We start from the raw sequence: 55,715 nt of genomic DNA on the forward strand, positions 1-55,715 counted from the left end.
CCCGGCCCGCGCGACCGGGCCTCGGGCCCGGCCCGGACACGATCCAGAGCGAGCGGAAGAAAGAGGAGAGCCGTATGACGAGCGAGCCCGACCCGACCGGATCCGACCCGACCGGGTCCCGCCTGACCGCCGAGTCCGACCGGCCCACGTCCGTACGTGTCGAGCCCGTACGGGGCGGCGACCGGCTGCCGCTGCCGACGCCGCAGTCCGGCGGCACCGACATCGAACTGCGCGGCGCCGGGCTGCCGGGGGAGCGGGGCCGTACGTCGATCGCCACCGTCGTGGTGGAGAAGATCGCCGGCACCGCCGCCCGCGAGGTCCCCGGCGTGCACGACTTCGGCGGCAGCCTGGCCCGCAGCCTCGGCGCCGTACGGGAGCGGGTCCCGGGCAGCCGGCCCAGCGTCACCCGCGGGCTGAAGGTCGAGGTCGGCGAGAAGCAGACCGCGGTCGACGTGGAGCTGGTGGTCGAGTACGGCGTCGAGATCAGGGACGTGGCCGCCGACGTACGGCAGAACGTGATCGCGGCGGTGGAGCGGATGACCGGCCTTGAGGTGGTGGAGGTCAACGTCTCGGTGGTGGACGTCAAACTGCCCGATGACGAGGATGAGGACGGCCGGCCGTCGGGGGACCGGGTGCGGTGAGGCGCGGCGGCGGCAGCCGGGGGCCGGGGCGTGCGGACGGCCGGGGGCGGGGCGGTGCCGGCGGCCGGGCGCCGGCGCGGCGCGGGCGTGACGCACGTGTGGCACCGGCCGGCCGGGGCGCGCGGACGGCCGGGGCCCCGGCGGCGCCTTGCGGTGGGAGGCGGCACCGGCGTCATACGGTGAACCCGACACCTCGGCCGGGCCCGCGGGCGATCGCGGCCAGGCCGGCGCCCCGCGCGGGCACGGGACCGCCGCCCCGTACCCGGCGGGAGGCCGCGACGTGGGAAGGAGCCGTTTCGTGCCGCGCATCCCCGATCACCGCGAGATCGCCGCGACCGCGGCCCGCGCGGCCACTTCGGTGCCCGGCGTCGCCGCGCTGACCTCCCGCCCGGCCGACCGGCTCCGGCCGCCCGCCGCGCCCGGGGTGCGGATCCAGTCGCGGGACGCCGCCACCCGCACCGACCTGGAGATCTCGCTCGCCGTCCGGATGGGCCATCCCGCGACGGCGGTCGCCCGGCAGGTCCGCGTCGCGGTGATCGAGTCGCTGCACGCCGACCACCCGAGGGTGTGGGCCACCGACGTCACCGTCTCCGTCACGGTGACGGCCATCGTCTGACCGTCCAGCCCTCGAACGGGGCCGCGTTCGCAGGTACGTTCTGGGCATGACGATGGGGGAACTGCTCGGCAGCGGCCGCACGGCGGACGTGTTCGCGCTCGACGGGGAGACCGGCGGGGAGTGGGTGCTGCGGCGCTACCGGGACGGCTGGGACGCCGCCGGGGAGGCCGTCGTGATGGGGTACGTGGCCGGCCACGGCTACCCGGTGCCGGAGGTGCGGATCGCGAAGACGGCGCCGTCGGACCTGGTGCTGCGGCGGCTGCACGGGCCCTCGATGCTGGGCGCGCTGCTCGACGGGGGAGTCACGGCCGCTGAGGGCGGCGCCGCGCTCGCCGGGCTGCTGCACGCGCTGCACGCGATTCCGGCACGGGTCTCGGGCGACCCGGAGCACCGGGTGCTGCACCTCGACCTGCACCCGGACAACGTGATGCTCACGGCGGACGGACCGATGGTGATCGACTGGCGGAACGCGGAGGAGGGGCCGCCCGGGCTCGACTGGGCGATGTCGGCGGTGATCCTGGGGCAGGTGGCGGTGGGCGGGGACGAGTTGGCGGCCCCGGCCACGGAATGCCTCGCGGCGCTCCTCGCGCACCGGGACCCCGGAGTCGACCTGGGCTCCGCCCAGACCGGGCCGCTTGCCGAGGCGGCGGCTCGGCGGGCGGTGAACCCGACGATGAGCCCGGCGGAGGTGGCCGCGTTGTCGGGCGCGGTCGCCCTGATCCTCGAACTCCTCGCTTCGAGCGCCGAACCCTGACCCGGCCCCTCGCCGTGGGAGCTTCCCCCGTCCCCCGGCTGCTGCGCCGTCGTCGCTTGTCGCGCAGTTCCCCGCGCCCCTAAGGGCGCCCGGGGGCCCGCAGGGCCCTCTAGGGGCGCGGGGAACTGCGCCACCAGCCAGTGCGGGCCCGCACACGCCAACGGTGGTTGCCCTTACGGCGGGTGGCGCCGGGGGAGCGGGGTTGTCTCGGGTGCGGGCCGCAGGCCGCTACGCTCGGCGGCATGAGCGATCAGCACCACGGGCGCCACAGCGGCCCGCACCAGCACTTCGAGACCCGGGCGATCCACGCCGGGCAGGCCGCGGACGCGCAGACCGGCGCCGTTGTCACGCCGATCTACCAGGTGTCCACGTACAAGCAGGACGGCGTCGGCGGCCTCCGCGGCGGCTACGAGTACAGCCGGTCCGCCAACCCGACCCGCACCGCGCTGGAGGAGAACCTCGCCGCGCTCGAAGGCGGCAGCAGGGGCCTGGCGTTCGCGTCCGGACTCGCCGCCGAGGACTGCCTGCTGCGTACGGCGCTGGCGCCCGGCGACCACGTGGTGATCCCCGACGACGCCTACGGCGGCACCTTCCGGCTGTTCGCGAAGGTCGTCGAGCGCTGGGGCGTCCGCTGGTCGGTCGCCGACACCTCCGACGTGCAGGCGGTACGGGACGCGATCCGGCCGGAGACCAAGCTGATCTGGGTGGAGACCCCGTCCAATCCGCTGCTCGGCATCACCGACATCGCCGCGCTCTCCGGGGTCGCCCGGCAGGCCGGGGTGCGGCTCGTGGTGGACAACACGTTCGCCAGCCCCTACCTCCAGCAGCCGCTGGCGCTCGGCGCGGACGTCGTCGTGCACTCCACGACCAAGTACATGGGCGGCCACTCCGACGTCGTCGGCGGCGCGCTGATCACCTCGGACGCGGCGCTCGGCGAGGAACTGGCGTACCACCAGAACGCGATGGGCGCGGTCGCCGGGCCGTTCGACGCGTGGCTGGTGATGCGCGGCATCAAGACGCTCGCGGTGCGGATGGACCGGCACAGCGCGAACGCCGCGCGGGTCGCCGAACTCCTGGTCGCGCACCCGAAGGTGACCCGGGTGTACTACCCGGGGCTGCCCGAGCACCCGGGCCACGAGGTGGCCGCCAAGCAGATGCGGGCGTTCGGCGGGATGGTGTCCTTCCAGGTCGCCGGCGGCGAGGACGCGGCGGTCGCGGTGTGCGACGCGGCCCGGCTGTTCACGCTCGGGGAGTCGCTCGGCGGCGTCGAGTCGCTGATCGAGCACCCGGGGCGGATGACGCACGCTTCGGTGGCCGGTTCCGCGCTGGAGGTCCCGGCGGACCTGGTGCGGTTGTCGGTCGGGATCGAGGCGGTCGACGACCTGCTGGAGGATCTGACGCAGGCGCTCGGCTGACGCGGCGGATCGGTGCGGGGCGGGCGGCGACGCCCGGCCGCCGCCCGGCCGGCCGCCCGCCCGCCCGGCCGCCCGCCCGCCCGGCTGTCCGCTCAGAGCGTCCAGCTGAACGGCCGTGCCGCCGGCACCGGGCCCAGGCTCACCGGCGACCACCAGCCGCCGTAACCGTCGTCGGACGGGGTCTGCGGTGTGTCGTGGTGCGGCCACATCATGACGGCGACGACGATCCCGGCGAGGACGGCCGCGGCGAGCAGCGCGAGCAGGACGTGGTGCGCGGCGCGCCGCCGCCGGACGATCCGCCGCCCCCGGACCACCGCCCGCAGCGGCAGGTCCGCCGGGACCATCGGATGCGGCGTGTCGAGAAGCCGCCGCACCTCGTCATCCCGCCGATTGGGCACGACGCTCATGGCTGCGCCTTCTTCACGGTGAGGCCGGACCCCGGCTGTGAGCCGGCGGGGCGCTTCACGGGAGCGTTCCCGCCGTCGGGGACGAGATCTCGACCGGGGGCGTTGTCAGGGCTTCTCTTTCGCGGGCCGCGAGGTCGCGGGATTCGCGGTCGCGGCGGCGGGCGTCGGCCAGGGTGCGGTCGCGTTCGCGGGCCCGGGCCTCGGCCACTGAGCGGGGCTGGGGCGGGGCGGGTGTGCCGTCCGCGGCGGGGGCGGGGGTGTCGTAGGGGCGGCTGCGGAGCGCGGCGGTCGCGCGGGCGCAGATCGCGCGGACCCGGTCGGCCGGGAGGCCGAGCTGCGCGGCGGTCTGCTCCTCGGCCACGCCCTCGAAGAACCGCATGGTGACGATCAGCCGCTCCCGGCTGCTGAGCCGGTCCAGCGGGCCGCCGCGCGGGTGTCGCCACCAGGGGCGGTAGGCGAACCGCCGGACGAGTTCGCAGCGCGCCTGGTCGTAGGGGTCCTCGGAGCGCAGCCGGAACCAGTCGGCGTAGGTGCGGGCGAGGGCCGCGGTCAGCAGCCGCTCGGCCTCCGCCGGGTTGCCGGTGAGCAGCGTCGCGGAGTGCAGCAGGCGTCCGGCAGCTCCCGCGGTGAACGCCGCGAATTCGGCGTCCCGTCGGGTATCCGCTGCCGCACGGCGCTTCCCCACGCGGCCATGGGACGGCAGCGGGGTGTTCCCGGTCAAGACCTGTGCCTGTTCCGGTCAGGCCCCTTGCGCGTCGCCCGCCGCGTCGTCGGCCGGGTCGCCGCCCTGCTCGGTCCGGTCCTCGGCCCGGCCGGGGCCGGTGTGCCAGGTGGAGAGCGCGGAGTTGAACCGTCCGAGCAGCTCGGTGAACAGCTCCCGCTCCTGCCCGGTCCAGTCCTCGGTGATCTGCGCCATCAGCTCGCGCCGCGAGTCCCGCACCTCGTCCAGCCGGCCGCGTCCGCGCGGGGAAAGGGCCAGGACGACGGCCCGGCCGTCCTCGGGGTGCGAGGTGCGTTTGACCAGGCCGGTGTCCACCAGCGGGGCGACCTGCCGGGTCACCGTCGACGAGTCGATGCCCATCGCCTCGGCGAGCGCCTTGACGCCCATCGGGCCTTCCCGGTCGAGCCGGTTGAGCAGCAGATAGGCGGCGCGGTCCATGGAGTTGCGCGCTCTGCCGACGCCGCCGAGCCGGGTCTGCTCCGCCCGGCGGGCGAAGAGGGCTACCTGGTGCTGGAGGCGCTCAAGGAGTTCGGCCGAGGTCTCCGTGGGGTTGGACATGACCTTGAAGCTCGCGTTCTGTCGGTCCTGCGAGAAGCGGGGGACGGGAAGGGTCTGTGCGGCGGTGAACGGAATGTGTTCGGTGGGGTACGGCGGGAAGTTGGGAGAAGAGTACGCGGACCCACGGGCCCCCGGACCCATCCAGAGCAAACCGCAACCCGCTTCTGACCGGGTCCTGACCATGAGGCGTCAGTGTTGTGCCCGCCCGGGCGGCCCGTGGCCGCGAAGCCGGGGGACTGCTGGGAGACTGAAGGCATGGACAGTCAGGCGCCCGTGCCCGCTCATCCGATCACCCTCGACGATGTCCGAGGCGCGCACAAGATGCTCTCCGGGGTGGCCCGGATGACCGCGATGGAGGGCTCCCGCCATCTGTCGTCGCTGGTCGGGGCACCTGTGCACCTCAAATGCGAGAACCTGCAACGCACGGGTTCCTTCAAGATCCGCGGCGCCTACGTCAGGATCGCCGGGCTGCGCCCCGAGGAGTGCGCGGCCGGCGTGGTGGCCGCCAGCGCCGGCAACCACGCGCAGGGCGTCGCGCTCGCCGCCTCGCTGCTCGGGGTGCGTTCGACGGTCTTCATGCCGGTGGGCGCGCCGCTGCCGAAGGTCGCCGCCACCATGGAGTACGGCGCCGAGGTGCGGATGCACGGCGCGGTGGTGGACGAGACGCTGCGGGCGGCTATCGAGTACGCGCAGAGCACCGGCGCGGTGATGATCCACCCGTTCGACCACGCCGACATCATCGCGGGCCAGGGCACGGTGGGCCTGGAGATCCTGGAGCAGTGCCCCGAGGTGCGCACGATCGTGTTCGGCGTCGGCGGCGGCGGTCTGGCCGCCGGGATCGCGGTCGCGGTCAAGGCGCTGCGGCCGGAGGTGCGGCTGGTCGGGGTGCAGGCGGCGGGCTCCGCCTCGTACCCGCCCTCGCTCGCGGCCGGCCGCCCGATGGCGCTCGACGACGTGGCCACCATGGCCGACGGCATCAAGGTGGGCAGGCCGGGCGACATACCGTTCGGGATCGTCCGCGACCTGGTGGACGACATCGTGACGGTCACCGAGGACCAGCTGTCGGCGGCCCTGCTGCTGTGCCTGGAGCGGGCCAAGCTGGTGGTGGAGCCGGCCGGCGCGGCCTCGGTGGCGGCGCTGATGGCGGCGCCCGAGTCGTTCGAGGGGCCGGTGGTGGCGCTGCTGTCCGGCGGGAACGTGGACCCGCTGCTGATGCAGCGCACCCTGCGGCACGGCATGTCGGCGGCCGGCCGGTACATGTCGCTGCGGCTGCGGATCACCGACCGGCCGGGCGCGCTGGCGACGCTTCTGGGGGTGTTGTCAGTGGTGGACGCTAACGTGCTCGACGTCAGCCATGTGCGGACCGATCCCCGGCTCGGGCTCACCGAGGCGGAGGTCGAACTGCACCTGGAAACCAAGGGACCCGAGCACCGGGCCGCGGTCGCCGCGGCACTGGAGGACGCCGGGTACCTGGTGATCGCCTGACCGGAGGTCGGGCGGACGGGGAATCCTGACGCGGCCTGGCAGCCACGGCAGTTGACGCGATATATCGTGTCTGGCATTCTCGCGGTGTATCGCGAGAAGCCGGTATTCCGTTCGCTCAGCACGGCCGTTCCCGCGATCATCGGCGACAGCGAAGGCACAGTACGACGCGCCGGCCGGAGACGGCCGGCAACGGACGGGAGCGAAGACATGCCGGGCGCCATCTACGCCGAGGGTCTGGTCAAGACCTTCGGCGATGTCAGGGCGTTGGGGGGAGTGGACCTCGACGTGCCGGAGGGCAGCGTCCTCGGGCTGCTCGGGCCCAACGGGGCGGGGAAGACCACCGCCGTACGGGTCCTGACCACCCTGCTCAAACCGGACAGCGGCAAGGCCGTCGTCGCGGGCATCGACGTACTCAAGCACCCCAACGAGGTCCGCAGGCACATCGGCCTGTCCGGCCAGTTCGCGGCGGTCGACGAATACCTGACCGGCCGGGAGAACCTCCAGATGGTCGGCCAGCTCTACCAGCTGAAGGGCAAGGCGGCCAAGGCCAGGGCGGAGGAGCTGCTGGAGCGGTTCAACCTCGCCGACGCCGCCGACCGCACCGCCAAGACCTACTCCGGCGGCATGCGCAGGCGCCTGGACCTGGCCGCCGCGCTGGTGGTCAGCCCGCCGGTGATGTTCATGGACGAGCCGACCACGGGCCTCGACCCGCGCAACCGGCAGCAGCTGTGGGACGTCATCAGGGAACTGGTCGCGGGCGGCACCACGCTGCTGCTCACCACCCAGTACCTGGAGGAGGCCGACAACCTGGCGCACGACATCTGCGTCATCGACCACGGCCTGGTCATCGCCCGCGGCACCTCCGACCAGCTCAAGGCGCAGACCGGCGGCGAGCGCGTCGAGGTGGTGGTGCACGAGCGGGACGAGATCGACACCGCCGCCCGGGTGCTGACCGCGCTCGGCAAGGGCGAGGCCACCGTCGAGCAGCACACCCGCAAGATCACCGTCCCGGTCACCGGCGGCGCCAAGCTGCTGGCCGAGGTGATCCGCGACCTGGACGCCCAGGGCGTCGAGATCGACGACATCGGCCTGCGCCGCCCCACCCTGGACGACGTGTTCATCTCGCTCACCGGCCACGCGGCCGAGCAGGAGCGAAGCACCGAAGAGGCCGGCCAGCCCGGCGACCCCGAGGCCGCAGAGGGCGGCGCCACGGTAGCGGGCAAGGAGGACGCCAAGTGACCGCCGACACCGGCATCGTGAGCCACACCACCGCGCCCAGCGGGTCCGGCGGCCTGGTCCAGTCCGCGCACGACTCGCTGGTGGTGGCCAAGCGCAACCTGCTGCGGATGATGCGCATCCCCGAAGTGATCATCTTCGGCCTGTTCCAGCCGATCATGTTCGTGGTGCTGTTCAGCTACGTCTTCGGCGGCTCGGTCAACATCGGCGGCTCCACCAGCGCGTCGGACTACCGCAACTTCCTGATGGCGGGCATCTTCGCGCAGACCGTCACCTTCGCCACCGCGGGCGCTGGCGCCGGCATCGCCGACGACATGCACAAGGGCCTGATCGACCGGTTCCGCTCGCTGCCGATGACCCGCGGCGCGGTGCTCACCGGCCGCACCCTTGCCGACCTGGTGCAGACCGTGCTGACCGTGGTCGTGCTGGCCTGCGTCGGCCTGCTGGTCGGCTGGCGGGTGCACCACGGCATCCCCAAGATGCTCGGCGGCTTCGCGCTGCTGCTCCTGCTGGGCTACGCGTTCTCCTGGATCGGCGCGCTGATCGGCCTGTCCGTGCGCAGCCCGGAGGCGGCCACCTCCGGCGGCCTGGTCTGGCTGTTCCCGGTCACGTTCGTGTCCAACGCGTTCGTCGGCACCAGCGGGATGACGCCGTGGCTGCGGCACATCGCGGAGTGGAACCCGTTCAGCGCCACCGTGCAGGCCTGCCGGGTGCTGTTCGGCAACCCGGGCGTGGTCGACTCCAGCGCCTGGCCGATGCAGCACCCGGTGTGGGCCTCGCTGATCTGGTCGGTGCTGATCATCGCGGTGTTCCGCACCTGGTCGGTCAGCAAGTACCGCTCGGTGACGGTGTAGGACGGGCACCGCGGCGCGGCACGCGCGGGTACGTGAGGGGCCCCGGCCGTCGCTGGACGACGACCGGGGCCCGTTCACATGTCAGCGGGTGCCACCTGCCGGCGGGCGTCCCCTGCCGGCGGGCGGCTCAGCCCTGGTACGGCTTGACGTCCAGGATCCGCACCGAGGCGTTCTTGCCGTTCGGCAGCTCGTAGGTCGCGTCGTCACCGGTCTTCTTGCCGGCCACCCCGCGGCCCAGCGGCGACTGCGGCGAGTACGTCTCCAGGTCGTCCGCGACGCCCTCGCGCGAGCCGAGCAGGAAGGTCGTCGTGTCGTCGGGGTCACCGTCGAACGCGATCGTGACGACCATGCCGGGCGCCACCACTCCGTCGTCCGCCGGGGCCTGGCCGACCTTGGCGGTCTCGAGGATCTGGTTGAGCTGGCGGATGCGCAGCTCCAGCTTGCCCTGGTCCTCACGCGCGGCGTGATATCCGGCGTTCTCCTTGAGATCGCCTTCCTGGCGGGCTTCCTCGATCTTGGCGACGATCTCGGCGCGCGCCGGACCAGACAGATCCTCCAGCTCTCCCTTGAGCTGGTCGTACGCCGCCTGGGTGAGCCAGGTGACGTTGTCGCTGGTCTGGGTCACAGGTGCTCCTCGTCGGTACTGTCTTGCCGTGTGCCCGTCCGGCGGAATACCCGCGGACGGTGCGCCCCCGCGGCCGGTACGGCCGCATACCCGTTGAGACATTGCATTGCCACCGGCTGCCGGGACGAAACCACGAGCCTAACAATTACCGGGCGGTGTGCGGTGCCTTCTGACAGCCGACCAGCTCACCGGTCTCGCCGCGGGCGGTGGTCCGCAGCGCCACCACGGTGTCCACCTGCCGCCCGTGCTCGCTCAGCCTGACGTCCTTGCGGCCGACCTCGTTGTGGTCGGAGTCCACCGAGCGGACCGTGCACACCGCCACGTCACCGGGCTTCTTGTGCACCTCCAGGTGGATCTGCACCTGCTGGTCGGAGACCACGTCGAAGGCCACCACCTGGGCGCTGACCTTGCTGGTGGTCAGCGAGGAGTAGCCGAACCAGCCGATGACGGCCAGCGCCACGGCGCCGACCGCGATGCCGGCGATCCGCAGCCGGCGGTCGGCGCGGGCGTCCGGGCCCGGGCCGTAGCGGCCCTCCGGCAGCTCCGGCGGCGACTGCGGCGCTCCGGCCTGTACTGCCGTCATGAGTCCTGCCTCCCGTACATCCACCGGCCGCCCGCGCGGTTCTGGTTCAGGGACCGAGGAATTATTCGCGCTCTCGCTCAGTCACTATAGGAGGCGCCCTCTCCGGTGGAAGACGAGGGGGCTCGGACTCCCCGCAGACCTTGAGGACCTTGAGGACCAGCCTTGACTGACCAGTTGCGACTGATGGCCGTACACGCCCACCCCGACGACGAGTCGAGCAAAGGCGCAGCCACCATGGCCAAGTACGTGGCCGACGGGGTGGACGTGCTGGTGGCGACCTGCACCGGGGGCGAGCGCGGCTCCGTGCTCAACCCCAAGCTCCAGGGCGATGCCTATATCGAGGAGCACATTCACGAGGTACGGGCCAAGGAGATGGACGAGGCCCGGCAGATCCTGGGCGTCAAGCAGTCCTGGCTCGGCTTCGTGGACTCCGGGCTGCCCGAGGGCGACCCGCTGCCGCCGCTGCCCGAGGGCTGCTTCGGACTCCAGGACGTCGACGCGGCGGCCGGCGCGCTGGTGAAGCTGATCCGGGAGTTCAAGCCGCAGGTGATCACCACCTACGACGAGAACGGCGGCTACCCGCACCCCGACCACATCATGACCCACAAGATCAGCGTGGTGGCGTTCGACGCCGCCGGCGACCCCGAGCGCTACCCGGAGGCCGGCGAGCCCTGGACGCCCAGCAAGCTCTACTACAACCAGGGCTTCAACCGGGCCCGCACCCTCGCGCTGCACGAGGCGCTGCTCTCCCGCGGCCTGGAGTCGCCGTACGGGGAGTGGCTCAAGCGCTGGGAGGAGATGGACCGCCCCGAGCGCAACCTGACCACCCACGTGCCGTGCGGCGAGTTCTTCGAGATCCGGGACAAGGCGCTGCTCGCGCACGCCACCCAGATCGACCCCGACGGCGGCTGGTTCCACATCCCGCTGGACCTCCAGCGGGAGATCTGGCCGACCGAGGACTACGAGCTCGCCAAGTCCCGGATCGACGTCTCGCTGCCGGAGGACGACCTCTTTGCGGGACTGCGGGGGGCTTAGGGGACAATGAGGGAGTGAAAACCTCCCAAGCCCTTGACCAGGTGGTTCCGCTCGCCGAGCTGAACAACGACAAGGTGACTCCGGGGCTGCTCGGATTCGTGATCTTCGCTGCCCTCGCCCTCGGACTGTGGCTGCTCATGAAGAACATGGGCAAGCAGATGAAGAAGATCGACTTCGAGGAGGCCCCGGGGGCACCGGCGAAGCCCAAGAGGGGTCTCGCCGCCCACCGGGCCGCGGCGGCCGAGCGTGCCGCAGCGGAGGCCGCGTCGGTGCCGGCCCCGAAGGCGTCGGCGGAATCCGGCACCCCGCCGACCGCCTGACGCGTGACCGTGCGCGCCGGCCTGAGGCGTGACCGTGCGCGCCCGCCTGACGCGTGACCTTGCGCGCCTGACCGCGCGTTCTCGACGCGGCGCCAGGCTCTCCCGCGCGCGGGCTCAGGCGCCCTGCGTGCGGTTCTGCAGCGCCGGGACCGCCATCACCATCCGCGACGAGCGGGACGGCGTCATGCCGAGCCGCCAGGCGTCCCAGCTGCCGCCGGGGCGTACGGTGCCGCGCTCCAGCAGCAGCGCGTAGGCCGCCGCGTACTCCTCCAGGTCCGGGTCCCGGCCCTCGTACCCGCCCTCGGCGCCGTACAGCGTGCGCAGGCCCTCCTTCGCCCGGTTCAGCGCGCCGCCGCCGGTCCCCTCGACGGGCAGCAGCGGCAGCACCGTGGCCCGCAGGAAGACCGCCCAGTCCTGGCCGCGCCGGTCGCCGAGCCCGGCGAAGAGGCCGTACGCCTCGTCCAGCGCCGTCACCGCCTCCGGCAGCCGGCTGTTGCCCGCGTCGATCACCGCGAGCTCCACGCACGACCACGCCTCGCCGTGCTCCACGCCGATCCGCCGGAAGTCCTGCCGGGCGTCCTGGAGCAGCTGCCGGGCGAAGCCGCTGTTGCGCAGGTTGCCGGTACGGGCCGCCCGCTGGTCGCGGGTGACCCGCGCGGAGTGGTGCCGGGCGCAGGCCAGCCCGTAGACGTCCCGCATCCGGGAGAACATGCTGCGGGACCGCTCCAGATTGCGCAGCGCCGCGTCCAGGTCGCCGGACTCCTCCTGCGCCTGCCCCAGGTAGTACAGGGTCCACGCCTCGCCGCGGGCGTCCTCGCAGGACCGGTGCCGCTGCACGGCCTCGTCCAGGTCCCGTACCGCCTCGCGCGCCTCGCCGCGCAGCAGCCGGGTCCTGGCCAGCTGGGTCGCCGTCCACGCGGTGCCGCGGGTGTCGCGGGCCAGCGCGTAGGACGTGTCAGCCGCCCGCAGCTCGGCCTCGCCGAGATCGGCCCGGCCCAGCCGCAGGTAGACCTGGCCGAGTTGCAGATGGGCCCACGCCTCGCCCTGCACGCTCTCGTTGACGCGGTGCAGTGCGAGCGACTCGTGCAGCAGCTCAAGGGCCCGGTCCAGCTGGCCCATGTCGCGCAGCACCGCCGCCAGCGCGTGCATCGTCCAGGCCCGGTCCTCGTCCAGCTCGGGCGCGGCCTGGATCTCCAGCGCCTCGCGCAGCTTGCTCTCGGCCTCCCGCAGGTTGCCCTGGTGGTGCAGGGTGATGCCGAGGCTGTCGAGCGCGCGGGCGGCGCCCGCCGGGTGCTGCGCCTCGAAGTACAGGTCCACCACCGAGGACAGCGTGGAGCGCGCCTTGTCCAGCTCGCCCAACTGCCGGGCCGCGATGCCGGTCCGCCACTGCACCGAGCGCACCAGCACAGAACGGTCCTCGTCGGGCCCGGACTTCTGCTGCCTGGCCTGCTGGGTCTGCGCCATCTCGCTGATCTCGCCCAGCCGGTAGAGGTCGCCGCGCAGCAGGCAGTAGTCGCACAGCGCGCCCAGCAGCGCCTGCACCGCGGCCCGGTCCACGCCCTCGGCGTTGCGCAGCGCGGCGGTGATGAAACTCGACTCCTCGTCCAGCCAGCGCAGCGCGAACTCCAGCGAGGAGAAGCCGTGCTGGCCGAACCGCCCGGCCCGGGTGGACGTCTTGCCCTCCACCAGCCTGACCACGGTGTTGGCCAGGTCGGCGTAGGAACGGATCAGCCGCTCGTGCGCGGCGGCCCGCTCCACCGGGTCCTCCTCGTCGAGCAGCCGCTCCCCGGCGAAGCCGCGGACCAGGTCGTGCGGCCGGTAGCGGGCACCGCGCACATGCTCGATCAGCCCTGCCCCGGCCAGCTCGCCGAGCCTGCGGGCCGCCTCCTGCTCGTCGGTGGCCAGCAGCGCCGCAGCGGCGGCGGCCCCGAAACTGGCGCGGCCGGCCAGCGCGAGCCGGCGCAGCAACCGGCGGTTGGGCTCCGGCTGGTCGTGGTAGCGCAGCGCCAGCACCCGGTCCACCGGGTCACGCGGGCCGAACACCTCGATGTCGGCGGCCAGTTGGCCCGCGTCATAGTGGTCGGGCAGCGCGCTGCCGACGATCCGCAGCGCGATCGGCAGCCCGGCGCACAGCTCGCGCAGCCGGTCCGCGTCGGCCGGGCGGGGCAGCGCGGCGCCGGTGGCTCCCGCGAGTTGGGCGAGCAGTTCGAAGGCGGCGGCGGGGTCGAGCGCCGGCACCTGGAGGCTGTGCACGGCCGCGCCCGGCAGATCGAGGTCGAACGGTTCGCGGCTGGTGACCAGCACCAGGCTCTCGGACCGCTCGGGCACCAGCGCCCTGATCTGGTCGGCGCCGGTGGCGTCGTTCAGCACGATCACCACCGGCAGGTCGGTCAGGTGCTGCTGGTACTGCTCGCTGAGCCGGCGCAGGTGCTGCTCCTGGTTCTGCCGCTCCCTGAACAGCAGTTGGTCGCGCGGCGCGCCGAGCCGGTTGAGCAGGTGCAGCAGCGCCTCCCGGGTGGCCAGCGGCGCCTGCGCGTCGCCCGCGCCGCGCAGGTCCACCACGCACGCGCCGCGGAACTGGTCCTTCAACTGCTGCGCCGCGTGCAGCGCCAGGGTGCTGCGGCCACTGCCGGCCTGGCCGTGCAGGATCACCACCGTGGGGCGTACCCCGGTGGACGCGCGGGCCTGGTGCACCCACTGCGCGATCCGGCCGACCTCGGCCCTGCGGCCGACGAACGGCTCCTCGGCGTCCGGCAGATGGCCGAACGACTGGTCGAGCAGGACGCGGGTGCGGGCCGCCGCGCTGCGGTCGCCGGTCCGTGGCTTCTGCTGCTGGCCGGGAATCCGCGGCACGCTCATCTTCCGCGGCTGCGGCTCCTGTTGGGGCTGCGGCTGTGCGGCCGGCCGCAGCGGCGACTGGCCCTCGACGAACGGCCGGACTCCTCTACGTTCCAGCGCCGCCAGCCACAGCAGCCGCAACTGCTCGGGCCCGCCGGGCAGTCCCTTCTCCCCGGTGCCCCTGCGGCCCCAGGCCGTCGCCACCGCCACCGCCGCCACCCCGGCGGCGCCGGCCGCGGCCCCCGTCAGCAGCGCCTCGCCCGCGGCGAGGCCGAAGCCCAGGTCGGCGCCGAAGGCCACCACCGCGGCCACCGCCGCGGCGAGTCCCGGCGACCGGGCGGCGGCCCCGCCGCGCTGCCCGCCGGCCTCCGCGGAGCGGGCCGCCGGGGCGCGCGCGGCCAGGGCCCGCCGGTAGGCGGCGTACTCCTCGGCCGCCGCTCCGGCGATCTCCTCGATCCGGTCCCGGCCCCGTTCGAGCAGCACATCGGAACCCGCCGCGCCGCCCTGCTCGGCCACCACCCGTTCCAGCACCCGTTCGGCGGCGGTCCGGTCAGTGGCCCGCAGCGCGATTCGTGATTCCGGCACATGCCCTCCCGGTGAACGCCGGACAACTCATGGGATGGAGTTCGTGCCCGCCCACGGCCCGCGTCAAGCGTCACGGACTGCTCTGATCGCGTCCCAACTCTGTCACCGGAAGGCGGATCAGGCGTCCGCGTCCCGCTGTTGGCGCGGCTGCCGCGCCCGGCCGCGCAGCCGGCCGAGCACCACGCCGCTGACCCGCCGGGCCTCCAGATAGCCCCAGTCACGGGAGTCGCTGCTCGTGGCCGGGTCGTCGCCGAGCAGCACGAGGCTTCCCTCCGGCACCAGGTCGCCCGGCCGGGCCGCCACGGCGGGCAGCACCCCGTCCGGTACCGGGTCGCCGCCGCGGGCCACGAGCCGTTTCACCACCAACGGCTGCCGGGGCGCGGGCACTTCGCCGCCCTCCCGGGGCGGCAGCCGGAACACCACCACCGCGCCGGTGCGCGGCCGGGCGGCCGGCGTGCGCAGGACGACCAGGCGCTGCCCCGGCGCGAAAGTGGGCGTCATGCTGGTGCCCTTGACCGTCACGACCAGCAGCAGCCGGCGGGCCGCGACCGCCGTGACGGCCGCCGCGGCGAGCACGCCGAGGCCGGCGGCGAACGGGCCGTTCACGACGTCTCCGGGGGATGGCGGGTTGCTCCCGGGTCCGGTTGGGCTGGGCCTGGTTGGGCTGCGTCCGGTTCGCCTTCGGGCGGTTGGGCTGGGCCTGGTTGGGCTGCGGCCGGTTCGGCTACGTCCGGTTCGGTCGTGCCGGCCAGGGCGCCCCCGGTGACGTGGCCGTCGAGCACCGGCACCGTGTACGTGCAGCGAGCCGCGATCGCCGGGTCGTGGGTGGCGATCAGCATCGTCGTACCGAAGTCGGCGTTCAGTTTGAGCAGCAGTTCGATGATGCCGGTTCCGGTGTCGGAGTCGAGATTGCCGGTGGGCTCGTCCGCGAGCAGCAGCCCCGGCTCGCCGATCAACGCCCGTGCGATGGCGACGCGTTGCTGCTGGCCGCCGGACAGCTGGGACGGCAGCGCGTCCTCGCGGCCCGCCAGGCCCACCGCGGCCAGCAGTTCGGTGGCCCTGGCCAGTCCGTCGGCGCGTTTGCGGTACGGCAGCAGCGGCGCGATGACGTTGTCCCGGGCGGTGAGCGCGGGCAGCAGGTGGAAGCGCTGGAAGACGAAGCCGATGGTGCGCCGGTAGCGGGACAGCGCGCCGCGGCCCGCCGAGGTGATCTCGGTGCCGGCGACGGTGATCGTGCCGGAGTCGGGGACGTCGATCGCGCCGATCAGGTGCAGCAGCGTCGACTTGCCGGAGCCGGACGGGCCGGTCAGCGCCACCGTGCCGCCCGCCGGGATGGTCAGATCCGCCTGGTGGACGGCGGTGATCCGGCCGCTGTCACCGCTGGGGAAGGTCTTGGTGAGGGCGGCGACGACGACGGTCGCGCCGCGCGCGCCCGCGGTGGTGCCGGGGCCGCCGCTCCCGGTGGTGCCGGTGCCGTGGGCGCTCCCGCTGTCAGCGCTCCCGGTGTCATCGGTGTTGCCCGTGCCGCCGGTGCCGCTGTCGGGCGGCGCATCATCGGTCGCCGCACGCGCGGGCCGCGTTCTGTGGAACACCGGGCTCTCCTTCACGGGGTCGTGGTCGCCGCCTTGGCGGACGTCGGCGGTCATCGGCCGGTTCATCAGTCGGTTCATCGGCCGGTCATTCGCCGGCCAGCAGCCGCGCGGTGGGCGCACGCCGCAGCGCGAGGGCCGGCAGCGCGGCGGAGATCAGCGTCACGGCCAGGGCCGCCGCGGCGACGCCGAGCGCGAGCAGCACCAGGCCGCCGGCCAGGCCGCCGGTGAACACCCGGATGCCCAGCAGCGCCACCCCGGCCCCGGCCAGCGCCCCGACCGTCGCCATCGCGGCCGCCTCGGTCAGCACCAGCCGCCCGATGGCCCGGTCGGGCCACCCGGTGGCGTGCAACAGGGCGTATTCGTCGGCCCGTTCGCGGATGCCGAGATAGAGGACGTCGGCGATGGTGGCCGCGCCCAGCAGCGCGGCGATCACCGCGGCGGCGTAGTCGCTGCCGCGCACCTGGAGCGAGACCGCGTCGCCGAGCAGCGTGCCGGTGACCGCGCCGTGGAAGGCGGCGGAGATGCCGGCCAGCGCGACCAGCGCGGTGACGCCGAGCGCGAGGGCGGCCACGCCGAGCAGCGCCCGGCCCGGCACCCGGCGCAGGTTGGCGAGGCCGAGGCCGGTGATCCCGGTGATCCGCGCGGGCCGGCGCGGCGCGCTGACCGCGGCGGCCACCGCCGTGCCCGGGTGCGAGCGCGCCGCCTGCCAGGCGGGCCGCAGCGCGGCGAGCGTCGCCAGCGCCAGCGCGGCCGGGATCGCCGACGCGGCTCTGCCGAGGCCGACATGGACGTTCATCAGCGCGCCGAGCGGGAGCGCGAGCGCCGCGCCCGCGACCCCGGCGGCGGCGCCGAGCGCCAGCACCTCGACCACGATGAGCGCGAAGAGCTTGCGGGCCGGCCAGCCGACGCAGGCCAGCACGGCGAGTTCGGTGCGCCGGGACCGAACGGCCGCGCCGGTGGCGCCGGCCACGAACAGCGCGCAGACCGCGAGCACCAGGACGAACAGGATCAGCGACTTGCGGTCGACCGCGGCCACCACCACGGCCGCGACCCCTTTCCTCGACCACATCTCGTCGAGCTGGAGGGCCGGACGGCCGTACTTCCCGGCCGGGTCGCCGACGGCGACCGGCTGCGGCGAGGAGCCCATGGTGATGTCGACGTCGAGGCCGGTGGCGTCGTGGACGCGCTGCGCGGCGAGCCGCGCCTTCTCCCGGGAGAGCGCGTCGTAGCCGAGCTTCCCGTCCAGCCGGACCCGGACGACGCTGATCGGCGCGGCCCGGTTGACGCCCTGCGCGGGGGTGGTGCCGCTGAACCGGTCGGGGTCGCTGAAGTACGGCAGCGCGTCCAGGGTGGTGATCATCGACGGCGGGACCGACAGCAGGTTGCCGATGTTGCCGTTGGGCAGCAGCGGTCTGCCGCCGAGTGCCTTGACCGAGGCGGGGTTCGCGCCGGTGGCCTGCGGCGAGAAGTACGTCTCCATCGGTACGGCGCCGAGGCCGGTGCCGGTCTCGCTGAGCTTGTCGGGGTCGAACTCGCCGACGAGGTTCATCCGCACGTCGGTGTCGGTCTTGAACCGCGGCGCGGGGTGGTTGACCAGGGTCCGCACCCCGGAGTCGAGCAGGTCTCCGGGGTCGGAAGTGGGGTCGGTGAGCCCGCGGTTGACGGGCACGGGTTCGGCGTCGAGGGCGGCGCCGTCGCCGCCGGCCCGGTAGCCGACCGGCAGCGAGGACAGGAACGAGTCGAAGACCGCGGGGGAGAAGGTCATGCTGTGCCGGTCACCGCGCAGGGTGCTCTTGATCGAGTCGAGCAGCGTCGCGTAGGCCCGCTGGGCGTCGATGGTGACGCTGCCGGCCGGGGTGCCGTGCTGCCCGGGCAGCGTCTTGTCGAGCGTGCCGAGGTCGGTGCCCTGGGCCACCTGCTCCGCTGAGGCGGCCGGCAGCCGGGTCATCTCGATCCTCAACTGCTCGCTCATCGGCGACTTGTCGGCCATCAGCACCGGGATGTCCTCCCAGCCGAGGGTGCTGCTCGGGTCGCCCGGCTGGCTGGTGGTGCCGAACTCCTCGTCCATGGTCCCGGACTTGGCCTGCGGGTGCTTTCCGGTGAGGTAACTGCCGTCGGTCACCGCCTTGTCGAGCCCGGCGAGCCGGGCCTCGGAGGCCGGGTCCACCGCCTCGATCAGGTAGGGGAACGACCAGCCGAAGGTCTGGGTGCCGGCGGCCTGGAACGGGCCGGTGGCCTTGGGGTTGACGGTGTCCGGTGCGTTGAAGGTGTTGTCCGGGTTGGTCGAGGCGCAGGACACGTAGGCCATCGGCGGTACGAGTGCGCCGGTCTGCGGGTCCTGGCTCTGGGTGACCGGGGTGCACACCTCGCGGCTCGTGCCGTCCGCGCCGACCTCGTCGGAGAGCTGCGCGCCCTTCTCGGCGTGCAGCGGCCGGTCGGACACGTACAGGTACTGCTCGTTGGCCGGTATCCGGGTGAGGCCGTTCTCCGAGACGTGGACGGGTGTCAGCCGCAGCAACTGCTGTGCTGCGCCCGGCTGGAGGCCCTTGGAGACGTCGACGGGCAGTTGCAGCATGGGCAGCGAGTAGCCGACGACGGCGACCGGCGCGGCCACGTCCACCCCGGGCAGCGACTGGATCTTCTTCCACTGCGCCTGGGTGATCCCGCCGGTCAGCCCGCTCAGCGCGGTGGACGCGACCAGTCCGCCGCTGGTTTCCAGCCGGCTGCGGGCGCCGGCCGGGCGCACCAACAGGTCGTACGCGCCACGGCTGTTGGCCTTGACGGTGCCGGTCAGATCGACGCGCTGGGTGTCGGCGGTCCCGGTCAGCACGGAGAACGACGTCACCGCGACCAGCAGCGCGCACACCAGCGCCACCGCCCGCCCGCCGCGGAACCGCAGCTGCGCCAGCACCATCCGGAACACGACCAGACCACCCCCGTCATCGCCGAGTTGCGTCTCGCTGGCGGATTTTTCCCGTCTGTTGAGATGAAGTTGCAGCGCGGCGCCTCCGTGACCCTGCCAGCCCGGCTGTGCGACGTCAACGCTCGGGAGCGGAAGGCTCTCTCTCAGTTAGAAATAATCCAGCAACGCGCTTGAATTTTGCGCACTGGAAGTGAAGTCTTGCGCTCAACGTCGGGCAAGCCGACATCGCCTGACGTGAATTCCGAAACTGGTCATCGGCAAGAAGGAGGATCTCTGGTGATCGCTCTGCTTGAGCGCTTCGGAGAGCGCGTACTGAACTCCGTGGTTCCCCAGGAGGAGGCCGTCGCCTGCGGCATCACCTACACGCCGGCACCGGCGAAGTACGGGCCGTACTACTACAACGCGTACGACCCCTGCCACAACCCGCCGCGGGGCTGCGCCTGGGACTGCCGGTGCAGTGCAGGCATCCAGACCGTCTGGGGCTCGTACTGCAAGTGAGCATCTGACCTGGTCCGATGTGAACTGACAGGTGCGTGGGGGCGATTGGAGCTCGCCCCCACGCGCCACCAGTATCGCATCGGAACAGCCACGGCCGGGTCGGTGCCGATCCGGCGGGTTCGCTGTGCCCTGAATTCCTCACCGACGCCCGAACGAAGAATTCGTGCTGCCCTCCTGCCGGATTGTCCCGGCCTTTCCGCTGCCCCTCGTCGCGGCGGTTCGGGTTATCCGGCCGGTGCCGGTGGTTTCCGGTTGTTCCGGCCGTTCGGGCTGTTCCGCGTTCCCGGCAGAGAGCGGTATTCCCATGATTGTGCTGTCAGTCGCGGTGGTGGTTCTCGCCGCCATCGTCGTGTTGAACCTCGCGGTGACGGTCGCCGTGATCCGCCGTCTGCGCGAGCAGCGGAACCTGTCCCCGGACGCGGCCGGCGATGACGCGGCGATGGCGGGCGGCCCCGACATCGGCGCGCCCGTACCGGACTTCACCGCGACGACCGACCAGGGCACGCCGATGAGCCGGGCCGACCTGCCCGACCGCACGCTGATCGGCTTCTTCTCCACCTCGTGCTCGGCCTGCACGGAGGACGCACCGCGGTTCGCCGCGGCCGCCCAGGCCCTGGCGGAGAACGGGGTCGCGGCGCTGAGCGTCGTCCAGCGGAAGCGCGGCGATGACACCGAGGAGCTGGTGTCGGCGCTGGCGCCGGGCGGACCCGTGGTGGTCGAGCCGGCGCCCGGGCCGGTGCTGCGGGGGTGGCGGGTCTCCACCACGCCCGCGTACTTCCTGGTCGGGCCGGCGGGCGTGGTCGAGGGCAAGAGCGTGGTGCTGGCGGACGTCACCGGGCCGGTCGCGGAAACCAGCGCGCCGCCCGCAGCGGTCGGCGCCCATGCGGGCCACGACGGTCGTGACTGACCGACCGCCCGGCGCCCGCGGCCCGGTCCCTGGCGGCGCCGACGCCGGCTCCGGCGCCCGCGGCCCGGGCCCGGTCCCTGACGAACCCGGCCCGGTCCCGGACGCCGCCGCGGACGGCCCCGGCACCGTCCGGGAGCCCCGGTGGCGCCCGGGGTCGGGGACCCGCACCCTCGGCCAGGCCGTCGCCATCTACTTCCGCGCCGCCCCCGCGCACGCGGCCCTGCGCCTCGTGCTCGCGGTGGCCACCGGCGCGGCGCCGGTCGCCGTCGCCTGGCTGACCAAGCTGCTCATCGACGACCTCACCGCGCACCACACCGGCCGGGTCGGGCCGCTGGCCCTCGCGGTGGCCGCGACGGGCGCGGTCGCCGCCGCCATACAGCACCTCAACAACTACATCGAGCGGGAGATCGACCGCCGGGTCACGCTCTTCACCCAGGACCGGCTGTTCCGGGCCGTGGTGGCCCAGCGCGGTCTGACCGAACTGGAGGATCCCGGCTACCACGACCGGCTGCAACTGGCGCAGCACGCGAGCGACAACGGCCCGCAGGTCCTGACGTCGGCCGGACTGTCCGTCATTCAGGCGTCGTTGACCGTCGGCGGCTTCCTCGCCAGCCTGCTCGCGCTGACACCGCTGGTCACCGGCCTCGTGCTGCTGTCCGTGCTGCCGACGGCCGTGGCGCAGACCTGGCTGGCCAGGCGGCGCGGCCGGACCGCGCTGGCCATGGCGCCGAAGATCCGCCGCCAGGTCTTCTACAGCCTGCTGCTGACCGATCTGCGGGCGGCCAAGGAGATCCGGCTCTTCGCCCTCGGCGACCACTTCCGCACCCGGATGCTCGGTGAGCTGCGTGCCTCGCAGGCAGGCGAACGGCAGCTGGACCGGGCCACGTTCGGCACCGACGGCGCGCTGTCGCTGCTCACCGCCGCGATCTCCGCCGTCGCGCTCTACAGCGGGACGCTGCGGATCGCGGGCGGCCACGGCCAGGTCGGCGACCTGGCCGTACTGATCGCCGCGCTCGGCGGTGTGCAGGCCACGCTGGCCGGCATCATCGGCCAACTCGCCCAGAGCGGCCAGGTGGTGGTGCTGTTCCGGTTCTACACCGACATCGTCGGGGCCGCCGCCCGGCAGGCGCGGGCCGCCCGGGCGGCGGGCCACGACGGGCTGCCGGTAAGGGCGTTGGGCCAGGGCATCCGCTTCGAAGGCGTGTGGTTCCGCTACCACCGCTCCGCCGACTGGGTGCTCGCCGACGTCGACCTGACCGTGGAGGCGGGCCGCTCGCTCGCCCTGGTCGGGCTGAACGGGGCCGGCAAGTCCACCCTGGTCAAGCTGCTGTGCCGGCTCTACGAGCCGACCCGCGGCCGCATCACCTGGGACGGTACGGACATCCGCGAGCTGGACGTGGCGCAGCTGCGCCGCCGGGTGGGCGCGGTCTTCCAGGACTTCATGTGCTACGACCTGTCCGCGCACGACAACATCGCGCTCGGCGACCTCGACCGGGCAGCCGGGCCCGGCGCCGTCCAGGAGGCGGCCCGCGGCTCGGGCATCCACGACTACCTGGCGAAGCTGCCGTCCGGCTACGACACCATGCTCAGCCGGGTGTTCGCCGGTCCTGACGAGCCGCGGCGCGACGGTGCCGCGGACCCGGCGCCGGGCGAGCCGGCCGCGCCGGCGGCCGACCCGCACGCCGGGGTGGTGCTGTCCGGCGGGCAGTGGCAGCGGATCGCGATGGCCCGCGCGCTGCTGCGGCCGGACGCGGATCTGCTGATCCTGGACGAGCCGTCCTCCGGCCTGGACGCCGAGGCGGAGGCCGCGCTGCACGCCCGGCTGCACCAACTCCGGGCCGGACGGGCCACGTTGCTGATCAGCCACCGGCTCGGCGCGGTGCGCGACGCGGACCGGATCGTCGTACTCGAAGGCGGCCGGATCACCGAATCCGGCAGCCACGACACGCTGTTCGCCCAGGACGGCACCTACGCCCGGCTGTTCCGGCTCCAGGCGGCGGGCTACCAGCTCGTCTCGCACGGCGGTTACGAGGAGGCAACGTGATCTGGATCGAGGTCGAGGCGCGGCTCGTGCTGGCCGGCGTGTTCGCCGTGTCGGCGGCGTCGAAACTCCGCTCGGCGCGGGCGTTCGCGTCCTTCGAGGAGGCCGTGGCCCGGCTCGGCGGCGTGCCGGGCCGCGTACTGCGCCCGGTGTCCGCCGGGTTGGCGGGGGCGGAGGCGCTGCTCGCGGTCGCCGTGCTGGTGCCGGCGACCGCTTTTGCGGCGGTGCTGCTCTCCGCGGTGATGCTGCTGACGTTCAGCGCCGCCCTGGCGAGGGCGCTCCGCGCGGGGGAACCGGTGCGGTGCAACTGCTTCGGACCCTCCCAACGCCCGGTGAGCGCAGCCCAGTTGACCCGCAACGGCCTGCTGATCGCGTTGGCGGCCGCCGCGTTGACGACGTGGCCGTCCGAGACGTCCACCCCCGCCGACGTGGGCCCGGCCCCGCTCCTGATCTGCCTGCTGGTGGCCGTGGTCACCACGGGAGCGATCACCCTCTGGGACGACCTGGCCGACCTCTTCGCCGTCCAACCCGCCCCGCGCCGGGGCCGTTAAGACCGCTTCACGATCATCTTGCCGGTGTTCCCGCCGCGCAGCATGGACACGAACGCGTCCACGATCCGGTCGAAGCCCACCACGACCGTCTCGTCCAGGGCGAGCCGGCCGCTGAGCAGATGCGGCACGGCGAAGTCGTACAACTCCTGCTGCACGTCCCGGTAGTCGCGCACCAGGAAGCCCTGCACGCGCAGGCTCTTCTCCACGACGTCGGCGTGGTCGAACCGCACCGGCGGCGCGTCCGGGGTGTTGTACTGCCCGACGGTGCCGACCCGCACCACCCGGCCGCGCTCGCGCAGCGCGCCGATCGCCGCGCCCAGGTGCTCGCCGCCGACGTTGTCGACGAAGACGTCGATGCCGTCCGGCGCCGCCTTGGCGAGGAGATCGGCGACCGGCCCGGCGTGGTAGTCGAACGCCTCGTCGTAGCCGACCTGTTGCTCCAGATAAGCCACCTTCGCGGCGCTGCCCGCGCTGCCGACCAGCCGTCCGGCGCCCATCAACCGGGCGAACCGCCCGGTCGCCGTACCGACCCCGCCGGCCGCCGCGGAGACGAACACATCCTCGCCCTCCCGGAGTTGGGCGATCCTCGTCAGGCCGACGTACGCGGTCAGGCCGGTGCCGCCGAGGATGCCCAGATGCGCCGACAGCGGCACACCCTCGTGGCGGGGGAGCAGCCTGGCCTCGTCGGGGCGTACGACGGAGTGGGTGCGCCAGCCGTGCCGGTGGAAGACCAACTCCCCCTCGGGGAGGGCCCCGGCGCGCGACGCGACCACCCGGCCGAGCGCGCGGCCCTCCAGCGGGGAGTCCAGCGCGAAGTCGCCGTCCATCATCTCGCGGTGGTACGGGTCGACGGACCAGTAGAGGTTCTCCACGAGCGCGCTGCCCGCGGCGGGTTCGGGCACCGGCGACCGTACGAAGCGGAAGTGCTCCGGAGCGGGGAAGCGGGTCGGGCGGGCGATCTGGTGCACGGTGAGCGCGGTGCCGGTGCCGGGCGATGAGGTCATGGGAGGTGACCGTAGGCAGGAACGGGGCGGCCGGGCAGGGCGCGGCGCTCATGGAACAATGCTTTCCATGAAGCGTCCTCATATCCGCAGGCCCGGGCCCGGGCGCGGGCTCAAGCGCCGGCCGGGCGGGGCGGTGCGCGCATGACGACCGGGGCTTCCGCGCCCGGCGGGGACCTCTCGCCGCAGGAGTTGCGGACCCTGGTGGCCGTCGCCGCCGAGGGCGGCTTCTCGGCGGCGGCCGCCGTGCTCGGCATGACGCAGTCCGCCGTCTCGCACGCGATGCGCGGCATCGAACGCAAGGTGGGCGTCGTGCTCTTCGAGCGCGGCCGGCACGGGGCGCGCCCCACGCCGGCCGGCGCCCGGGCGGTGGCGCACGCGTCGCGGGTGCTGCGGATGCTGGACGCGCTCGGCGCGGAGGCGCGCGGCGCCGGCGCGGGCCCGGACGGCGCCGACACCGTCACCGGCCCGTTGCGCATCGCCGCGTTCCGCAGCGCGGCCCTGCACCTGCTGCCGCCCGCGCTGGAGGCGCTGGCCGCGCGGCACCCCGGGATCAAGCCGACCGTGACGGTGATCAGGGAGGTCGGCCCCGGCACGGCCGGAGTGGTGGCCGAGGGCCGCGCGGACGTCGGGATCGCGACGATCGGCACGAGCTCGCCGGTGCCGGCGGGCCTGATCGGAGACGTACTCCTGGAGGAGCACTACGCCTTGGTGCACCCGGCCGGCCACCCCGACCCGCGCTCGCTGCCGCTGGTGGACTGGACGGAGAACTGCTCGTCGTACACGAGGACTTGGTGGTCGGAGCAGGACTGGATCCCGTGCGCGACGGTCCGCGCGGAGGACGACGGAGCGGTGCTGTCGATCGTGGCAGGAGGAGCCGGAATGGCGATCATGCCCGCCCTCTCCCTGACGAACGCCCCCGCGACGATCGCCACGACCGACCTGGGCCCGACCCGCCCCACCCGCACGATCGGCTACGTCACATCCCCCGCCCTCGCCTCAACTCTCGCCGTCCGCGCCTTGATCCGCGAACTCCGCAGCACGCGCAGCACGCGCACGAGGGGGCCCGGCCGGGCCCCGTAGGGGCGGGTGGGGTGCGACCGGGAGGAGCGTGGCCGGGCCCCGAAGGGGCGCGGGGCTGTTTCTGATGTGCGGCTCTGCCGCGTGGGCGCGATCAGCTTTCGTCGGGTTGCGGACGGTGTGCGGCCGGGCCCCGTAGGGGCGCGGGGAACTGCGCGATCAGCCACAGTGAACCGTTGGCCGGGCGCGGTGAGAAGCCCCCACGGCGAGTGGCCCGCCCCCACGGCGAGTGGCCCTTACCGGCCGCCGGGGCGCTCCCGGTCCCCCCGACCCGCCGCGGCCCCCGCCGAGGCCGCCCCTTCCGCGCGTTCAAGCAGAAAAGCTGACTCCGCCCCGTTCCGCGTCAACCCCGCCGCCCTTCCGAACTCCTCCGCCGCCTCCCCGTACCGCCCCGTCCTGCTCAGCAGGTCGCCCCGGACACTCGGCAGCAGGTGGTAGTCCCGGAGCGCAGGGGACTCCGCCGCGAGGCGTTCCACCAGGGCCAACGCCTCCTCCGGGCCGCGCCACATCGAGACCGCCACCGCCCGGTTCAACTGCACGACCGGCGAAGGGTCGCGCGCCGCGAGCAGGTCGTACAGCGCCACGATCCGTTCCCAGTCGGTGTCCTCCGCCCGGACCGCCCGCGCGTGGCACACCGCCACCGCGGCCTGGAGCGCGTACGAGCCGGGCGGCTCCCCCCGCTCCCTGGCCGCCGCGTCCGCCCTGGCCAGCGCCGCGAACCCGCGGCGGATCAGCAGCTGGTCCCAGCGCGTACGGTCCTGGTCGAGCAGCAGCACCGGCGCCCGCCCGGGCCCGGCGGTACGGGCCGGTACCCGTGACGCCTGGATCTCCAGCAGCGCCACCAGCCCGTGCACCTCGGGCTCCCCGGGCAGCAGCCCGGCCAGCACCCGCCCGAGCCGCACGGCGTCCTCGCAGAGCCCCGGCCGCATCCAGTCCTCGCCGGCCGTCGCCGAGTACCCCTCGTTGAAGATCAGATAGACGACCTCCAGGACGGACGCCAGCCGCCGCCCCAACTCCGGCCCCTCGGGCACCTCGAACGGCACCTTCTCCTTCGCCAGGGTCCGCTTCGCGCGGACGATCCGCTGCGCCACCGTCGATTCCGCGACCAGGAACGCGCGGGCGATCTCGTCGGTGGTCAGCCCGCCGAGCAGCCGCAGCGTCAGCGCCACCCGCGCCTCACGGGACAGCACCGGGTGGCACGCGATGAACACCAGCCGCAGCAGGTCGTCCTCGATCACCGCGCCGTCCGCGCCGCCGGCGCCCGCGTCGACGGAAGCGACCGAAGCGACGGTCCCGTCCGCGCCCGCGGCCGTCCGCTGCTCGGTCTCCAGCTCGTGGCCGAGCAGCCGCAGCTTGCGGGCGTACGTCTCGTTGCGCCGGATCTGGTCGATCGCCCGCCGCTTGGCGGTGGTCATCAGCCACGCGCCGGGGTTGCGCGGGACGCCCGACCCCGGCCACTGCTCGAGCGCGGCGACCAGCGCGTCCTGCGCCAGCTCCTCGGCCACGCCGAGGTCGTGCACCATCCGGGTCAGCCCGGCGATCAGGCGCGGCGACTCGATCCGCCACACGGCATCCACGGTCCGCCGGGCCCGCTCCTCGGCCGGGATCTCCGCCGGGATCTCGCCCGGGACCTCGGCCCCGTCCGCCCGGCCGGGCGTCCCGGCACCGCCCGCGGAATCGTCAGCTCCTGTCACGACCACCCATCAGAGCAGCCGCCGCGCGCCCACGCAAAGCGCCCCGCCCGGGCGGGAGCGCCGCCGCTCAAGCCGCGGGCCCCGGGGCGGCCCCAACCGCCCGAGCCGGGAGCGTCGGCCCCGGGCCGCAGCCGCCCGAGCCCCGGGCCGGAGCCCGGGGCAGCGGCCGCCGAGCGACTACTCCGGCTCCATCACCTGCCGGATCTCACCCGTGATCGTCCACGCGTCACCGTGGATCGCCAGGAACCGCGAGGCCCACTCGACAGCCTCCTCCTTCGTCTTCGCCTGGAAGATGAAGTAGCCGCCCACGACCTCCTTGGCCTCGGTGAACGGCCCGTCCACGACGGTCAGCTTCCCGCCGGACAGCCGCACCTCGGTGCTGTCGTCCCGGGACTGAAGGCCCCCGGTGTCGAGCATCGCCCCGGCCTTGGTCATCTCCTCGAGCAGCTTCCCCATCTCGGTCATCAACTCCTCGCTCGGGGAGTCGGGGGAGGCGGCCTCGTCAACCTTGATCAGCATCATGTAGCGCACGGTGTTGCTCCTCGTTCCTTCACTGCGTCGGTCCGGCGGTCTTTCCCGCCCATGCCTACGCGTCGAACGACCCCCGGCCGAATCGACACTCCCGCCGGAAGTTTTTTCCAGCGCCGCGGCCGCGACCGGGCCACCTCCCACACGATGGTCCCGACCAGGGGCTTCACCGCACCTCCGGGCCGGGCCACGCGGCGGGAAGCGTGTAGTTCCAGCCCGGCTGCCAGGCGGGGGGAGCCTGGACGAGGTCGTGGAGCGCGGCCCCGCCGAGCAGGCAGTCGAGCGCCCACCGGTTGGCCGAGTGGGCGATGACGAGGACGCGCCGGCCGTCCCAGCGCGCGGCCAGGTCGTGCAGGAAGGCGTCGGTGGCCGCGACGACCTGCCGGTAGCTCTGGCCGCCGGGGAAGGGTTCGTCGATGCGGTGGACGCGCTGCCGCGCGATGAGGGCGACCGGCTGCCCGTTGAGCTCGCCGTAGTCGCACTCCCGCAGCCGGCTGTCCTGGTGGACCGGCGGCCGGCCGTCGGGGAACGCGATGCGGGCGGTTTCGACGGCGCGGTGCAGGTCGGAGGTGAACACGGCGGCGAAGCCCTGTGGGCGGCGCCGCGCGCCGAGCTCGGCGGCCTGCCGGCGTCCTTGCGGGGACAGCAGGCCCGGGAGCCGGTCGGTGGCGATGCCCGCCTCGTTGTCCGTGGTGGTGGCGTGGGTCTCGTAGACGATCTCGACGGCCATCGCGGGGCTCCCGGGGTGCGGTTGGGCGCGGCCGCCCGGGGTGAGGGGGGCGGGCACTGAGCCCCGTCCCGGGTGGCTGGGACGAGGCTCAGTGTGCTCAGTTCTGCGCGGACGCGCAGCGGGCAGGGGTCAGTTCGGCAGGTCGGCGGGGCTGTTGTGGTAGGCGGCGAGCTTCCAGGCGCCGTCGCGCTTCTCCAGCACCCACGTGGCGCGCACCTTCCGGTCGGCGGGCGGCTCGGTCTCCCCCGGGAACAGGACGCTGCTCTCGCTCACCGCGACCGCGCCGTCCTCGCCCAGGAAGCGGATGCTCTGCAACTCGTCAATGGTCGTACTCCCCTTGAGATAGGACGCGAAGCCCTCGGCCATGTTCCGCCGGATCTCCTCCCGCGACCCCCGGTAGGCCCCCGGCATGACGACGGTGGCGTCCTCCGTGTAGTCCGCGACGAACGCGTCGGCGTCGCCCGCGCCCCATGCCTTGTAGAGGTCGTCCAGAATCCCCTTGATGGCAGCCACGTCCTGCGGTCGTTTCTCGCTCATAACTCCAGCTCCCTCATGTTCCTCACGGCCCCCGTAAAGGGCCCACCAGTACGTACAGCCGACCCCCCGCAAACTCATCGCCCACCCCCAAAAAACTTCCACCCGCCCCCGTGCCCGTTCGGTTATGTCGCGGCCTGGCACGCGGTTGCCGGTGGCCGGCCACGGGATCACCGCGCGTACGCCGCAAGGCTGACGGGTCAGCCCGCGAGCACCTCGGGGAAGCCGAACGCGCCGGTCAGGGCGGGATCGTGGAAGTCGAGCAGGTGGACGCACCGGGCCCGGCCCGCCTGCCAGTCGCGGAACGGCGTCCCCTCCAGCGAGGCGTCCGCGCGCAGCACCCGTTCCAGCAGGCCGGCGTCCGCGCTCTCGAAGGCCGCGATGTACGCCTTGAGAAGTGCGCGGGCCCGCCGGTCGGTCGGTTCGAGAAGCTTCTCGGGCTCCGGCTCCAGGGCGTCCAGCCGCGCCCGGGCCCGTTGCAGACCGCTCTTGACCGCCGCCGTGCTGGTGCCGAGGATCGCCGCGGTCTCGGCCGTCGAGAACACCAGCACTTCGCGCAGGATGAGGATCGCCCGCTGGCGGGCGGGCAGGTGCTGCAGGCCGGCGATGAGCGCCAGCCGCAGCGACTCCCGTTCGACCACCACCGCGGACGGATCGTCGGCGGGCGGGGCGATCCACGCGTCCGGCAGCGGCTCCAGCCGCGAGACCTCACCCGGCGCGACGGGACTCGGCGGCCGGTCGGGGCCCTCGTACGCGCCCGTCAGGCCCGAGGGCAGCACCCGGATCGCGCGCGGTGACGACGCCCGCAGGCAGACGTTGGTGGCGATCTTGCAGAGCCAGGTCCGGATCGACGCCCGCCCCTCGAAACCGGCGTACGACCGCCACGCCCGCAGATACGTCTTCTGCACCGGATCCTCGGCGTCCTGCGCCGAGCCCGTCATCCGGTAGCAGTGCGCCCGCAGCTCCCGCCGGAACCGCTCGGTGCGAAGTTGACCCCGGCGGCGGTGACCCGGATCAGGATCTCGCCCCGGCCGGGGCCCGGCACCGGAGCGTCGGTGACCAGGCGCATGTCCTGCGGGCCGTTGAGGGACGTCTGGTGCAGCGCGCGCATGGTCACGGGCATGCTCATCGGCGGTCGGCCTTTCGTTCTCGGCGTACAGGAGAGAGACGACCGGGCCGTCCTGCGGGCCGCACCTCCCACCATGTAGATCCCGGCCGCGGTGAAAAGGAATCGGTCGCTTCAGAGCTGACGTGCTGACGAGCCGTGCTGACGAGGCCGTGCCGGCGTGCTGACGAGGCCGTCGTACGGGCTCAGGCCGGCGTGGCCGGGGGGCGCAGGCCGAGCCATTGTTCGGCGTTCCAGGCGTGGAAACGCTCCACCTCGGCGAAACCGAGTTTTGCCGCGAGCCGCATCGAGCCGACGTTCGCGCTCTGGGTGGCGAGCGCCACCGGCTCGCCGGGCAGCGCGCCGTCGAGCCAGGCGAGGGCCGCGGCGCAGGACTCGGTGGCGTAGCCCGATCCCCACGCGCGCGGCAGGAACAGGTAGCCGAGATCGGCCTTCCCCGCCGCGGCCGGGCGGTGGCGCTCGGACGCCCGCCTGAGCAGGATCTGGCCGATCATCGCCCCGTCGAGCTCGACGACGAAGCTCCCCGGCCACTGCTCGGGCACCTCCGGCAGCTCGCGTTCGAGCTTGGCACGCGGCCGGGGGCCGCCGAGGTACGTGTGCACTTCCGGCGACGCCAGCAGCTCGATGAACGTCGCCCGGTCCCGGGCCTCGGACGCGCGGAGCACGAGCCGCTCGGTCCTGATCGGGGCGGGTGGCCAGTCGACGGCGCCGAGTTCAGTCATGGCGGCCAGCCAATCAGCAGGCTCGGCGGCGTTCAAGGCCCGCGGACGATCACCCGTCGGCGGCCGGGCCACCGTCCGCCCGATCAGGGCAGCCCGAGCCAGTCCGCCTCGTTGTCGACACATTGGATTGACATAGACGATGTGTATCGAAAAACTGGCTCCGTTCGCGCCCCCGACCCGAATCGCCACCACGGAGGAGTGCTCCATGCCCGAGCTGCCGTCCCACCCCGACACGGCCGATCCCGGAACTGCCGATCCCGACACGGCCGATCCCGGCACGTCCGATTCCGACGCGGCCGCCGGTCCCGCCGGCCACGCCGCCGATCCCGTGCTCCCCGGCTGGTCGCGAAGCCGCAGGCTGCTCCTCATCGCCGCCGCCCTCGGCCTGCTGGCGCTGCTCGCCGTCCTGCACCTCACCGGTGTCGTCGGCGAAGGGGGCCACTGATGATCGAGGCCGTCGCGCTCACCAAGCGGTACGGCGACGTCACGGCGGTGGACGGCCTGACCTTCACCGTTCCGGCCGGCGCGGTGACCGGGTTCCTCGGGCCCAACGGGTCGGGGAAGTCGACCACGATGCGGATGGTGATGGGGCTGGACGCGCCGACCTCGGGATCGGTCACGGTCGACGGCCGGCCGTACGCGGGCTACCGGCGGCCGCTGCGCGCGGTCGGGGCGCTGCTCGACGCCAAGGCGGTGGACGGCGGCCGGTCCGCGTTCAACCACCTGCGGTGGCTGGCGCTGAGCAACGGCATACCGCGCTCGCGGGTGGACGAGGTGCTGCGGCAGGTGGGGCTGGCGTCGGCGGCGGGCAAGCGCGTCGGCGGCTTCTCGCTCGGCATGGCGCAGCGCCTGGGCATCGCGGCGGCACTGCTGGGCGATCCACCGGTGCTGATGTTCGACGAACCGGTCAACGGCCTCGACCCGGAGGGCGTGGCGTGGATCCGTACGCTGCTCAGGGCGCTGGCCGCCGAGGGCCGCACGGTGTTCCTGTCCAGCCATCTGATGAGCGAGATGGCGCTGACGGCGGACCGGCTGGTCATCATCGGACGCGGTCGGCTCATCACCGAGACCAGCGTCTCCGACTTCCTCGCGCGCGGAACCGGCAACTCCGTCAGGGTCCGTGCGACCGACCCGGCGGCGCTGGCCGTCCTGCTGGCCGAACGCGGCGCCACCGTCGTCAGCGAGCCGGACGGCGCGCTGCGGGTCACCGGCGCGAGTACGGGGGAGGTGGGCGAACTCGCCCGCGTCCGCGGCCTCGGCCTGCTGGAACTCGCGCAGCAGCAGATGTCCCTGGAGCAGCGGTACATGGAGCTGACCCGCGACGTCACCGAGTACCAGGCCGGGCACACGGCGGAGGCCGGGCACGCGGCGGAGGCCGGGCACGCGGCAGAAGCCGGCCACACAGAAGAAGGGGCGCTCCTGTCATGACCGCCACCACCACTGCCACCACGGCGCCGCTGACTGGTCCTCAGGTCGTACGCCGCCGGGGCGACTTCAGCAACGTCCTCCGTGCGGAGCTGTGCAAGATGCGCACCATCCGTTCGACCTACTGGCTCCTGCTGACGGCCCTCGCCGCCAACGTCGGCTTCGCGGCCCTCGCCGCGGCCGTCCTGGCACCCCGGCTGGGCTCGGACGACCTCGCCAGCGTGGACGTCGTACAACTCGCGCTGGCCGGACTACACCTCTCCCAGATCGCGTTCGGTGTGTTCGGCACGCTGCTCATCACCGGGGAGTACGGCTCCGGGATGATCCGGACGACGCTGGCCGCCGTACCCCGGCGCCCCACCGTCCTGGCCGCCAAAGCCCTGGTCTTCTCCGGGGTCGCGCTGGTCACCGCCACCGCGTCGACCTTCGCCGCCTACCTGGCCTTCGAGGCGTGCCTGCCCGCGCACACCCTCACGGGGACGGCGCTGTCGGACCCGGGAGTCGCCCGCGCGGTGTTCGGCGGCGGACTGTATCTGACGGTGTTCGGGCTGCTCGGCCTCGGCATCGGCACGGTGCTGCGCTCCTCGGCCGGCGCGATCGCCACCCTGCTCGGCGTGCTGTTCGTGCCGCCGCTGTCGCTCGACCTGCTGCCGGGGACGTGGAAGACGACCGTCGGGCCGTACATCCCGATGCAGTCGGGCGGGCAGATCTACGTCGCCGCCCACCGGGAAGCGGCAAGTCTGGCTCCGTGGACGGGATTCGGGGTCTTCTGCCTGTACGCGGCGGTCGCGCTGCTCGCCGGACTCGCCGCCGTCAACCGGCGTGACGCGTGAACGCGGCGGCGATCGTCCAGGCCCTGATGGAGCCGGCGGGTCGGGCCGACCCCTACCCGCTGTACGCGCAGGCGCACCGGCTCGGGCCGGTACTGGCGGTCGCGGACGGCGTGTTCCTCGTCAGCGGGTACGCGGCCGTCAACCAGGTGCTGCGCGACCCGGGGTTCGGGCTGCCGGACCTCGCGCGCGTCGCGGACCGGGTCGGCGCCGGCGCCGGCGCGCTGAGCTCGATGAGCCGGTCGATCCTGCGTACCAACCCGCCGGACCACGGCCGCATGCGCTCCCTCATCTCCCAGGTGTTCACCCCGCGCCGGATCGCCGCCCTCCAGCCCTCGGTGGAGGACGCCGTGCGCCGGCTGCTCGACGAGCTCGAAGGGGCCGGGGCGGACGGCCGGGCGGTCGACTTCATGGACCGGTTCGCGTTCCGGCTGCCGGTCACCGTCATCTGCGACCTGCTCGGCGTGCCGCCGGCCGACCACCAGCGGTTCCGCCGGCTGGCGTCCGACCTGACCGGCGCGCTGGAACTCTCCCCGGACGCCGCCCAATTGGAAGGCGCCGCCCGCTCCGAGGACCCCGCCGAAGCCGCCGCAGGCGAACTGACCGCCTACTTCGCCCACTTGATCGGCGAACGGCGTACGCGCCCCGGCGACGACCTCGTCAGCACGCTGGTGGCGGCCCGGGACGCCGACGCAGGCCGGCTGTCGGACGAGGAACTGCTCGCCAACCTAGTCCTGTTGCTCGTCGCCGGCTTCGAGACGACCACCGACCTCCTCGGCAACGGCCTGGCGGTCCTGCTCGACCGCCCCGGCCTCGCCGCCGACCTGCGCGACGGGCGGATCGGCACCGCGGGCTTCGTCGAGGAAGTGCTGCGCCACGACTCCCCGGTGCAGCTCACCACCCGGCTGGCCCGCGCCGGCGGCCTGGCGGTCGAAGGCGTCCCCGTCCCGGCAGGCAGCACCGCGCTCCTGCTGCTCGGCGCGGCCAACCGCGACCCCGCCCGCTACCCGGACCCCGACACGTTCGACCCCACCAGGACCGACAGCAGACCCCTCAGCTTCGGCGCCGGCCCGCACGTGTGCCTCGGGAACAGCCTGGCCCGCCTCGAAGCGTCCGCCGCCTTCCCCCGGCTGCTGGCCCGCTTCCCCGGCCTCGCGCACGATCCCGACCCGGGCACCGCCCCCGCCGGCCGGCCCACCCGCCGCGACCGGCTCGTCCTGCGCGGCTACTGGACCCTGCCGATCCGGCTCGCCTGACGTGCCCATCAGACCGCAGCGGATAAGGTCGAGCCCGTGGCGTCAGAACCTCGCAGCGATGAACGCGAAGAAAGCGATGAAGGCGGCGAAAACGATGAACGTGCCGCCCTGCGCGGCAAGTTCATGCTGGTCTTCCGCGGCGGCGCCGTGGCGCGGCGCGACCGCGACCTGTCGCCGTCGGAGCTGCAGAGCCACGTCGAGAAGTGGTACCGCTGGTCCGACGAGCTGGCCCGGCAGGGCCGTTGCAACGAGGGCACCGCGCTGGACGACCCGGGAGCCATGGTCCGGGGCCGCGAGCGGGTGGTCACCGACGGCCCGTACGCCGAGTCGAAGGACCTGGTGACCGGGGTCATGATCATCGAGGCCGCCTCTCTGGAAGACGCCGTCGAGGTCGCCCGGACCTGCCCGACCTACGAGTTCGACGGTTCGGTCGAGGTGCGGCCGGTCCAGGTCTGAGCCCGGTGGAAGAACGGGAGTTGGGACCCGTGGACGGTCCAGGTCTGAGCCCCGTGGACGGACCGGCGACGAGCCCCGCGGACGGAGAAGCCGCCGCGGCAGCCTCGTCCAGCGAGCTGGTCGAGGACCTGTTCCGCCGGGAGTACGCCCACCTGGTGAGCGCGCTGACCAGGGCCCTGGGCCCGTCCAACCTCCCGCTCGCCGAGGACGTCGTGCACGACGCCCTGGTGAGCGCGATGCACGCCTGGCGCTTCGGGCTGCCGCGCAACCCCAAAGCGTGGATCATCCGCGCGGCCCACAACCGGGCGATCGACATCATCCGCAGGGAGCAGCGCCGGCGCTCGTTCCTCCCCGAGCTGGCGACGACGACGGCGCTGACCGACACGATCGAGGCGGCGCTCGCCCCGGCCGCCGAGGGGGCCGCCCAGCTGGGGATGATGTTCGCGGTGTGCGACCCCGGCCTCAGCCCCGGGACGCACGTGACGTTGATCCTTCGGTGGCTGTGCGGGCTGTCGCCCAGGGAGATCGCGCAGGCGTTCCTGGTCGACGTCCAGACCATCGACCGTCGCCTGCATCGCGGTCGGGACAAGCTGCGCGCGCTGGGCCGGCTGCCGGAGGTGGACGACCTCCCCGACGTCGGCGTCCGGCGGGACTCCGTCCTGCGGTCGCTGTACCTGCTGTTCAACGAGGGCTACCACGGCAGCGATCCGCAGGAACCGGTCCGCCCGTTCCTGTGCGAGGAGGCACTGCGCCTGGCCGAACTGCTGCTGCGGACCAGGGCGACGGCGCAGCCGCAGACGTACGCCATGGCGGCGTTGTTCTGCTTCGACGCGGCCCGGCTGCCGACCCGGCTCGACGAGCACGGCGTGTTCGTCCCCCTGGAGGACCAGGACCGCGGCCGCTGGGACCGGGCGCGCATCGAGCGCGGTATGACGTACCTCGCCGGCGCGGCCACCGGGGACCACCTCTCGCGCTGGCACCTGGAGGCCGGCATCGCCTGCGAGCACGCCATCGCGCCGTCGGTCCGGGAGACCGACTGGGACCGGGTCACCGGCTTCTACGACCTCCTCGTCCAGCAGTCGTGGAGCCCGGTGGTGGCCCTCAACCGTGCGCTGGCGGTGGCCGAACGGGACGGCGTCGACGCGGGCCGCCGCGAGCTGGCCGCGCTGGCCGGGGAGCGGACGCTGTCCCGCTACCCCTTCTACTTCGCCGCCCGCGCCGACCTGGAACGACGGGCCGGCCGGCACGGCGCCGCCCGGGAGGACTACCGGCAGGCCGTCGCGCTGGCCCGCAGCCGCGCCGAGCGCGAGTCCTACCAGCGGCGGATCGCGAGTTTGAAAACCTCCTAGCGCGTGTCCGGTTCCGGCGCCCGCCGTTCGTCGTCCTGCTGAAGCTCACGCTCACCGACGAGACCCGGAGGGACGTCCGGGACACCCGGGGGGAACCCCGGGGGACAAGGGAGAGACCCGTGCCTGCACCCATGAACGACCTGCTCGCCACCGCCGTCGACGCGCACGGCGGCCTGGACCGCTGGAACCAGATCACGTCGATCACCGTCGACGCCTGTGTCACCGGGGGCCTGTGGGCCCTCAAGGGCCAGGATGACGCCCTCAAGGACGTCATCCTGGAGGTGGACACCACCCGGGAGCGGCTGACGATCGACTTCGCCGGCCAGGACAAGCGGTCGGTCTTCGAGCCCGGCCGGGTCACCGTCGAGCGCCGCGACGGGACGCTCACCGAGGCGCGTGACGACCCGGAGCGGTCCTTCGACGGCCACCGACTCGACACGCCCTGGGACGACATCCACCTCGCGTACTTCACCGGCGAGGCGCTGTGGACGTACCTCAACACGCCGTTCCTCTACACCTGGCCGGGGTTCGCCACCGAGGAGATCCCCTCGATCGAGGCCAACGGTGAGACGTGGCGGCGGCTGCAGGTGACGTTCCCCGACCACGTCAAGAGCCACACCCGCCGGCAGATCTCGTGCTTCGGTCCGGACGGGCTGCTGCGCCGGCACGACTTCACCATCGACGTCCTCGGCGGCGCGACCGGGATGCTCTACGCCACCGGCTACCGCGACGCCGGCGGCATCATCATCCCGGCCACGCGGCGCGGTTTCGCCTGGCAGGGGGACTACGAGGTCGTCCCGGAGCCGCTGCTCGTCGCCATCGACCTGGGGGAGGTCACCGTCCGCTGACGTCACCTACCGCCGGGGGCGGTCCTCGCGGCGGTCCCGGGCGCGGTGGCGGCGGTCGCGGCGGCGTAACGGGCCTGTACGTCCGCCCAGTTGACGATGTCCCAGAGCTTGGTGACGTAGTCGGGGCGGACGTTCCTGTACTGCAGGTAGTAGGCGTGCTCCCAGGCGTCGAAGACCAGCAGCGGGGTGGCGCCCTGGCCGACGTTGCCGTGGTGGTCGTAGACCTGCTGGACGATCAGCCGCCGCCCCAGCGGTTCCCAGGCCAGGACGCCCCAGCCGGACCCCTGCACGGCGGTGGTGGCGGTGGTGAGCTGTTTCCTGAACGCCTCGAAGCCGCCGAGGTGTTCGTCGATGGCGGTGGCCAGGGCGCCGTCCCGACAGCCCGGAGTCCCACTTCCCCGCTGATCGTCTTTCACCGGCACCCGCCGACCGGTCGACCCCGCCCACCGGGGCAGCACCGTCGTCAGCCCGGAGCCCGGAGCCCGGAGCCCGGAGCCCGGAGCCCGGAGCCCGGCCCGCTCACGGGTCAGCGGCGGCGTCCCCACGCGGAGATCATCGGGGCGGTGGCCAGGTCGAGCCGGCCGGTGGCGACGTTCGACAGGTGGCGGTCGATCTCCTCGTCGGTGGCGAGCCCCGCGGCCACCAGGCGTTGGCGGATCTGCCGCACGGTCGCGGCCTCGAGCACCGCACACGCCGGCGAGGTGATCGGAAAGTACGCGTCGGCCTGGACGTCCTCCAGCCCGGCCTCGCGCAGAAGCCTGGGCAGCGTCCGCCCGTACGCGAGGTCCGCCCCCCGGGCCGCCATCAAGGTGCGGAAGCCGGCCCGCAACCGGTTGGCGAGCCGCTGCTCGGGACCGGACTCGTCCGGGCACAACAGCGGTTGCAGCCCCGGGTCGGCGTCCTCCAGGAGCAGCCACCCGCCGGGCCGCAGCGCCTGGACCATCCGGCGCAGCGCCTCAGCGCGGTCGGTGACATGCACGAGCACCAGCCGGGCGTGCACGAGGTCGAAGCCACCGGCAGGCGGCGGTTCGGCCGCCACGTCATGGCGCAGCACCTCGATAACGCCGCCGCCGGCGTCCCGGGTCCACGACACGTCGATGTCGGTGGCGACCACCGCCCCCGTGGGCCCCACCCGCTCGGCCAGCCCGGCGGGCACGGACGCCCCGCCCGCCCCGACCTCCCAGCACCGCATCCCGGCGACGACCCCGAGCCGGTCGACATGCCGGAACGTCACCGGATCGAACAGCTCGCTGAGAGCGTCGAACCGGACCCCCGCCTCCGACTGGTGATTGCCCAGCAGATACCCGCGATCCGTGCCGTGCTCCGCCATCCGGCGATTGTGCCAGAGCGCCGTCCGCCCCCCTTCGAACCAGCCCGCACCGGCCGCCCGCCGTCACTGGTGCCGACTAGCCGTCCGCCCGTGAGCGGGGTGTGACGTCCCAGGTCGGGTGCTGGATCTGATCGTTGTGGACGACGATGTCGGCGTGGGCGGTGGGGTGGGCCGTGGTCGCGTAGAGCTGTTGGGCGGGGAGGTAGCGGTCGCGCCAGGAGCGGTCGATCTCGGTCGTGTCCACGGTGCCGGCGGCGTCGGTGGCGTCGGTGGTGGATCCGGCCTGTGTCGCGCCTCGGATCCTGGCTCGGGCCAGCGTCTGCTCGAACGGGGCGGTCACGACGATGCGCAGGTCCCAGTGGTCGACGAGTTCCGGGCGCAGGAGGAAGACGCCGTCGAAGAGCAGGACGGCGTCGGCGGGGGCCGTGGCGGGTGGCGGTGACAGCGGGGTGTCGGTGTCCGCGTCGTAGATCGTGTGCTGGAACCGTCGGTCTCCGCCCGGGCCCAGCGGATCGAGCAGGACGCGGCGCAGCGTCGCGTGGTCGTGCGCGTCGAAGTAGCACGCTTCGGCCGAGAACCGGCCGCGCCGGTAGCGCCGCGCGCGGGGGAAGAGGAAGTCGTCGACGGACGCGCGGATGACGTTCCGGCCCTGCGCGCGCAGGACGGCGGCGAGTTCGTCGGCCAGGGTGGTCTTCCCGGCGGCGGGCGGCCCGTCGACGGCGACCCGCGGCGGGTGCGCGGTCGTGACGGAGTTGATCGCCTCGGTCAGCCGGCCGATGAGTTCGCTGCGGGTGCCCTGGTCCATTGCTGCCTCCCTGACGGCGTCTCCGTCAGCACCGTATGCCCGCCGGGCCCGCGGTCGTCGGCTTGCTTCTCAATCGGCGGCCCGGCGGTGTCGCTGGTAGTGGCGGGCGGCGCGGGCGCGGTTGCCGCAGCCGGCGGAGCACCATTCGCGGCGCGGGTGGTTCTTCAGGAAGTACAGGACGCATCCCGGCGCGAGGCAGGCGCGCAGCCGGTGGCGGGCGTCCTGGCTGAAGAGCGTGATCGTCTCCTCGGCGATGGCGGAGACGGCGGCCGACGCCGCCTGCCCGCTGCTGATCAGGTGACGTGCGGGTTCCCGGCCGGGCGTCCAGGACAGCGCCGACCAGTGCGGCGTGTGGCCGGCGGCCTCGTTGAGCCTGCTGACGGCGGCCGCCAGTTCGCGCGTGTCGGAGGCGGCCGCCGGGCGCGGATCGCCGGTGGCCTCGGCGGCCAGTCGCCGCAGGGCGTCCCGCAGCCCGATCAGCCGGTCGCCGAGGCGGACGAGGCCGGACGTGGTGAGGGCGGCCACGTCGTCGGGCGTCATCAGATCCGTGCGCGAGGCGACGGCGTGCAGCCAGGCACGGGTGCCGTCGGGGTCGCGCAGCGCGTCGTGCACGCCGTCCCGGTCCGCCCAGACGGTGTTCATCAGCTCCACGGGGAGCGGCTCGCCCAGGAGGGGTGCGTTCGTGCTCATATCCTTGAGGCTAGCGCACTTCTAACGGTTGCAGGTGGCTCTATCCGTTGACATGTCGCTCGACCCGTGCCATGTTTCTTCTAACGGTTGGTAGTAAAGGTAAACGTTAGGCGTGAAGGGGGAGCGATGAACGACCCGGGACGCGACACCGCCGCCGGCTTCCACGAAGGCGAACTGTCCGTGCAGCGCCGCGCGGGCGTCGCACGCGACGCGGCCCGGCTCACGGGCATGCTGGCCCCCGCCCAACTCGGCGGCGGCGTCACCCGGTTCCTGGCGGAACGCGGCTTCGCCGCGATCACCGCACGCGACTCCGAGGGCACCCTGTGGACGTCCCCGCTCGCAGGCCCGCCCGGGTTCCTGCACGTCGCCTCGCCGACCGCCCTCGACGTACGAGCGCTGCCCGCCGAAGGCGACCCGCTCCGCGGCGTGCTCCGCGACGCGCCGGTGCCCCAGCCGGTCGGCCTCATTGTGGTCGAGTTCGCCACCCGCCGGCGCCTGCGGGTGAACGGCACCCTGTCCCGAGCGGACGGCGACGGCTTGCGCGATGGCCTGCGCGACGGCCTGCGCGACGGCCTGCGCGATGGCCGGCGCGACGGTCTGCGCATCGACGTCGAGCAGGCATTCGGCAACTGCCCCCAGTACATCCAGGCCCGCCACCTCCATGCCGCCGCCCCCCGCACGGCCGGCGGCGCGGAGCCGGTCCGGCGCGCCAGCACTCTGAACGGGGCGGACGCCGACCTGATCGCCCGGTCCGACACGTTCCTGATCGGCACGACCCACCCCACCCGCGGCAACGACGCCTCCCACCGCGGCGGCCCGCCGGGCTTCGTCCGCGTCGAGGACGGCCGGCTGTGGTGGCCCGACTACTGGGGCAACAACATGTTCAACACGCTCGGCAACATCCAGTCCGACCCCACCGCCGCGCTGCTCTTCTGCGACTTCGCCACCGGCCGCACGCTGCACCTCTCCGGCGACGCGTCCGTCGAGTGGACCGACCCGGGCGCCCCGGGCGACGACGACCGCACCGGCCGCCGCGTCCACTTCACCCCCCGGCACCTGGTGAGCGGACACCTGCTGCCGCTCCAGGCCGACTCCGTCACCCCGGCCCGCGACAACCCGCCACTGACCGACCGGCCGGCCGCATAGTGAAGACCTCCGCGAAGTGAGGGCTCACCGCACGCCCTCCGCACCATGAGGGCCGACGCACACCGCACGCCCTCCGCACAGTGAAGGAAAGCCCTCCCATGACCGAAGCGCGCCCGCCCTTCCCGCCGTTCGACCCCGACACCGCCCTGGCCAAGGTCCAGGCCGCCGAGGACGCCTGGAACACCCGCGACCCGCAGCAGGTCGCCCTCGCCTACACCGAGGACTCCGTCTGGCGGAACCGGGACGTGTTCCTCGCCGGCCGCGAGAAGATCGTCGAGTTCCTCACCGCCAAGTGGGACCGCGAACTCGACTACGTCCTGCGCAAGAGCCTGTGGGGCTTCCGCGGCAACCGCATGGCCGTCCGCTTCCAGTACGAGTGGCACACCGCGGAGGGCCGGTGGTTCCGCTCCTACGGCAACGAGTTGTGGGAGTTCGCCGACAACGGCTTGATGCGCCGCCGCGAGGCCGGCATCAACGACGTTGCCATCGCCGAGTCCGACCGCCGCTACTTCGGCCCCCGCCCCGAGAACGAGCGCGGCCCGGGGCACGACATCCCGCTCGACTGAGAGCCCGCGGCCGAGCACGAAGCCGTGGCAAGACGGGCGGCGTGCCCGTGTATTCCACCGGGCTGGGCGGTGCGGCTCATTCGTCGTCTTCGTCTTCGTCGTCGAAGGTGATGTTCCCGTGCTCGTCCATCGTGGGGTGGATCTTCGACGGGCCGTACGGATCGACGTCGGACGGCCGGGGCGGCTCGGGCCCGTCGGGGCCGATCCGGACCACCCGGCCGAGCCGCACCACGAAGAACTGCTTGCCGGCGACCTGGAGTTCGTTCGCCCTTCCAGCCGAGCGGAACGCCTCGGCGGCGCGCGCGTACTCCGCCTTCTCGTCCGCGTCCAGGCCGTACATCCGGGGCCAGAAGGTGAGCAGCGCGTCAACCAGGGACCGCCGCGCGGCGTGCGGGGTGGACATGATGCCGAGGACCGGCTCCCAGCCGTCCTCGGTCCGCTGCACCACCCGGAACGCCGCCGGGAGCAGGACGACTCCGGGGTGCGTCTCCAGCGCGGCACGGGAGTCGGCCCGCACATCCGCCGGGTAGCGGGTGCTGCGGTAGTGCAGGTCGAGCATGGACAGCCGTTCGGCGCTCGCCATCACTCCGGTGGCGGCGGCGTGGTCGATCACGACGTCGCCGTCCAGCTCGGGATCAGCGGCGTGCAGGTCCCAGTCCGGCTCCGCGGGGTCGGGGTCGGTGGGACGCGGCGGTTCGACGGTGCCGTCGTGGATATAGAAGAACTCGTCGCCCCGGATGACCCGGTAGCGGGCCCCGGCCACGGTCAGCTCGTTGACCGGCTCCCTGTCCAGCCGTCTCACGGCGGACAGTAACTCCAGGCGCAGCGCCGGGTCGTCGGTGTCGTCCTTGGCCTGGAAGAAGAGCTGAGAGTTGAGCGCGTCCCGGGACGCCTGCGGAAACCCGTCCGACATCGCCGTCACCATCCGCCACCCGGAGACCCCCGGTTCGCGGACCGCCAGCCCGAAGAGCGGCCCCCGGATGACGTAGTGCGACCACCGCTGCGCCGCATCCAGACGATCCGCCTCGACGATCATCTCCACCGGGTGGCCGTCGAGTTTGACGTTCATGATCAGCGGCTCGGAAGCCGCCGGTTCGTCCCCACTCATAGCGCCATTATCTTCACGCCCAAGACGCCGTTGTCAGGCACTCGCCCGATATGGAACCGATGGAGTGGGTGCCCCGGGCCCTTGGGGGCGCCCCGGGGCAGGAGATTGGTCGCGGGTCCGGGGCGCGCGTAGTTGGGCTGAAGGGTGCCGCTCGTGCAACGATGCCGGGGTGAACCGACTTGCTGACTCGCAGTCGCCTTACCTGCTCCAGCACGCCACCAACCCGGTGGACTGGTGGCCCTGGGGACCGGCCGCGTTTGACGAGGCCCGCAAGCGGGGGGTTCCGGTGCTGCTCAGCGTCGGGTACAGCGCTTGTCACTGGTGCCAGGTCATGGCGCACGAGTCCTTTGAGGATGTGGCCACCGCCGCGTATCTGAACGTGCACTTCGTGTGCGTGAAGGTGGATCGCGAGGAGCGGCCGGATGTGGACGCGGTGTATATGGAGGCCGTGCAGGCTGCCACCGGGCAGGGGGGGTGGCCGATGACGGTGTTTCTTACGCCGGACGGGGATCCGTTCTACTTCGGGACGTACTTTCCGCCCAAGGCGCGGCACGGGCTGCCCGGGTTCCTGGATGTGGCGCAGGGGGTTGTCGCGGCCTGGCGGGATCGGCGCGGGGAGGTCGGGGAGGTCGCCGCGAGGATCGTGCGGGAGCTCCAGGAGCGGACCAGCAGCGCGTACGGTGTCGCCGTGCCGCCCGGTGACGGTGAACTGGCCGCCGCGTTGCAGAAGTTGGCCGGGACGTATGACGGCGAGCACGGCGGGTTCGGCGGCGCGCCGAAGTTCCCGCCGTCCATGACGCTGGAGTTCCTGCTCAGGCACCACGCCCGGACCGGCGCGGAACCCGCCCTCCAGATGGCCCGCGACACCTGCGAGGCGATGGCCCGCGGCGGGATCTACGACCAACTGGGCGGCGGCTTCGCCCGTTACGCCGTGGACGGCACCTGGACGGTGCCGCACTTCGAGAAGATGCTCAGCGACAACGCGCTGCTCACCCGGGTCTACGCGCACCTGTGGCGGTCCACCGGTTCGGACTTCGCCCGCCGGGTCGCGCTGGAGACCGCCGACTTCATGGTCGCCGAACTGGCCACCGGCGAGGGCGGGTTCGCCTCCGCGCTGGACGCGGACAGCGACGACGGCAGCGGCCGGCACGTCGAAGGCGCCTTCTACGTATGGACGCCCGACCAGCTCGCAGCCGAACTCGGCGCCTCCGACGCGGAGTTCGCCGCCGGCTACTTCGGGGTGACCGAGGAGGGCACCTTCGAGGAAGGCTCCTCCGTCCTGCAACTCCCGCAGGGCAACGGGGTGGTGGACGCCGACCGGGTCGCCTCGGTACGGGAGCGGCTGCTCGCCGCCCGCGCCCGGCGGCCGCGGCCCGGCCGGGACGACAAGGTGGTCGCCGCCTGGAACGGCCTGGCCATCGCCGCACTGGCCGAGACCGGCGCCTACTTCGACCGGCCCGACCTCGTCCAGGCCGCGGTCGACGCCGCCGACCTGCTGGTCAGGGTGCACCTCGACGGCCGCGGCCGGCTCAGCCGCACCTCGCGGGACGGCGTCGCCGGCCGCAACGACGGGGTGCTGGAGGACTACGGCGACGTGGCCGAGGGCTTCATCGCGCTCGCGTCGGTCACCGGCGAAGGCGTCTGGCTGGACTTCGCCGGGCTGCTGCTCGACTCGGTGCTGCACCACTTCGCCGGCCCCGACGGCACCCTGTTCGACACCGCGGACGACGCCGAGTCGCTGATCCGCCGCCCGCAGGACCCCACCGACAACGCCAGCCCGTCCGGCTGGACCGCGGCGGCCGGCGCGCTGCTCTCCTACGCCGCGCACACCGGCTCCGAGCCGCACAGGACCGCGGCCGAGGGCGCGCTCGGCGTGGTCGGCTCGCTCGCGCCGCAGGTGCCGCGCTTCATCGGGTGGGGCCTGGCGGTGGCCGAGGCCGCGCTCGACGGCCCGCGCGAGGTGGCCGTCGTCGGCGGCACCGGTGACCCGCTCACCGCCGAGTTGCACCGCACCGCGCTGCTCGGCGCCGCGCCCGGCACGGTGGTGGCGGTCGGCGAGCAGGACAGCACCGAGTTCCCGCTGCTGTTCCAGCGCCCGACCCGGGGCGGCCGGGCGGCGGCCTACGTGTGCCGCAACTTCGTCTGCGACGCGCCGACGTCCGATCCGCGCACGCTGCGCTCCCAGTTGCGCGCCGAGCAGTGGACGGGCCCCCGCCCGTCCTGACCCGCACCCGTTCTGACTCGCGCCGCGCCGGTCCTGGCCCGCGCCCGTCCAGACGGCCGCCAGTCCTGACCCGCGCCCGTCCGGGCGCCCGCCCGTCCTGACGGTCTACTGCCCGCCCGGGCCCGCGTCCGTCAGAACTTCATACCGCCCGAGATGAACGTCAAGCTGCGGTCGATCAGATCGAGCAGCTGCTCCTCGTGCCCCTCCTCCGACCAGTACGACGTCGTCTCGTGCAGCGCGGTGAAGACCGTCGCCGTGAAGACCCGTATCTCCAGGCTGTCGGCCGGCTGCCCGGTCCGCTCGGCCAGCACCGACCCCAGCAGCCGCCCGGTGACGGACATGCTCTCGTGCGACCGCGCCCTGATCGCGGGCACGTTCCGCATCAGCTCCTCGCGCTGCAGCATCTCGTCCCGCTCGGCCGGGTCGTCGAGCACCCGGCCGAGCGCCTCGCGCATCATCGCGCGCAGCGCGCTCAGCGGTGGCTCGTCGGCCGGCCGGGCCCGCAGTAGCGCGGCCATCGCGTCGTCGTACTCGTCCGTGAGGACGATGTCCTCCTTGGTCGGGAAGTACCGGAAGACCGTGCTCGGCGAGACGTCGGCCGCCTCCGCGATCCGGTCCACCGGCGTGGCGTCGTACCCGTGCTCGGCGAACAGCCGGTAGGCGGCCCTGCGGATCGTCTGCCTGGTCTGGATCTTCTTCCGCTCCCGCAGCCCGGGCTTGGGGGCGGCGCCGGACAGCGCGGACAAGGAGGACGGTGCCCCCGGGGTGGACGGTACGGCCGGGCCGGTGGCGGGCGTGTGCGGCGACATGACCGTCATTGTCATGCATCTACCCCCTCAGCTGCCACGGGCGCGGCCTCGGCCGGCGGACGGTTCGTACCCGTTGCCCCGCTCGCTGCACCCGTCTCCTCGTCATCCCGCGTGTCCGGCAGGAACCGCCACACCAGCAGCGCGGCGAGCAGCGCCCCGGCGCCGCACACGGCCAGCACCAGGTTCATCCCGTGCAGGTAGGCCGCGTCCGCGCCGGCCGCCAGCGCCCGGTCGCCGAGCCCGGCGGCCACGGTGTGCGCGCCCACCACCGACTCGTGCGCGGTGTGCGCCGCGGCCGGCGACAGCCCGTCGGTGTCGAGCCGGCCCCGGTATCCGGCCGACAGGACGCTGCCCAGGATGGCGACGCCGACCGCCGCACCGGTCTGCCGCAGCGTCTGGAGCAGCCCCGTTCCGCTGCCGGCCCGCTCCAGCGGCAGCATGCCCATCGCGGAGTCCATCGAGGGGACGATGGCCAGGCCGAAGCCGACACCGGTCAGCGACAGCCAGACGGCGACGGTGCCGTACCCGTCACCGACGGCGGTACGGCTGCCGAGGAACGCCGCCGCGGCCATCAGCGCGAGCCCCCCGATGATCACCTGGCGCGACCCGAACCGCTTGACCAGCGTGCCGGACAGCCGCGAGGCGACCAGCAGGCCGGCCATCATCGGCAGCAGCCGCAGCCCGGTGCCGAAGGCGTCGTGCCCCAGCACGGTCTGGAGGTAGGTGGGCAGCACGAAGAGCAGACCGGTGAGGACGAAGCTGACCAGGGTGGCGGCGATCGCGTTCCACAGGAAGCCGGGCCGGCGCAGCAGCGACACGTCCAGCATCGGGCGGGCCACCCCGCGTTCGCGCAGCACCAGGCCGGTGATCATCGCGACCGAGGCGAAGAGCATGCAGACCACCAGCGGGTCGCCCCAGCCGCGGTCCGGGGCCTCGATGATGCCGAAGACCAGTGCGCCCAGGCCGAGCGCGGCGAGCAGCGCGCTGAACAGGTCGACCCGGGGCGCGGCGGGGTCGCGGGTCTCGGGCAGCAGGATCAGGCAGGCGGCGATGCCGATGCCGACCAGCGGGATGTTGATCAGGAAGACCGAGCCCCACCAGAAGTGCTCAAGCAGCGTCCCGCCGATGATCGGGCCGAGCGGCATGCCGAGCGCCAGCGCGGTGGTGATGGCGGCGACGGCCTTGGAGCGCTCCTTCGGGCCGAACAGCGACGGCACCACCGACAGCGCCAGCGGCATGATGAACGCCGCGCCCACGCCCATCACCGTACGGGCGGCGATGACCGGCCCGGGGGAGCCGGCCAGCGTGCCGAGCAGCGAGCCGCCCAGGAACACCGCGAGCCCCGCGACCAGCATCCTGCGGCGGCCGAAGCGGTCGCCGAGCAGCCCGGCGGGCAGCATCGCGGCGGCGAAGACGACGGTGTACGAGTCGACGATCCACTGCATGTCGTCGGTGCCGGCGCCGATCTGGGCGGCCATGGTCGGCAGGGCCACGTTCAGGATCGTGGCGTCGAAGCCGAGGACGATCATGCTCGCGACGAGCGCGCCGAGCGCCAGCCAGCGGCGGGGGTTGCTGTGCGGGTCCAGAGGGGGCGGTGGGGTGGACATCGGACCTCCCGAGAGTTCCTAGCAAATGAGAGTTGCTGTCAAAAAAGGGTAACTCTCATTTCGTGGGAAGGGAAGCCGGGGCAGGAAGCCGGGGCTCCGAGGGCCGCCGGGGCAGCAAAAAACCGCACCCCCACGGGGGTGCGGTTGTGGTCGGGGGAGCGGGCCGCGGGCCTACCCGTGCTGGTAGGCCACCAGCGAGATCCCCACGTAGTGGACGACGAACGCCGCCAGCGTGAACGAGTGGAACACCTCGTGGAAGCCGAACCAGCGCGGTGACGGGTTCGGCCGCTTGAAGCCGTAGACCACCGCGCCGGTGCTGTAGAGCAGGCCGCCGACGATCACGCAGACCATCACGGCGACCCCGCCGGTCCGCATGAAGTCCGGCAGGAAGAACACCGCCACCCAGCCGAGCGCGATGTAGCAGGGGGTGTACAGCCAGCGCGGCGCGCCGACCCAGAAGACCCGGAAGGCGATCCCGGCCAGCGCCCCGGCCCACACCAGCCACAGCAGCAGCTCCGAGGTGGCGCCGGGCAGCAGCAGGATCGCCAGCGGTGTGTAGGTGCCGGCGATGATCAGGAAGATGTTCGCATGGTCAAGTCGGCGCAAAATTCCTGCGCCGCGCGGTCCCCAGTTGCCGCGGTGGTAGAGCGCGCTCACACCGAACAGCGCGCAGGCCGTGAGCGTGAAAATCGCGCACGCGATGCGCCCTCTGGTGCTCTGCGCGCAGGCCGTCAGCACCACGCCGGAGATCAGCACGGCCGGGAACATTCCCGCGTGCAACCACCCTCTGAGCTTGGGTTTTATCTGCTGCGGCAGGTCGAGTTCATCGACGGTCGGGGACACTCCAGCAGTTTCGTCCACAGCGGCCATACCGTCAATCTTACCTACGGAACCGTAGGTTACCCATTCGTATGGAAAGTGGCTCGCCGGGCACCCGGGCCGGGGCCGGCGCAGTGGCGACGGTCACCTGAGGTGCCCTGGACAGAATCAATTGAGGGGCCGCACACTCATATGAGTGTGGTCGGTACCGGATGAGCACCCCACGAACGCGTCCGGGCCGCAGCCCCCAAGGGGCCGAACCAACCCTCAATTTGCGACGCCGGTCTGTGCGGACCCGGCGGGACGGAGCGATCGTGGCGCTGGCAATTGCGGCTCCCACCAAACATCAGGAACTGACGCGCTGGGTCGGCGAGATCGCCGAGCTCACGCAGCCGGACGAGATCGTCTGGTGCGACGGCTCGGAGGAGGAGTACCACCGCCTCGCCGAGGGGCTCGTCGCCAAGGGCACGTTCACCAGGCTCGATCCGACGCTGCGGCCGAACTCGTACTACGCGGCCTCCGACCCGTCGGACGTGGCCCGGGTCGAGGACCGTACGTTCATCTGCTCGGAGCGGGAGGCCGACGCCGGCCCGACGAACCACTGGAAGGCGCCCGCGGAGATGCGGGAGATCTTCACGGGCACGGGCAGCGGGGACGGCGGGCTGTTCCGCGGCGCGATGCGCGGCCGGACGATGTACGTGGTCCCGTTCTGCATGGGCCCGATCGGCTCGCCGCTGTCCGCGATGGGCGTGGAGATCACCGACTCCGCGTACGTCGCCGTCTCGATGCGCACCATGACCCGGATGGGGCAGCCCGTCCTCGACGAGCTCGGCACCGACGGCGACTTCGTCAAGGCCGTGCACACCCTCGGGGCGCCGCTGGCCGCCGGCGAGGCCGACGTGCCGTGGCCGTGCAACAGCACCAAGTACATCTCGCACTTCCCCGAGGACCGGGAGATCTGGTCCTACGGCTCCGGCTACGGCGGCAACGCGCTGCTCGGCAAGAAGTGCTACGCCCTGCGGATCGCCTCGGTGATGGCCCGCGACGAGGGCTGGCTCGCCGAGCACATGCTGATCCTCAAGCTCACCCCGCCCACCGGCGAGACGAAGTACGTCGCCGCCGCGTTCCCGTCAGCCTGCGGCAAGACCAACCTGGCGATGCTGGAGCCGACCATCAGCGGCTGGACGGTGGAGACCGTCGGCGACGACATCGCCTGGATGCGGTTCGGCGAGGACGGCCGGCTGTACGCGATCAACCCCGAGGCGGGCTTCTTCGGTGTCGCGCCCGGCACCGGCGAGCACACCAACGCCAACGCGATGAAGACGATGTACGGCAACTCGGTCTTCACCAACGTGGCGCTCACCGACGACGGCGACGTGTGGTGGGAGGGCATGACGGAGCAGCCGCCGGCCCACCTCACCGACTGGCGCGGCGACGACTGGACGCCGGACAGCGGCACCCCGGCCGCGCACCCCAACGCCCGCTTCACCGTGCCGGCCGCGCAGTGCCCGATCATCGCGCCGGAGTGGGAGGACCCGCGGGGCGTGCCGATCTCGGCGATCCTGTTCGGCGGCCGGCGCGCCACCGCCGTCCCGCTGGTCACCGAGTCCTTCGACTGGCAGCACGGGGTCTTCCTCGGCGCGAACATCGCCAGCGAGAAGACCGCCGCCGCCGAGGGCAAGGTCGGCGAGCTGCGCCGGGACCCGTTCGCGATGCTGCCGTTCTGCGGCTACAACATGGGCGACTACTTCGCGCACTGGATCGCGCTCGGCAAGGAGCACGACGCCGAGAAGCTGCCGAAGATCTACTACGTGAACTGGTTCCGCAAGGACGCGGACGGCCGCTTCGTGTGGCCGGGGTTCGGTGAGAACAGCCGGGTCCTGAAGTGGATCGTCGACCGGCTGAACGGCGAAGCCCCCGGCGTGCGGACCCCGATCGGCATCCTCCCGCCGCCGGAGGCCCTCGACACGAAGGGCCTCGACCTCCCGCAGGCCGACCTGGACCTCCTCCTCACGGTGGACCCGGCGGCCTGGCGCGAGGAGGCGTCCCTCATCCCGGCCCACTTCAACACCTTCGGCACGGCGATGCCCCCGGAACTGTGGTCCGAATACGAGTCCCTGGTCACCCGCCTGGGCTGACGGATTCCCCGGCCGGACCCGCGCCCCCGCGCGCGGCGGCCCCGGCCGGGGGCCTACGGCTGCGAGTAGCCGTCGAGGAAGCGGGCGATGCGGCCTACTGCCGAGCGGAGGTCCTCGGCGCGGGGGAGGGTCACGATGCGGAAGTGGTCGGGCTCGGGCCAGTTGAAGCCGGTGCCGTGGACCACCATGATCTTCTCCGCACGGAGCAGGTCGAGGACCATCTGCCGGTCGTCCTTGATCTTGTAGACCTGCGGGTCGAGCCGCGGGAACGCGTAGAGCGCGCCCTTTGGCTTCACGCATGTGATGCCGGGGATCGAGGTCAGCGCCTCGTACGTGGCGTCGCGCTGGGCGCGCAGCCGGCCGCCGGGGAGGACGAGCGCGTTGATCGACTGGTGGCCGCCGAGCGCTGTCGCGATGGCGTGCTGGGCCGGCATGTTCGCGCACAGCCGCATGTTCGCCAGGATCGTCAGACCCTCTATGTAGCTGCCCGCGTTCTTCTTCGGGCCGCACACCGCCATCCACCCGCTGCGGTAGCCGGCCACCCGGTACGCCTTCGACAGGCCGTTGAACGTCAGCGTCAGCAGGTCGGGGGCGAGGGCCGCGGTCGGGGTGTGGGTGGCGTCGTCGTACAGGATCTTGTCGTAGATCTCGTCCGAGCAGACGATCAGCCGGTGCCTGCGGGCGATGTCGGCGATCCCGCGGATGAGCTCGTCGTCGTATACGGCGCCGGTCGGGTTGTTCGGGTTGATCACCACGATCGCCTTGGTGCGGTCGGTGACCTTGCGCTCGATGTCGGCGAGGTCCGGCATCCAGTCGGACTGCTCGTCGCAGCGGTAGTGCACTGCGGTGCCGCCGGCCAGCGAGACCGAGGCCGTCCACAGCGGGTAGTCGGGCGCCGGGACCAGCACCTCGTCGCCGTCGTCGAGCAGCGCCTGCATCGACATCTGGATCAGCTCGGAGACGCCGTTGCCGAGGTAGATGTCCTCGACGTCCAGCGGGATGCCCTTGGTCTGGTAGTGCTGCATCACCGCGCGGCGGGCCGGCAGCAGCCCCTTCGCGTCCCCGTAGCCGTGCGCGTCGCCGAGCGAGCGCAGCATGTCCTCCAGGATCTCCGGCGGGCACTCGAATCCGAAGGCCGCCGGGTTACCGGTGTTGAGCTTGAGAATGCGGTGCCCGGCCGCCTCCAGCCGCATCGCCTCCTCAAGAACCGGACCCCGGATCTCGTAACAGACGTTGGCGAGCTTCGTTGACTGGATGACCTGCATGCCGGTCACCTTACGGCGAGGTAACGCCCGCCGCTCGGTGTTTTTCGCCACGCCGGGGCGGCCCCGGGGGCCCGGCTGGCAGACTGCCGGGGTGTCCTACCCCGCCGCCCCGACCCTCGCACTGAGCGCCCCGGCCCCCGGCTCGCGCACGTTCGCGCTGCTCAACGACGAGCCGGTGACCGACGAGACGCTCGACCTGCTCGGCGCCCGGCGCGCCTCCACCCAGCTGACCGGGCTGCTGGTGGCATCCCGGCACCAGACCCCGCTCACCATGGCGGTGGACGCCGGATGGGGGATGGGCAAGAGCAGCCTGATGCGGCTGGTGGACACGCAGTTGCGCCGGCACCGCGAGGTGCACACCGTCTGGTACAACGCCTGGACGTCCACCGGCGCCGACGCCCTCGAAGGGCTGATCAAGTCGGTGCTGATGCGGGTCGACCCGAATATCCTGCGCCGCGCGCTGCGCCGGGTCACCCGCCCCGGCACGCTTTACGGCTGGCCCGCGCGGTGACCGTCCTGGCCGCCGGGCCGCTCGGCGCCGCGCGCATGGTGGACGAGCTGTGGCGGACGCTGTCACTGGACGCCACCGCCCGCAACGGCATGCGGGACACCCTGCGGGAGGTCGTCGGCGAGTGGGTGGGGTCGGTACCGCAGGGCGCGCCCGGCCGGCTGCTCGTGGTGTTCATCGACGACCTCGACCGCTGCTCGGAGGAGACGGTGCTCGCGGTCTGCGAGGCCGTCAAGGTCTACCTCGACGTCCCCGGCCTGGCCTTCGTCGTCAGCCACCGCCAAGAGGATCAACTACAACGCGACGTCGGCGATGCTCACCGCGTGGAAGAGGACCGAGGAACTGGCCTTCCTGGCCGAGGTGTCCTCGGTGCCGTTGCAGCAGTGCCTGAGGCATCTGCAAGGCGCGTTCACCAGTTTCTTCGAAGGCCGGGCGAAGTACCCGCGGTTCAAGTCGCGCAAGGATTCCCGTCGCAGCGCCGAGTACACCAGCTCGGCGTTCCGCTACCGCGACGGTGCTCTCACGCTCGCCAAGATGCGCGAGCCTCTGGACATCGTGTGGTCGAGGCCGCTGCCCGCTGGGGCACAGCCGTCGACGGTGACCGTGTCCCAGGACGCGGCCGGCCGCTGGTTCGTGTCGCTGCTCTGCGACGACGCGATCATCCCGGCCCCGGCCACCACAGCGGCGGTCGGTATCGACGCGGGCATCACGTCCCTGCTGACTCTCTCCACCGGGGAGAAGATCACCAACCCCCGGCACGGGCGCCGCGACCGGGCCCGCCTCGCGAAGGCCCAGCGGGAACTGTGCCGCAAGGAGAAGGGCTCCGCGAACCGGGCCAAGGCCCGGTTGAAGGCCGCCAAGGTTCACGCGCGGATCGCCGACCGCAGGCGTGATCACCTGCACAAGCTGACCACTCGACTCGTCCGTGAGAACCAAACGGTCGTGATCGAGGACCTCACCGTCCGCAACATGGTCAAGAACCACAGCTTGGCCCGAGCCATCTCGGATGCGGCCTGGCGCGACATGCGGTCGATGCTGGAGTACAAGTGCGCCTGGTACGGGCGCGAACTGATCGTGGTCGACCGCTGGTTCCCCAGCTCCAGGCTGTGCGGGGCCTGCGGCACGATCCGGGCGAAGCTGCCGCTGAACGTCCGTACGTGGACGTGTGACTGCGGCATGGTGCACGACCGCGACGTGAACGCGGCGGAAAACATTCTCGCGGCCGGGCTGGCCGTGTCTGCCTGTGGAGACGGTGTAAGACCTCAACGGGAGTCCTCCCGGACGGGGCAGCCGTCGGTGAAGCAGGAAACCCAGCGGGCGACCGCTGGAATCCCTCGCCGTTAGGCGGGGGAGGATGCCAAGGAGAAGATCTTCCAGACCAGACCAGACCAGACCAGCTATCGGATTCCCGGCCGCCAGCGGCCCCGACATCCACTCCCACGTCCGCTGGTGCGCGAGCGGGGCCAGCACCGACCACCTGCTGGACGGCTACCTGGTCGAACTCCTCGCCTTCCGCGCCGCACCGGATGATGACGCTGTCGGCGGAGCCCGGTGATGGTGACGTGGTGCGGCAGTTTCTCACCTACCGCCGGGTGCGCACCGAGCTGTGGTCCGGCGCGCAGTGGGGCGAGGAGACCGGCCGCGTGGCCGGTGAGTTCCCGCGCGGCTACGAGGTCTACGATCCGGACGCGCTCGCCGCCTTCATCGCGCACCAGCTGGCCAGGGAGTCCGCCGCACCGAGCGTCCCGCCAGGGCCTGGGTCCGGCGGCCGTCCTCGATGACGAACCGGCCGTCGATCAGGACGTGCGGGATGCCGGACGGCAGCGTGCGCGGGCGGTCGAACGTGGCGCCCGCGGCCACCGTCGTCGGGTCGAAGAGCACCAGGTCGGCGCGGTGGCCGACCCTGACGAGGCCGCGGTCGGGCAGCCGCAGCCGGGCGGCCGGGCGGCCGGTGAGGTGCGCGACGCACTCCTCCAGGGTGAGGACACCCAGCTCGCGGACGTAGTGCCCCAGGTAGTGCGGGAACGTGCCGTACGCCCGCGGGTGGGGTTTCGCGCCGTGCAGGATGCCGTCCGAGCCGCCGGTGTGGGCCGGGTGCCGCATGATCGTACGGACGTTGGCCTCGTCGCCGACGTGCTGGAGGATCGTGCTGCCGAGCCGGTCGCCGAGGAGCAGCCTGCGGGCGGCCGGCCAGCCGTCCAGCCGGGTGCCGATCAGGCCGGTGTTGGCGGGGTCGGCCACCCCGGAGATCTCGATGGTGCGCCAGTCCATGGGGACGCCGTGGCTGCCGTCGGAGCCCTCGACCTCCAGCGCGTACCGGATGCGTTCGGCGGTCGGGTCGTCCCGCAGCCGGGCGAGGGTCGCCTCGGGGCCGCCGGCCGCGGCCCAGCTCGGCAGGAGGGCGACCAGCGTCGTACAGCCCGGGGTGTACGGGTACGTGTCCAGGCTGACGTCCGCGCCCGCGGCGATGGCCCGGTCCAGCAGCGCGAGCAGGTCGGGGGCGCGGCCGGCGTTGAGGCCGAAGTTCATGGTGGCGTGCGCCAGGTGCAGCGCGCAGCCGGCGTTCTCGGCGAGGGTCAGCATGTCGGCGTACGCCTCCAGGGCTCCCGCGCCGTACGACCTGTGGTGCGGGCAGTAGTACCCGCCGTAGGAGGCGACCACCCGGCACAGCTCGGTCAGCTCGGAGTCGGAGGCGTACATCCCGGGGGTGTACGTCAGCCCGGACGACATCCCGACCGCGCCTTCCGCGAGGCCGCGCGCCACCAGCTCCTTCATCCGGTCCAGCTCGGCGGGCGTCGCCGGGCGGTCGTCCCAGCCGACGGCCATCGCGCGGACGGTGCCCTGCGGCACGAGGTAGGCGGCGTTGACGGCGATGCCCCGGTCCAGGCGGTCCAGGTACTCGCCGACGCCGCGCCAGTCGAAGTCGACGTCCGCGCCGTCGCCGTTCCAGCCGGCGAGCTGGGTGCGGAGCTCCTTGAGGACGGTGTCGTCGGAGGGGGCGTAGGACAGGCCGTCCTGGCCGAGGACCTCCAGAGTGACGCCTTGGGCGGCTTTCGCCTCGTGGGAGGGGTCGGTGAGGAGGGCGAGGTCGCTGTGGGCGTGCATGTCGATGAAGCCCGGGGCGAGGACGAGGCCGTCCGCGTCCACATTCCGCCGCCCGCGGAGCCGGCGCCCGCTCCGGCGAATCCCGGCGATCCGCCCGCCCACCACCCCGACGTCGGCGACATAGGCGTCCCGCCCGCTCCCGTCCACAACCCGCGCGCCCCGCATGACGATGTCCACAATCCCCTACTTTCCCTCATCCCCCCGGTCCGCCTGCCGGCGGTGGCTTGTCGCGCCCCGGCCGGGACGTGCCCCAAAGGGGCGCGGGGAACTGCGCGATCAGCCACGACGTGGCCGCGCCGGGCCACTCACCTCGCCCGTCGCAGCGGGATGGCCGGGGCCACCGGCCGGTGAGGGCGGGCGTCGTCAGAAGAACGTGCGGATGTAGTCCGTGATCGTGTTGTCCTCCGCGGCAAGCGGAATGAGCTGCCACTTGTCGAACGTCGTGCACGGGTGCGACAGGCCCAGCGCGACCCAGTCGCCCACCTGGAGGGGGTCCGCGGCCGGGAGTTCGAGCCACATGTGCTGGTCGGACAGGCCCGTGACCTTCACCCGCGGGCCGGGCCGCAGGTCGTCGCCGCCCGCGGGGCGGATCGCCTGGACGGTCGGCAGGCCGAGGTCGTACGGCGCGTCGCGCTTCCCCGCGTTCAGGAACGCCTGCGTGCCGGCCGGGCGGGACACCACCTGCGCCCAGAGGGTGAACGCCGGCCGCAGCGAGCCTTCCGCCGGGACCCGGTTGAACGGCGTCAGCCGCCGGTAGTGGCTGGAGTCGTGCGTCACGTACGCGCCGGACCGCAGCAACTTCCGCACCGGCACGGAGAGTTCGGGGATCTC

General features: G+C 73.0%; 54 protein-coding genes and 4 pseudogenes (1 of these 58 cut by a window edge). 30 read left to right on the plus strand and 28 right to left on the minus strand.

All coding sequences use genetic code 11. The features are described from left to right. Positions 1-74 precede the first annotated feature (74 nt). The 4 genes from ACQPW6_RS25735 (at position 75) to ACQPW6_RS25750 (ending at position 3,426) form a co-directional block, all read left to right on the plus strand. Positions 75-641 carry an Asp23/Gls24 family envelope stress response protein gene (locus ACQPW6_RS25735; protein WP_433892046.1) on the plus strand — a complete coding sequence of 189 codons (567 nt, stop codon included), beginning with the start codon at positions 75-77 and terminating at the stop codon, positions 639-641. A gap of 298 nt (positions 642-939) precedes the next feature. Next, positions 940-1,257 carry a hypothetical protein gene (locus ACQPW6_RS25740; RefSeq protein WP_433892047.1) on the plus strand — a complete coding sequence of 106 codons (318 nt, stop codon included), beginning with the start codon at positions 940-942 and terminating at the stop codon, positions 1,255-1,257. A gap of 46 nt (positions 1,258-1,303) precedes the next feature. After that, complete coding sequence (locus ACQPW6_RS25745) at positions 1,304-2,011, plus strand: phosphotransferase (protein ID WP_433892048.1); 708 nt, start codon at positions 1,304-1,306, stop codon at positions 2,009-2,011. 242 nt (positions 2,012-2,253) lie between these two features. Next, positions 2,254-3,426: a cystathionine gamma-synthase gene (locus ACQPW6_RS25750; protein ID WP_433892049.1), complete on the plus strand. Its 1,173-nt coding sequence runs from the start codon at positions 2,254-2,256 to the stop codon at positions 3,424-3,426. 92 nt (positions 3,427-3,518) lie between these two features. Here ACQPW6_RS25750 and ACQPW6_RS25755 read toward each other — a convergent pair whose 3' ends face one another. The 3 genes and pseudogenes from ACQPW6_RS25755 to ACQPW6_RS25765 all read right to left on the minus strand — a co-directional run bounded on the left by ACQPW6_RS25755 (position 3,519) and on the right by ACQPW6_RS25765 (position 5,112). Then, positions 3,519-3,833: a hypothetical protein gene (locus ACQPW6_RS25755; RefSeq protein WP_433892050.1), complete on the minus strand. Its 315-nt coding sequence runs from the start codon at positions 3,831-3,833 to the stop codon at positions 3,519-3,521. Between the two features lie 235 nt (positions 3,834-4,068). Next, a pseudogene (locus ACQPW6_RS25760) lies at positions 4,069-4,518 on the minus strand (sigma factor-like helix-turn-helix DNA-binding protein); the annotation flags it as partial. Between the two features lie 54 nt (positions 4,519-4,572). Further along, the gene (locus tag ACQPW6_RS25765; protein WP_433892051.1) at positions 4,573-5,112 is read right to left on the minus strand and encodes a MarR family winged helix-turn-helix transcriptional regulator; all 540 of its coding nucleotides are present in this window, start codon (positions 5,110-5,112) and stop codon (positions 4,573-4,575) included. 255 nt (positions 5,113-5,367) lie between these two features. Here ACQPW6_RS25765 and ilvA point away from each other — a divergent pair, with 255 nt between their 5' ends. The 3 genes from ilvA (at position 5,368) to ACQPW6_RS25780 (ending at position 8,687) form a co-directional block, all read left to right on the plus strand. Continuing rightward, complete coding sequence (gene ilvA, locus ACQPW6_RS25770) at positions 5,368-6,597, plus strand: threonine ammonia-lyase (protein WP_433892052.1); 1,230 nt, start codon at positions 5,368-5,370, stop codon at positions 6,595-6,597. A gap of 207 nt (positions 6,598-6,804) precedes the next feature. Next, positions 6,805-7,836, plus strand: coding sequence for an ATP-binding cassette domain-containing protein (locus ACQPW6_RS25775; RefSeq protein ID WP_433892053.1), 1,032 nt, complete (start codon positions 6,805-6,807; stop codon positions 7,834-7,836). Next, a complete protein-coding gene (locus ACQPW6_RS25780) occupies positions 7,833-8,687 on the plus strand; it encodes an ABC transporter permease (RefSeq protein ID WP_433892054.1) in 855 nt (284 codons plus the stop codon). Before ACQPW6_RS25775 ends, ACQPW6_RS25780 begins: the two co-directional genes overlap by 4 nt. A 127-nt stretch (positions 8,688-8,814) precedes the next feature. Here ACQPW6_RS25780 and greA read toward each other — a convergent pair whose 3' ends face one another. Continuing rightward, positions 8,815-9,312 (minus strand): transcription elongation factor GreA, encoded by a 498-nt coding sequence (greA, locus tag ACQPW6_RS25785; protein WP_433892055.1) that lies wholly within the window; start codon positions 9,310-9,312, stop codon positions 8,815-8,817. 145 nt (positions 9,313-9,457) lie between these two features. Next, positions 9,458-9,895, minus strand: coding sequence for a DUF4307 domain-containing protein (locus tag ACQPW6_RS25790; protein WP_433892056.1), 438 nt, complete (start codon positions 9,893-9,895; stop codon positions 9,458-9,460). Positions 9,896-10,057: 162 nt separating this feature from the next. On the opposite strand from ACQPW6_RS25790, the gene mca reads away from it, so the two are divergent. Both mca and ACQPW6_RS25800 read left to right on the plus strand, forming a co-directional pair. Next, positions 10,058-10,930, plus strand: a complete 873-nt coding sequence (gene mca, locus ACQPW6_RS25795) for a mycothiol conjugate amidase Mca (protein ID WP_433892057.1) — start codon at positions 10,058-10,060, stop codon at positions 10,928-10,930. 14 nt (positions 10,931-10,944) lie between these two features. Continuing rightward, entirely contained in the window at positions 10,945-11,250 is a 306-nt protein-coding gene (locus ACQPW6_RS25800) for a hypothetical protein (protein WP_433892058.1), read from the plus strand. Positions 11,251-11,364: 114 nt separating this feature from the next. Here the strand turns inward: ACQPW6_RS25800 and ACQPW6_RS25805 are convergent, their stop codons facing one another. The 4 genes from ACQPW6_RS25805 to ACQPW6_RS25820 all read right to left on the minus strand — a co-directional run bounded on the left by ACQPW6_RS25805 (position 11,365) and on the right by ACQPW6_RS25820 (position 19,179). Beyond that, complete coding sequence (locus ACQPW6_RS25805; protein WP_433892059.1) at positions 11,365-14,673, minus strand: tetratricopeptide repeat protein; 3,309 nt, start codon at positions 14,671-14,673, stop codon at positions 11,365-11,367. Positions 14,674-14,790: 117 nt separating this feature from the next. Beyond that, positions 14,791-15,279 carry a S26 family signal peptidase gene (locus ACQPW6_RS25810; protein WP_433892060.1) on the minus strand — a complete coding sequence of 163 codons (489 nt, stop codon included), beginning with the start codon at positions 15,277-15,279 and terminating at the stop codon, positions 14,791-14,793. Beyond that, entirely contained in the window at positions 15,276-16,343 is a 1,068-nt protein-coding gene (locus ACQPW6_RS25815; RefSeq protein WP_433892061.1) for an ABC transporter ATP-binding protein, read from the minus strand. The genes ACQPW6_RS25810 and ACQPW6_RS25815 overlap by 4 nt, the downstream gene beginning before the upstream one ends. Positions 16,344-16,350: 7 nt before the next feature. Further along, the gene (locus ACQPW6_RS25820) at positions 16,351-19,179 is read right to left on the minus strand and encodes an FtsX-like permease family protein (protein WP_433894657.1); all 2,829 of its coding nucleotides are present in this window, start codon (positions 19,177-19,179) and stop codon (positions 16,351-16,353) included. A gap of 285 nt (positions 19,180-19,464) precedes the next feature. Between ACQPW6_RS25820 and ACQPW6_RS25825 the strand changes: the two genes are divergently transcribed. The 4 genes from ACQPW6_RS25825 (at position 19,465) to ACQPW6_RS25840 (ending at position 23,185) form a co-directional block, all read left to right on the plus strand. After that, on the plus strand, positions 19,465-19,686 hold the full coding sequence (locus ACQPW6_RS25825) for a hypothetical protein (RefSeq protein WP_433892062.1): 222 nt from the start codon (positions 19,465-19,467) through the stop codon (positions 19,684-19,686). 304 nt (positions 19,687-19,990) lie between these two features. Further along, positions 19,991-20,593 (plus strand): TlpA family protein disulfide reductase, encoded by a 603-nt coding sequence (locus tag ACQPW6_RS25830; RefSeq protein ID WP_433892063.1) that lies wholly within the window; start codon positions 19,991-19,993, stop codon positions 20,591-20,593. Continuing rightward, positions 20,586-22,637, plus strand: a complete 2,052-nt coding sequence (locus ACQPW6_RS25835; protein WP_433892064.1) for an ABC transporter ATP-binding protein — start codon at positions 20,586-20,588, stop codon at positions 22,635-22,637. The genes ACQPW6_RS25830 and ACQPW6_RS25835 overlap by 8 nt, the downstream gene beginning before the upstream one ends. Continuing rightward, positions 22,634-23,185: a MauE/DoxX family redox-associated membrane protein gene (locus ACQPW6_RS25840; protein ID WP_433892065.1), complete on the plus strand. Its 552-nt coding sequence runs from the start codon at positions 22,634-22,636 to the stop codon at positions 23,183-23,185. The genes ACQPW6_RS25835 and ACQPW6_RS25840 overlap by 4 nt, the downstream gene beginning before the upstream one ends. On the opposite strand, the gene ACQPW6_RS25845 is transcribed toward ACQPW6_RS25840, so the two are convergent. Then, a complete protein-coding gene (locus tag ACQPW6_RS25845; protein WP_433892066.1) occupies positions 23,182-24,189 on the minus strand; it encodes an NADP-dependent oxidoreductase in 1,008 nt (335 codons plus the stop codon). The two genes, ACQPW6_RS25840 and ACQPW6_RS25845, sit on opposite strands and share 4 nt — an antisense overlap. Before the next feature lie 141 nt (positions 24,190-24,330). On the opposite strand from ACQPW6_RS25845, the gene ACQPW6_RS25850 reads away from it, so the two are divergent. Further along, entirely contained in the window at positions 24,331-25,269 is a 939-nt protein-coding gene (locus ACQPW6_RS25850; protein ID WP_433892067.1) for a LysR family transcriptional regulator, read from the plus strand. A gap of 233 nt (positions 25,270-25,502) precedes the next feature. Here the strand turns inward: ACQPW6_RS25850 and ACQPW6_RS25855 are convergent, their stop codons facing one another. The 7 genes from ACQPW6_RS25855 to ACQPW6_RS25885 all read right to left on the minus strand — a co-directional run bounded on the left by ACQPW6_RS25855 (position 25,503) and on the right by ACQPW6_RS25885 (position 30,600). Then, positions 25,503-26,789 carry an RNA polymerase sigma factor gene (locus ACQPW6_RS25855; protein ID WP_433894658.1) on the minus strand — a complete coding sequence of 429 codons (1,287 nt, stop codon included), beginning with the start codon at positions 26,787-26,789 and terminating at the stop codon, positions 25,503-25,505. A gap of 348 nt (positions 26,790-27,137) precedes the next feature. Further along, positions 27,138-27,482 (minus strand): YciI family protein, encoded by a 345-nt coding sequence (locus ACQPW6_RS25860; RefSeq protein WP_433894659.1) that lies wholly within the window; start codon positions 27,480-27,482, stop codon positions 27,138-27,140. Between the two features lie 172 nt (positions 27,483-27,654). Further along, positions 27,655-28,218, minus strand: a complete 564-nt coding sequence (locus ACQPW6_RS25865) for a histidine phosphatase family protein (RefSeq protein ID WP_433892068.1) — start codon at positions 28,216-28,218, stop codon at positions 27,655-27,657. 129 nt (positions 28,219-28,347) lie between these two features. After that, the gene (locus tag ACQPW6_RS25870; protein WP_433892069.1) at positions 28,348-28,755 is read right to left on the minus strand and encodes an SgcJ/EcaC family oxidoreductase; all 408 of its coding nucleotides are present in this window, start codon (positions 28,753-28,755) and stop codon (positions 28,348-28,350) included. A 197-nt stretch (positions 28,756-28,952) separates the two neighbouring features. Further along, on the minus strand, positions 28,953-29,714 hold the full coding sequence (locus ACQPW6_RS25875) for an RNA polymerase subunit sigma-70 (RefSeq protein ID WP_433894660.1): 762 nt from the start codon (positions 29,712-29,714) through the stop codon (positions 28,953-28,955). Continuing rightward, positions 29,690-29,881 carry a hypothetical protein gene (locus ACQPW6_RS25880; RefSeq protein ID WP_433892070.1) on the minus strand — a complete coding sequence of 64 codons (192 nt, stop codon included), beginning with the start codon at positions 29,879-29,881 and terminating at the stop codon, positions 29,690-29,692. Before ACQPW6_RS25880 ends, ACQPW6_RS25875 begins: the two co-directional genes overlap by 25 nt. Before the next feature lie 182 nt (positions 29,882-30,063). Beyond that, positions 30,064-30,600, minus strand: coding sequence for a GNAT family N-acetyltransferase (locus ACQPW6_RS25885; RefSeq protein WP_433892071.1), 537 nt, complete (start codon positions 30,598-30,600; stop codon positions 30,064-30,066). Between the two features lie 205 nt (positions 30,601-30,805). Between ACQPW6_RS25885 and ACQPW6_RS25890 the strand changes: the two genes are divergently transcribed. The 7 genes from ACQPW6_RS25890 to ACQPW6_RS25920 all read left to right on the plus strand — a co-directional run bounded on the left by ACQPW6_RS25890 (position 30,806) and on the right by ACQPW6_RS25920 (position 36,764). Then, positions 30,806-31,045 (plus strand): hypothetical protein, encoded by a 240-nt coding sequence (locus ACQPW6_RS25890; protein ID WP_433892072.1) that lies wholly within the window; start codon positions 30,806-30,808, stop codon positions 31,043-31,045. Next, the gene (locus ACQPW6_RS25895) at positions 31,045-32,028 is read left to right on the plus strand and encodes an ABC transporter ATP-binding protein (RefSeq protein ID WP_433892073.1); all 984 of its coding nucleotides are present in this window, start codon (positions 31,045-31,047) and stop codon (positions 32,026-32,028) included. Before ACQPW6_RS25890 ends, ACQPW6_RS25895 begins: the two co-directional genes overlap by 1 nt. Further along, positions 32,025-32,858 (plus strand): ABC transporter permease, encoded by an 834-nt coding sequence (locus tag ACQPW6_RS25900; protein WP_433892074.1) that lies wholly within the window; start codon positions 32,025-32,027, stop codon positions 32,856-32,858. Before ACQPW6_RS25895 ends, ACQPW6_RS25900 begins: the two co-directional genes overlap by 4 nt. Next, entirely contained in the window at positions 32,855-34,111 is a 1,257-nt protein-coding gene (locus tag ACQPW6_RS25905; protein WP_433892075.1) for a cytochrome P450, read from the plus strand. Before ACQPW6_RS25900 ends, ACQPW6_RS25905 begins: the two co-directional genes overlap by 4 nt. Before the next feature lie 36 nt (positions 34,112-34,147). Then, positions 34,148-34,567 carry a YciI family protein gene (locus ACQPW6_RS25910; protein WP_433892076.1) on the plus strand — a complete coding sequence of 140 codons (420 nt, stop codon included), beginning with the start codon at positions 34,148-34,150 and terminating at the stop codon, positions 34,565-34,567. Positions 34,568-34,596: 29 nt separating this feature from the next. After that, positions 34,597-35,916, plus strand: coding sequence for an RNA polymerase sigma factor (locus ACQPW6_RS25915; RefSeq protein ID WP_433892077.1), 1,320 nt, complete (start codon positions 34,597-34,599; stop codon positions 35,914-35,916). Between the two features lie 119 nt (positions 35,917-36,035). Continuing rightward, entirely contained in the window at positions 36,036-36,764 is a 729-nt protein-coding gene (locus ACQPW6_RS25920) for a hypothetical protein (RefSeq protein ID WP_433892078.1), read from the plus strand. 2 nt (positions 36,765-36,766) lie between these two features. Here ACQPW6_RS25920 and ACQPW6_RS25925 read toward each other — a convergent pair. From ACQPW6_RS25925 to ACQPW6_RS25940, 4 genes and pseudogenes are all read right to left on the minus strand, one after another. Continuing rightward, positions 36,767-37,138: pseudogene (locus ACQPW6_RS25925) on the minus strand (Fe-Mn family superoxide dismutase); the annotation flags it as partial. Positions 37,139-37,290: 152 nt separating this feature from the next. Next, entirely contained in the window at positions 37,291-38,094 is an 804-nt protein-coding gene (locus tag ACQPW6_RS25930; protein ID WP_433892079.1) for a methyltransferase domain-containing protein, read from the minus strand. 76 nt (positions 38,095-38,170) lie between these two features. Beyond that, positions 38,171-38,899 carry a cytidylate kinase family protein gene (locus ACQPW6_RS25935; protein WP_433892080.1) on the minus strand — a complete coding sequence of 243 codons (729 nt, stop codon included), beginning with the start codon at positions 38,897-38,899 and terminating at the stop codon, positions 38,171-38,173. A 69-nt stretch (positions 38,900-38,968) separates the two neighbouring features. Beyond that, on the minus strand, positions 38,969-39,589 hold the full coding sequence (locus ACQPW6_RS25940; RefSeq protein WP_433892081.1) for a CGNR zinc finger domain-containing protein: 621 nt from the start codon (positions 39,587-39,589) through the stop codon (positions 38,969-38,971). Between the two features lie 126 nt (positions 39,590-39,715). On the opposite strand from ACQPW6_RS25940, the gene ACQPW6_RS25945 reads away from it, so the two are divergent. Both ACQPW6_RS25945 and ACQPW6_RS25950 read left to right on the plus strand, forming a co-directional pair. Beyond that, complete coding sequence (locus tag ACQPW6_RS25945; RefSeq protein ID WP_433892082.1) at positions 39,716-40,735, plus strand: pyridoxamine 5'-phosphate oxidase family protein; 1,020 nt, start codon at positions 39,716-39,718, stop codon at positions 40,733-40,735. Positions 40,736-40,833: 98 nt separating this feature from the next. Beyond that, the gene (locus ACQPW6_RS25950) at positions 40,834-41,301 is read left to right on the plus strand and encodes a nuclear transport factor 2 family protein (RefSeq protein ID WP_433892083.1); all 468 of its coding nucleotides are present in this window, start codon (positions 40,834-40,836) and stop codon (positions 41,299-41,301) included. A 76-nt stretch (positions 41,302-41,377) separates the two neighbouring features. Here the strand turns inward: ACQPW6_RS25950 and ACQPW6_RS25955 are convergent, their stop codons facing one another. After that, entirely contained in the window at positions 41,378-42,409 is a 1,032-nt protein-coding gene (locus ACQPW6_RS25955; RefSeq protein WP_433892084.1) for a DUF5954 family protein, read from the minus strand. A 169-nt stretch (positions 42,410-42,578) separates the two neighbouring features. On the opposite strand from ACQPW6_RS25955, the gene ACQPW6_RS25960 reads away from it, so the two are divergent. Beyond that, positions 42,579-44,633 (plus strand): thioredoxin domain-containing protein, encoded by a 2,055-nt coding sequence (locus ACQPW6_RS25960; protein ID WP_433892085.1) that lies wholly within the window; start codon positions 42,579-42,581, stop codon positions 44,631-44,633. A gap of 131 nt (positions 44,634-44,764) precedes the next feature. Here the strand turns inward: ACQPW6_RS25960 and ACQPW6_RS25965 are convergent, their stop codons facing one another. From ACQPW6_RS25965 to trhA, 3 genes are all read right to left on the minus strand, one after another. Next, entirely contained in the window at positions 44,765-45,442 is a 678-nt protein-coding gene (locus ACQPW6_RS25965; RefSeq protein WP_433892086.1) for a TetR/AcrR family transcriptional regulator, read from the minus strand. Between the two features lie 11 nt (positions 45,443-45,453). Then, on the minus strand, positions 45,454-47,049 hold the full coding sequence (locus ACQPW6_RS25970) for an MFS transporter (protein WP_433892087.1): 1,596 nt from the start codon (positions 47,047-47,049) through the stop codon (positions 45,454-45,456). Positions 47,050-47,220: 171 nt separating this feature from the next. Beyond that, positions 47,221-47,919: a PAQR family membrane homeostasis protein TrhA gene (trhA, locus tag ACQPW6_RS25975; protein WP_433892088.1), complete on the minus strand. Its 699-nt coding sequence runs from the start codon at positions 47,917-47,919 to the stop codon at positions 47,221-47,223. 263 nt (positions 47,920-48,182) lie between these two features. Between trhA and ACQPW6_RS25980 the strand changes: the two genes are divergently transcribed. Next, positions 48,183-50,006, plus strand: coding sequence for a phosphoenolpyruvate carboxykinase (GTP) (locus tag ACQPW6_RS25980; RefSeq protein ID WP_433892089.1), 1,824 nt, complete (start codon positions 48,183-48,185; stop codon positions 50,004-50,006). A gap of 53 nt (positions 50,007-50,059) precedes the next feature. On the opposite strand, the gene ACQPW6_RS25985 is transcribed toward ACQPW6_RS25980, so the two are convergent. Continuing rightward, positions 50,060-51,271, minus strand: coding sequence for a pyridoxal phosphate-dependent aminotransferase (locus tag ACQPW6_RS25985; RefSeq protein WP_433892090.1), 1,212 nt, complete (start codon positions 51,269-51,271; stop codon positions 50,060-50,062). A gap of 91 nt (positions 51,272-51,362) precedes the next feature. On the opposite strand from ACQPW6_RS25985, the gene ACQPW6_RS25990 reads away from it, so the two are divergent. From ACQPW6_RS25990 to ACQPW6_RS26010, 5 genes and pseudogenes are all read left to right on the plus strand, one after another. Further along, entirely contained in the window at positions 51,363-51,782 is a 420-nt protein-coding gene (locus ACQPW6_RS25990; RefSeq protein WP_433892091.1) for a P-loop NTPase fold protein, read from the plus strand. Between the two features lie 89 nt (positions 51,783-51,871). Further along, positions 51,872-52,003: pseudogene (locus ACQPW6_RS25995) on the plus strand (hypothetical protein); the annotation flags it as partial. Positions 52,004-52,064: 61 nt separating this feature from the next. After that, positions 52,065-53,123 (plus strand): annotated as a pseudogene (locus ACQPW6_RS26000) (RNA-guided endonuclease InsQ/TnpB family protein); the annotation flags it as partial. Between the two features lie 10 nt (positions 53,124-53,133). Next, a complete protein-coding gene (locus tag ACQPW6_RS26005) occupies positions 53,134-53,334 on the plus strand; it encodes a hypothetical protein (RefSeq protein WP_433892092.1) in 201 nt (66 codons plus the stop codon). Between the two features lie 10 nt (positions 53,335-53,344). Continuing rightward, positions 53,345-53,560, plus strand: coding sequence for a hypothetical protein (locus tag ACQPW6_RS26010; RefSeq protein ID WP_433892093.1), 216 nt, complete (start codon positions 53,345-53,347; stop codon positions 53,558-53,560). Here ACQPW6_RS26010 and ACQPW6_RS26015 read toward each other — a convergent pair. Together ACQPW6_RS26015 and ACQPW6_RS26020 are read right to left on the minus strand one after the other, a co-directional pair. After that, a complete protein-coding gene (locus ACQPW6_RS26015) occupies positions 53,481-55,049 on the minus strand; it encodes an N-acyl-D-amino-acid deacylase family protein (RefSeq protein ID WP_433894661.1) in 1,569 nt (522 codons plus the stop codon). The two genes, ACQPW6_RS26010 and ACQPW6_RS26015, sit on opposite strands and share 80 nt — an antisense overlap. A gap of 198 nt (positions 55,050-55,247) precedes the next feature. Continuing rightward, on the minus strand, positions 55,248-55,715 hold the 3' portion of the coding sequence (locus ACQPW6_RS26020; protein WP_433892094.1) for an amino acid deaminase. 831 nt of this gene lie beyond the right edge of the window; 468 of the gene's 1,299 nt are visible here — the last part of the coding sequence; its start codon lies beyond the right edge, outside the window; its stop codon occupies positions 55,248-55,250.

Source organism: Streptomyces sp. CA-111067 (assembly GCF_050956065.1).
Taxonomy (GTDB): domain Bacteria; phylum Actinomycetota; class Actinomycetes; order Streptomycetales; family Streptomycetaceae; genus Actinacidiphila.

Coding starts and splice junctions, on each gene's coding strand:
- ACQPW6_RS25735 (WP_433892046.1), top strand. CDS start 75: ATGACGAGCGAGCCCGACCCGACCGGATCCGACCCGACCGGGTCCCGC.
- ACQPW6_RS25745 (WP_433892048.1), top strand. CDS start 1,304: ATGACGATGGGGGAACTGCTCGGCAGCGGCCGCACGGCGGACGTGTTC.
- ACQPW6_RS25750 (WP_433892049.1), top strand. CDS start 2,254: ATGAGCGATCAGCACCACGGGCGCCACAGCGGCCCGCACCAGCACTTC.
- ACQPW6_RS25755 (WP_433892050.1), bottom strand. CDS start 3,833: ATGAGCGTCGTGCCCAATCGGCGGGATGACGAGGTGCGGCGGCTTCTC.
- ACQPW6_RS25765 (WP_433892051.1), bottom strand. CDS start 5,112: ATGTCCAACCCCACGGAGACCTCGGCCGAACTCCTTGAGCGCCTCCAG.
- ilvA (WP_433892052.1), top strand. CDS start 5,368: ATGGACAGTCAGGCGCCCGTGCCCGCTCATCCGATCACCCTCGACGAT.
- ACQPW6_RS25775 (WP_433892053.1), top strand. CDS start 6,805: ATGCCGGGCGCCATCTACGCCGAGGGTCTGGTCAAGACCTTCGGCGAT.
- ACQPW6_RS25790 (WP_433892056.1), bottom strand. CDS start 9,895: ATGACGGCAGTACAGGCCGGAGCGCCGCAGTCGCCGCCGGAGCTGCCG.
- ACQPW6_RS25815 (WP_433892061.1), bottom strand. CDS start 16,343: ATGAACCGACTGATGAACCGGCCGATGACCGCCGACGTCCGCCAAGGC.
- ACQPW6_RS25820 (WP_433894657.1), bottom strand. CDS start 19,179: ATGGTGCTGGCGCAGCTGCGGTTCCGCGGCGGGCGGGCGGTGGCGCTG.
- ACQPW6_RS25830 (WP_433892063.1), top strand. CDS start 19,991: ATGATTGTGCTGTCAGTCGCGGTGGTGGTTCTCGCCGCCATCGTCGTG.
- ACQPW6_RS25845 (WP_433892066.1), bottom strand. CDS start 24,189: ATGACCTCATCGCCCGGCACCGGCACCGCGCTCACCGTGCACCAGATC.
- ACQPW6_RS25850 (WP_433892067.1), top strand. CDS start 24,331: ATGACGACCGGGGCTTCCGCGCCCGGCGGGGACCTCTCGCCGCAGGAG.
- ACQPW6_RS25855 (WP_433894658.1), bottom strand. CDS start 26,789: ATGGTGCACGACCTCGGCGTGGCCGAGGAGCTGGCGCAGGACGCGCTG.
- ACQPW6_RS25860 (WP_433894659.1), bottom strand. CDS start 27,482: ATGATGCTGATCAAGGTTGACGAGGCCGCCTCCCCCGACTCCCCGAGC.
- ACQPW6_RS25865 (WP_433892068.1), bottom strand. CDS start 28,218: ATGGCCGTCGAGATCGTCTACGAGACCCACGCCACCACCACGGACAAC.
- ACQPW6_RS25870 (WP_433892069.1), bottom strand. CDS start 28,755: ATGAGCGAGAAACGACCGCAGGACGTGGCTGCCATCAAGGGGATTCTG.
- ACQPW6_RS25880 (WP_433892070.1), bottom strand. CDS start 29,881: ATGAGCATGCCCGTGACCATGCGCGCGCTGCACCAGACGTCCCTCAAC.
- ACQPW6_RS25885 (WP_433892071.1), bottom strand. CDS start 30,600: ATGACTGAACTCGGCGCCGTCGACTGGCCACCCGCCCCGATCAGGACC.
- ACQPW6_RS25890 (WP_433892072.1), top strand. CDS start 30,806: ATGCCCGAGCTGCCGTCCCACCCCGACACGGCCGATCCCGGAACTGCC.
- ACQPW6_RS25895 (WP_433892073.1), top strand. CDS start 31,045: ATGATCGAGGCCGTCGCGCTCACCAAGCGGTACGGCGACGTCACGGCG.
- ACQPW6_RS25900 (WP_433892074.1), top strand. CDS start 32,025: ATGACCGCCACCACCACTGCCACCACGGCGCCGCTGACTGGTCCTCAG.
- ACQPW6_RS25930 (WP_433892079.1), bottom strand. CDS start 38,094: ATGGCGGAGCACGGCACGGATCGCGGGTATCTGCTGGGCAATCACCAG.
- ACQPW6_RS25935 (WP_433892080.1), bottom strand. CDS start 38,899: ATGGACCAGGGCACCCGCAGCGAACTCATCGGCCGGCTGACCGAGGCG.
- ACQPW6_RS25940 (WP_433892081.1), bottom strand. CDS start 39,589: ATGAGCACGAACGCACCCCTCCTGGGCGAGCCGCTCCCCGTGGAGCTG.
- ACQPW6_RS25945 (WP_433892082.1), top strand. CDS start 39,716: ATGAACGACCCGGGACGCGACACCGCCGCCGGCTTCCACGAAGGCGAA.
- ACQPW6_RS25950 (WP_433892083.1), top strand. CDS start 40,834: ATGACCGAAGCGCGCCCGCCCTTCCCGCCGTTCGACCCCGACACCGCC.
- ACQPW6_RS25955 (WP_433892084.1), bottom strand. CDS start 42,409: ATGAGTGGGGACGAACCGGCGGCTTCCGAGCCGCTGATCATGAACGTC.
- ACQPW6_RS25965 (WP_433892086.1), bottom strand. CDS start 45,442: ATGTCGCCGCACACGCCCGCCACCGGCCCGGCCGTACCGTCCACCCCG.
- ACQPW6_RS25970 (WP_433892087.1), bottom strand. CDS start 47,049: ATGTCCACCCCACCGCCCCCTCTGGACCCGCACAGCAACCCCCGCCGC.
- trhA (WP_433892088.1), bottom strand. CDS start 47,919: ATGGCCGCTGTGGACGAAACTGCTGGAGTGTCCCCGACCGTCGATGAA.
- ACQPW6_RS25985 (WP_433892090.1), bottom strand. CDS start 51,271: ATGCAGGTCATCCAGTCAACGAAGCTCGCCAACGTCTGTTACGAGATC.
- ACQPW6_RS26005 (WP_433892092.1), top strand. CDS start 53,134: ATGCCAAGGAGAAGATCTTCCAGACCAGACCAGACCAGACCAGCTATC.
- ACQPW6_RS26015 (WP_433894661.1), bottom strand. CDS start 55,049: ATGCGGGGCGCGCGGGTTGTGGACGGGAGCGGGCGGGACGCCTATGTC.